Consider the following 54,447-nt stretch of genomic DNA (forward strand, 5'->3'; position numbering starts at 1 on the left):
GAATCCTGGTTAACATATACCAGGCATATAATCTCAAATCAGTACAATAAAATTAACAGTAATATTATAAGAAACGAAGGAATGCTAAAATCCTTAAAAGACGATAATTTAAATGGGTAGCGGACAAGAATTATACAAAAAAGCAAAAGCTTTGATTCCGGGAGGAACAATGCTTCTATCAAAAAGGCCCGAGATGTTTTTGCCAGAGCAATGGCCTTCATATTTTTCTAAAACTAAGGGATGTAGTGTGTGGGATCTTGATGGTAATGAGTTGATCGATATGTGTATAATGGGAATAGGAACTAATACCTTGGGATACGGAAATGATGAGGTAGATGCAGCTGTTCTTGAAACTGTGAAAAAAGGGAACATGAGCACACTTAATTGTCCTGAAGAAGTTTATTTGGCGGAAAAATTGGTTGAAATAAATCCATGGGCAGATATGGTACGCTTTGCGAGAAGTGGTGGTGAAGCTAACTCGATAGCGATCCGGATTGCACGGGCAGCCTCAGGGAGGGATAAAGTGGCGATTTGTGGTTATCATGGATGGCACGACTGGTATCTATCAGCAAACCATAACGACAGGGATGAACTTTCTGGACATTTGTTACCCGGACTAAGCCCTAAAGGGGTTCCAAGAAACTTGAAAGACACAGTCTTTCCATTTCATTATAATAATTTTGGTGAGCTGCTTTCTATTGTTGAGAAAAACGAAATCGGCGTGATTAAAATGGAAGTTGTGAGAAATTTTGGCCCTGAAGATAACTTTTTACAGAAAGTAAGAGACCTTGCCACAAAGAAAGGTATTGTATTGGTTTTTGACGAATGTACCTCGGGTTTTAGAGAAACTTTTGGAGGCATCCATAAAAAGTATAATGTTGAACCTGATATTGCCATGTATGGTAAAACTATTGGTAATGGTTATGCCTTAACGGCAATTGTAGGTAGAAAATCTGTTATGGAGGCTGCACAAACAACTTTCATCAGCAGCACTTTTTGGACTGAAAGAATAGGTCCTACCGCTGCTCTTGCCACTTTGAAAGTGATGGAGCGGATTAAATCGTGGGAAATTATTACAGACAAAGGCAAACAAATGCAGCGCCAATGGCAAAATCTTGCTTCTCAGCATAATCTTTCTATTACTGTGTCGGGTATACCGGCATTAAGTACCTACAGTTTCAACAGTAAAAACGCCATGGAATATAAAACTCTGATTACTCAGGAGATGCTAAAAAGAGGTTTTTTGGCGAGCACAAGCTTTTATTCATGTACAGCTCATACGGATGATAAATTTGAATCTTATTTTACCGCTTTGGATGAAGTTTACAAGGTTATTGCAAAATGTGAAAATGGTCTAATCGATGTTCAGGGTCTTTTGGAAGGTCCTGTTTGTCATTCGGGATTTAAGAGATTAAATTAAAGGTTAGTACGTAAAACCACAATTCAGGAAAACTCTTATTTCAGAGATATTACCCGGATTTGGTTATTTTTGTTCGAAATAGATTGAATTTAACATATAGTTTTAAATAGCATGAGCAGACTGAAAAGATGCACTAAGTGTTTATTGCCTGAAACACATGAGAGTATTACTTTTGATGAAACAGGTGTTTGCAGTATCTGCAGGCAAGTCGAATTTAAAGAGGGTAAGATAGATTGGGAAAGTAGAAAAAGAGATTTATCGGAGCTTATAGAAAGTCATAGAGGACTTTATGATTATGATTGTATTGTTCCTTTCAGTGGAGGCAAAGACAGTGTCTGGACACTTTACTACCTGATGAAGGAATTTAAAGTCAAACCGTTGGTAGTACGTTTTGATCATGGATTCCTTAGGCCAAACTTAAATGACAACACCACTAAGGTACTTCGAAATTTGGGTGCTGATTTTATATCTTTTACCCCTAATTGGAAAGTTGTACAGAAGCTAATGCTGCAAAGCTTCCTTGAGAAGGGCGACTTTTGCTGGCATTGTCATACAGGAATTTTTTCCTATCCAATGCACATTGCATTAAAGTTTAAAGTTCCTCTGATATTTTGGGGAGAGCCTTCAGCAGAATACACATCTTATTATAGTTATGATCAGCCTGAAGAGGTGGATGAAAAGAGATTTAACCGTTTTGTAAACCTTGGTATTACAGCTTTAGATATGGCTGTAAGGTTGGGTGGAGATATGGATGAAAGAGATTTTAAACCATATACCTATCCACCTTTAAAGGAACTGAGGCAATTGAATTACCGAAGTGTTTGCCTGGGGTCATACATACCCTGGGATGTTAAAACACAATCACGTATTATTATGGATGAGTTGGGCTGGCAGGGAGATCTTGTGGAAAATGTTCCTGAGCAGTATAATTATGAGAAGATAGAATGCCATATGCAAGGTGTCAGAGATTATATTAAATATATCAAAAGAGGATACACACGTCCTACACATCTTGCTTCAATTGATATTCGGCATGACAGGTTGACAAGGGAGGAAGGTATGGATATGCTGACCAAGTATGAAGGAAAAAAGCCGGCCAGCCTTGAAATTTTTCTTGAGATGGTAGGTTTAACCGAAGATGAGTTTTTTGAAATATCAAAAAGTCATACGGTATCTCCTTGGAAATTAAATGTTTTTGAACAAGAGGCTGGAACTAAACTGCCCGATTTTAATGAATGGACCAGGGAAGGTAAAATGAAGAGGGAAGATGCAGAAAAGCAGCTTGAGAACTGGAAAAGATCGCAATAAATGATAGGAATTGTTGACTATGGGATGGGTAATCTCTTATCTGTTTACAATGCCTTTGATTACCTTGGTGCGGCCGTCACAATATGCAAGCATCCCGAGGATCTTGCTGGTGTAGATCGTATAGTAATCCCCGGAGTTGGTGCTTTTAAGGATTGTATTGATAAAATTAACCAAACAGGTTTCTTTGAAGCATTAAATGATGAAGTTATAAAAAATGCAAAACCCACTTTGGGTATTTGCTTAGGAATGCAGGTCATGGGAAAGCGAAGTTTTGAGGGCGGAGAGTTTATCGGGCTTGGCTGGTTTGATGCAGATATAGTAAGGCTGGCACCTTCTGATCCTATCCTTCGTGTACCCAACATTGGCTGGAACACGATAAAATATAATAAGGATGTCCCTTTATTCAAGGGCTTACCAGATGAGCCGGATTTTTACCTTGTACATTCTTATTATATGAAAGCAAATGATCCTAAAGACGTGGTAGCAGTTTATGATTATACTTACGATGTAACTGCTTCGGTTTTAAAGAACAATATTTTTGCAACACAGTTCCATCCTGAAAAGAGCCAGGAATTTGGATTGAAGATTCTTGAAAATTTTATAGACTGGAAGCCTTAATGTCAAAGAAAAGATTAATTCCCAAGCTCCAGTTAAGAACCGCCAGTTATAACCCCAATAAAATGGTGCTGGTTGTAACGAAACAATTTAATGAAGTTATTGAAATAGGAGATCCTGTTTCGCAGGCTAAGATTTTTCAGGCACAAGCTGCTGATGAACTAATATTTATTAATATTGATAGACATAACAAGGACATCAAAAAACTCTCAGGCATAATTAACAAAGTATCGGAAGAAATTTTTATGCCGATAACTGTTGGCGGAGGCATTAAAACTTCGGATGATTTCAGGGAGCTTCTCAGCAATGGTGCTGATAAAATATCGATCAACACTTCGGCAGTTATACGGCCTGAGTTAATTACTGAGACTTCTGAGAAGTATGGTGCACAATGTGTTGTGGTGAGTATTGACTTCAAAAAAGATGAACAAGGGGAATATTGGGTTTATATTAACGGAGGTCAGGAAAAGACATCTTATCATCCTTTGGATTGGGCATTAAAGGCAGAGAAGCTGGGTGCAGGAGAATTGCTTTTATGTAATATAAGTTTTGACGGAATGCGGGAGGGCCTTGACCTTGAGATTATAAAATCTATCTCAGAGAATTCTTCTATCCCGGTAATTGCAAGCGGAGGATGCGGACTTGCACAACATTTTGCTGATGGATTTTTAAAGGGCAGGGCAGATGCAGTTGCCGCAGGTAGTTTTTTTGCTCACAGGGATCAAAACTTTATGCAAACAAGGTCACAAATCAAAAATGCAGGAATCAATATTAGAATGCATCATTGATCGAACTATAATCTTTAGGGCAGATGGCAACTCAAAAATTGGTTTCGGCCATGTATATCGAATGCTTGCCTTAATGGAAATGTTCGACTCAGTAACCCGCAGCATTGTTTTCATATCACAGTCACTACCAGAATCTATAACCAGGCATCTAAAAGACCGAAAGATTCATCATGAAATTGTTTCTGATTATGATTTGGAAATTCCTGATAAGCAAAATGGTTTTGAAATTGCACTTGATATGAAGTTATCAGGAAATGAAATAGTGGTGCTGGACGGATACCATTTCGGAATAGAATATCAGAAAAGTATTAAGCAATTGGGCAACAAATTGGTATATATCGATGATTTGGGTGGTGACCGGTTTATAGCAGATGCAGTTATCAATCATGCACCAGGTGCAGTTTACAGAGACAATTCTATAACAAAGTTTTACACGGGCCTTGATTATGCGATGTTAAGAATGCCTTTTCTAAGTCCGTTCAAAGACGGAGAGAAGGTTGGCAGAGTAGCCTATGTCTGCATGGGCGGATCAGATTATTTTGAACATTCATTGATGTTATTGGATCTGATAAATCTAAATGGAGGTTTTGATTCAATTAATCTGGTATACAGCTCTAATTATCCGCAAGGGCTTATTGAAAAGCTTAGAACTTACAGATCAGCAAGTCCTTTGAATTTATATTCTGATTTAAATGCTATGGAGCTCGTAGCATTATTAGAAGAGTCTACGCACGCTTTCGTTTCAGCCAGCACGGTACTTTTGGAATGCTACGCAAGAGGTTTGTATAGCTATGCTGGTTACTACACAAGAAACCAGAATTTGATTTATAATGGATTCATAGAAAGAAATTTGGCTTGTGGCCTGGGTGATTTTTCAACTTTGGATCTTAAAAGATTCAAAACGGCACTTTCAGGGATGCCTCATAAGCTGTCGGAACCTTTGAACTCGGCTAATAATATTATCAAAATATTTAGCCATCTATGAAATTACAGATTTTATGCGACAACAATAATTCATGGATCATTCCCTATATAATATCCTATGTAGACATTAAGAGAAATCAGGGTTTGGAATGCATGTTTTGTCAGACGCATGAGGAAGTTTCTGAAGGAGACGTCCTGGTGCTTTTGTCTTGTGAAAAGTTATTTAAAGGGCTACATTTGAACAAATATAATCTGGTTGTTCATGAGAGCTTGCTGCCTGAAGGAAAAGGTTGGTCTCCTTTAACATGGCAAATTCTTGAAGGCAAATCTGAAATACCGGTTACATTATTTGAAGCTGAAGAAAGAGTTGACTCCGGTTTAATTTATGGAGTAGAATATATTAGGTTGGAAGGACATGAATTAATTAATGAAATTCGGGCGCTACAATCCGAATCGACATTTAAATTACTTGACAAATTCATTGCTGATTATCCACATATTTCGGGTGTAAAACAGCTGGGAAATTCGACATTTTATCCCAGACGTACAGCAAAAGACAGTGAGTTTAGCATTCATTTACCTTTAAGTGAGCAGTTTAATCTGCTAAGGGTTTGTGATAATGAGCGATATCCTGCGTTTTTTATAGTTAAAGGAATTAAATATTATCTAAAAATAGAAAAAGCTTAATGAATAATATAAAAATTGATCATGTTACCATCGGTGATTCAGAGAAGCCCTTTGTGATCGCAGAGATGTCAGGAAACCACAATCAATCTCTTGATAGGGCCTTGGCTATTGTTGATGCAGCAGCAAATTGCGGGGCACATGCAATAAAGTTGCAGACTTACACACCTGATACCATGACTATAAATACGTCTGGTGGATTATTTGATATTAATGATAAAGATTCTTTATGGAAAGGTCGGAATCTATACGATCTATATAAAGAAGCTCACACGCCATGGGAATGGCATAAACCTATTTTTGAGCGTGCAAAAAGTAAAGGGCTGGTTGTTTTCAGTACTCCCTTTGATGAGACCGCAGTTGATTTTTTAGAGAGCATGAATGTGTCGGCTTATAAAGTGGCCTCATTCGAGAACACAGATTGGCCATTATTAAAGAAAATTGCTTCTACCGGGAAACCTGTGATTATGTCTACCGGACTAGCAACTTTAGCTGACCTGGATGATGCGGTTAAAATACTCAGGAAAAATGGTTGCAAGGATCTTATATTATTAAAATGTACCAGCACTTATCCGGCAACTCCTGAAAATACTAACCTATTGACCATTCCGCATATGAGGGAAATGTTCAATTGTCATATTGGTTTATCTGATCATACAATGGGAATAGGTGCAGCCATAGCTTCAGTGAGTTTAGGGGCACGTGTAATAGAAAAGCATTTTACGCTCAGCCGTGCAGATGGAGGAGTCGATAGTACATTTTCTATAGAGCCATCCGAATTAGAAGCTTTGGTTATCGAATCAGAGCGTGCCTTTTTATCATTGGGAAGCGTTTACTATGGCGTTCAGGATGCGGAACTTAAAAGTCTCAGATTTAAGAGATCTCTTTATGTCGTAGAAGATATCAAAGCTGGTGATGTATTTACTAAGGATAATTTGAGAGTTATAAGACCTGGAGACGGAATGCAGGCTAAGTATTATGAACAGGTATTAGGTAAAAAAGCCAGACTGGATATAAATGCAGGTACACCTTTATCATGGGAGCTCCTGTAAAACCAACCTATATTTTTCTGACAGCCAAGCCTTGGAATGATACGGCTTTCTCAGAATTAGAGAGAGAGCCGCATGCCAACTGGGTAAGAATTAAAAGTAAGGAAGAGTTTCAGTTATCCAAAATAACTGATTTAAATCCGGCTAAGATTTTTATTCCGCATTGGTCCTATATAATCCCAGCTGAAATATTCAATAAATATGAGTGTATTGTATTTCATATGACAGATCTGCCTTATGGAAGAGGTGGGAGCCCTTTGCAGAATCTGATTGTAAGAGGACATAAGGATACCAAAATTTCAGCATTAAAAGTCGTGGAGAATTTGGATGCTGGTCCGATTTATTTAAAAAAAAATCTGAATTTAGATGGTACGGCAGATGCAATTTTTAAAAGGGCATCAGGAGTCATAAAAGAAATGATCATAGAAATAATTGAAAATGATTTAAAGCCAGTGCCACAGGTTGGTAGTCCTGTAATTTTTAAAAGAAGAACACCAGCTGAAAGTAATTTAGAGAATGTCAGGTCTATTACAGAGGCCTACGATCACATTAGAATGTTGGATGCAGAAGGTTACCCACCTGCGTTCGCAGAGACAGAATATTTGCAATTTGAGTTCACCAACGCTGTTATTTCTGAAAACGGGGAGTTAAAAGCCAATGTTAGAATATTTAAAAAATAAGAAGATACTTATTGTTGTTGCACATCCTGATGACGAATTACTCGGTCTGGGTGCCAGTATGAACCGTTTAATATCTGATTATAATACGTCTGTGCATGTTGTGATTTTAGGAGAGGGCATTACATCCAGATCCGACAATAGAGATGTTGAAAAATGGGAAGAGGAGCTACTTATTCACAGGAATAATATCAAACAGGCTCAAGCTGCAATTGGCTATAATTCTGTTAGTATATATGATTTTCCTGATAATCGATTCGATACCGTTGCTCTACTCGATATCATTAAGGTAATCGAAAAAGAGAAAGCAGAATTCAAACCTGATGTCATATTTACCCATCATGGCGGGGATGTGAATATTGACCATCAGCGTACTTTTGAAGCGGTCATAACATCAACCAGGCCAATGGAGCATGAGCATGTCAAAGCAATTATAACTTTTGAAACTCCTTCTGGTACCGAATGGAGGGCTTCTTCAGACCCTAAACACTTTGTCCCTAATTTTTTCATTTCCTTTTCATATTCAAATCTTGAGAAAAAGATCATTGGAATGGAATCCTATGAATTTGAAAAAAGAGCATATCCTCACCCTCGTTCGCCTGAAGCATTGAAAATTCAAGCACAAAGATGGGGGGTTGCAGTGGGATGTGATTTCGCAGAAGCTTTTTGTATCATTCGTCTGTTATCCTGAAATTGAATAAAATTAATATGATTAACGCTACTATAGAAGTCCGGATGACAAGCAGCAGATTGCCAGGAAAGCCCTTAATGCTTGCTGGCGGTATTACTATGCTTGAGATACTGATCAGACGTCTGTCACAGAGCAGATTTATAGAAAAAATTATTGTTGCTACAACAACAAATACGCAGGATGATCCTATCATAAAGTTTTGTATAGCGAATAATCTGCCTTATTTCAGGGGAAGCGAACATAATGTATTGGAGAGAGTTTATGCTGCCGCTAAACAATTTCATACAGATACGCTGGTACAAATCACAGGAGATTGTCCATTGATTGATTATAGGATGGTTGATGATTTAATTGAAATATTCAATAATAATTATCCCACCTCCAGAGTTGTATCCAACACCGGGCCGGAGATATCAATGCCATGGGGTTTTGATGTTCAGGTTTACAAAGCAGATGAATTAAAAAAGGTTCTTGACAATTCGCCCAGTGAAGAAGACAAGGAACATGTCTCTCAAAGGTTTTATAGTGCAGAGTTTAAGGGAATTTATAATCTGCTTCACATAAAATATGGCCCTCCACTTAACAGACCGGAATTAAGGGTTACACTTGACTACTTAGAGGATTATCTTTTAATTAAAGAAATTGTGGAAGATTTCGGCATTGAGAGATTAAAGGAATTTACAGCAGAAGATATTATTGAGTGGTTGGACAGACATCCGGCACAACGAGATCTTGTTATTGCGAAACACCATGAAGGCTAGTGTATTAGTAATAGGAGCTGGAAACATAGCGCAGGCATATGACTCAATACAAGGGCCGGAGGTAAGAACCCATATAAAAGGTTATCAGTATTATGGGGATTGTTTTTCGATAAAAACATTATTCGATATAGATGCTGAAAAGGCCAGGGATGTTGCAAATAGGTGGAGTATTCCTCAATACTGCTCAGATTTTTCAACTATTAAACATCTTAATTACGATGTGATTTCCATATGCTCCCCGGACAAAACTCATGAGTTTTATCTGGATGAAGCAATGAAGATGAAGCCAAAAGTCATTTTCATAGAAAAGCCCTTAAATATTACTACTGAAAAGGCTAAGGAGGTATATAAATATTGTTTGTCTTTCAATATATTGTTACTGGTTAATTATTCCAGAGTATACATACCAGAGTTTATTCAACTTAAGGAACGTGAAGGGAATAATGATTTTGGGAAAATTCTTTCCGTCGGTCTGAAATATCATGGAGGTTTTTTACACAACTGTTCCCATTTAATTAACCTTTTTGCATTTTTATTTGATCCCGAGATAAGTCATAGCTTTATAACAAATTCAATTACAGACTACAATCAGGACGACCCCTCGCTTTCAGCAATTGTTTATTGTAAGAAACCTGATAATAAATTTACACTTACCATTGAGGCCTATGATTCGTCCATTGTTAATATGACGGAAGTTGATATAATTGCTGAAAAAATCAGAATCAGGTATGTAGAATCTAAGGGCAGCCTGATTAGTGAAGCTGGGAAATTTTCTTACAAGGATGGTATCGACCTTCAGGAATTTGTATCAGTTAATGAGTATAGGATTGACTATAATTATGCAATGAAAAACGCGATTCTGTTAATAAAGACATTCCTTGAGAAGCCTGCAGAGAAACTAATAAATGAACAATTTAATTTACAAATCAAAACTTTGGAACTATTACAAAGTATAAAATCGGGGATTAATATATGAAAGATTTACCTGCAATATTAGGAGGGGATAAAGTCCGGGAAAAGCCATTTCCCAGACGTATTACCATGGGTGATGAAGAAAAGAAAGCTGTTCAGGCGGTAATGGATAGTGACGTTCTATCTGCATTTTTTGGAAGCCCGGGAGAATTGTTTTTAGGTGGTCCTAAAATCAAGGAATTTGAGAATAATTGGGCGAGAGATTTTGGATTTAAGTATGCAATTAGCGTCAATTCCTGGACATCTGGTCTGATGATAGCGCTTGGAAGCGTCGGAATTGAACCCGGGGATGAAGTGATCTGCTCAAGTTATACAATGTCGGCTTCGGCATCCTGTTGTTTCTTTTATGGTGCCATACCTGTTTTTGCGGATATCGATCCCAAAAATTATTGTATAGACCCTAAATCCTTTGAAAAGCTAATTACACCCAGGACTAAAGCAATTATAGTTGTTCATCTTTTTGGTGGACCAGCTGATATGGATGCTATTCTTGCAATTGCTAAGAAACATGGTATTAAAGTGATTGAAGATGCTGCACAAGCGCCGGGCGTTAAATATAAAGGTAAGCCTATTGGTTGCCTTGGAGATATTGGCGGTTACAGTCTCAATTATCACAAACATATTCATACCGGTGAAGGAGGAATGTTGGCAACCAATGATCCTGAGATTGCAAAAATTGCGAGAGCAATACGGAATCATGGTGAAAATACGATCGAAACCGAGTCACCCGAGAACTTTGTAAATTATGTTGGGGGCAATTTCAGACTAACTGAACTTCAGGCAGCTATTGGTACAGAACAACTTAAAAAATTAAATAAATACGTAGCTACCAGACAATCTCTTGCATCCCGTTTCACTGCAGGACTTAATAAAATTGATGGATTAAATGCTGATCAAAATGACCTGGAAAATAATGCTTATTATTTATACCCATTTAAATATGATAGTAAGGTTATTGGATTATCCAGGAATTTGTTTGTAAAGTCTGTTTTGGCAGAGTTGCCTGATCCTGTAGATTTTGAAGACACTGCCCTGGCCGGTGGATATTTAAAGCCCCTCTATTTGAATCCGATTTACCAGAAGCAAATTGCTATTGGGAAGAAAGGGTTTCCATTCAATTTTAACGAAGGAGTGAAGTATAATTACAGCAAAGGTATCTGTCCGGTAGCTGAAAGCCTTTATGAGCGTGAATTGGTACTTTCACCATTAATAAGAGAGCCGCTTGAGCTGGGTGATGTGGATGATATTTTATTGGCTATTAATAAGGTTATTAGTTCTGCTGATCAGATAAAAAAAGCTTTTCCGGAAGTGAATGATGACATTGTTGATTATGTTTAATCTAGGCTGATCAGTGAAAAAGAAAATCGTTTTTGCATCACATGATCCGGGAGGGTGCAATTTACTTGTTCCTATAATTGATGCTTTAAGTAGTAATCCAAACTATACGATTTTCCTGCTCATGGCTGGTCCGGCAAAGATGAAAACAATGAGGTTTTCTGATTTCGGTGACAGGCAAATTGAACTTACTACATTCCCATTGGAGAATTTTCCAAATGAGTATGATGTTCTGCCATCTGAAATAGAAGTTGTACTAGATGAAATAAAGCCTGACATCCTATTTACATCCACCAGCATTAACTCAAACATTGAACGTTATGTCATTCAATATGGGGAAATGTCAGGTATTCCTACTATGAGTTATGTTGATTCCTGGATTGGAGAAGATATTCGGTTCAATTCTGATAAAATTAATGTCTGCCCGAATTATATACTAGTTTGTGATGAGCAGATGAAAGGACCTTATCTTAAATTTGAATCAGAGAATTGCCATATAGTAACTGTGGGTAACCCTCACCTTGAAAAACTTGCAGCTGAATTTCAAAGGGTAACGAGTATGGTTCAAATTGAAGAAGATCGTATCCTGTTTTTTTGTGAAAACCTAAAACATTATTACCCATCTGAGAAATTTAATGAGATTGCTGTACTACAGAATATTTTGTCAAATTATAATTATCCAAGGAAACTTCAAATTGTTGTTCGTCCGCACCCGCTCGAGTCTAAGTCTCATTGGGTAAATTTTATAAAGGGGTCTGAATCTCAGCTTAACGAGTTTATTACGATTTGCCTGGATGATACTTCGGATTTGAGAATTAGCATTGAAAAATCTTTATTGACATTTGGAGTTTCGTCAATGGCACTTATCGAGGCTTCGATCATGGGAAAATATACATTTAGTTTTCAAGTCGGTATCCAGGGAAATAGAAAATTCCTTTATATTCCGTTTGAAACATATGGAATTATTAGTTGTGGAACAATTGAAGAGGTTTGCGAGCAATTGAGTCTAGCCGGAAGCCAAATTTCAGGTTATAAACCCAATAACGAAACAAGCGTTGTTGATAACATAATGGATTTATTGAATAGCCTATAATTTTGACTGACAGATTTTATTATGGATTTATTTAGTTCATTTGAAAAATTAGGACTTCGCAATAGGAGCGTAATGGCACCACTTACGAGGTATCATAGTTCTAGGCTAGGGAATCCAACATCGGAATTAGCCGATTATTACATACGACGCGCAAAAGCCAATGTTGGATTAATCATTTTAGAAAGCTGTGCAATCAATTCGGAAGATGCTATGGGATATTTACATGGTATGCAATTTCACTCGAAATCACATGTAAACGCCTGGAAGCCAATTGTTGATAAAATTCATGATGCAGGAGCTAAAGTCTGGATTCAACTTTTTCATGCCGGTCGGTTAACAGTTCCTGAAATAACTGGGGGGTGTGTGTTTTCCGCTTCTGCAAAAAAAGCAGGGGATCATCAATCATTTTGGAGACCGAAGATTGCCGATCAGGTGGTTAACTTTCAAACGAATACACCCTACACCTTGCCACAAGAGATATCTAAAGAATCCATTAAAACTGTTATTGAACAGTTTGTAACTGCAGTAGCACTTGCCGAAGAGGCGGGTTTTGATGGTGTAGAGATTCATGGTGCACACGGATATCTGATTCATACATTTATGACAAAACGTGTAAACTGTCGATCCGATGAATATGTTGAGAGTGATAAATTTGTAGCGGAATTAATTGGAGGTTGTCGTAGAGTAATGAACAGTTCTACAGTACTGTCCTTTCGCTGTTCAATTCATATGGTTGACAATCCTATGATTCGATATTCTAAAGATGATATGGATTTCGAGTTTCTTGTACGTACATTAGAACAAAAAGGGGTAGATGTATTTCATTGCTCGCAGATTGATTCAAAAAGGCCGCTCTTTGGCTCTGATAAGACATTACACCAAATAGTAAGGGAATTAACTGACCTTCCTATAGTTGTTTGTGGTGGCATAAAGTCACTTGCTGAAGCAAACTCCCTAATTTCTGAGGATATAAATTCCTTAATTGCATTTGGAAGAAATTTTATTCCGAATCCTGGCCTAATCGATCTGTTTAAAAATAACAGGGAATCAGAAATCGTAAGCTTTGATTATGAAAAACATATTAATACGATTTATTAGATGATAGGTAAATTCCTTATAAGCGATCTGGTTGAAGGTCAGCAATATTCATTTAAGAAGAAATTTACAAGAGATATCATTGAAACCTTCAGTGCCATTACCGGTGATTATCATCCCCTTCATACTGATCAACATTATGCCAACCTACATGAGTTTGATAACATTATTATTCAAGGCTTTTTATTGACATCATTGATGTCATACGTAGTTGGAATGGAATTGCCGGGTGAAAATGCATTAATTCTATCCCAGGAGTCAAAATTTATCAGACCGGTTTATATCGATGAAGAAGTTACCTATAATTGTGAAATAACAAAAATTGATCTGAGATTCTCGACCTTTATATTACTTTATACCATTTTTAATAAATATAGTCTTAAAGCTGTCTCGGGTTCTGTTACAGTGAAAGTAAGAATACCTAAAAGCTAATCAAATTTATTTAAACATTAAAAGATGAACGTTGACGTATTTATTAGCGGTAAAGAAATTGATCTAATTTGCTTAGATGAATCTACCATTGAGCACACAAATTGGTATAAGTGGTTTAATGATGAAGAGACAACTAAGTTTATGCAACGGCATTACTACCCCAATAATAAGCAGAATCAAATTGATTTTTATAGAGAGTCAATTGAAAAAAACTCCTCGAAAGTCCAGCTCGGAATCTATCATAAGAGAGCGCAAATAATGATTGGTACAATTTCCCTGAACAATATTGATTTTATAAATAGTAATTGTGAAGTTTCGTTAGTTATTGGAGAGAAGGAATTTCAGAATCTTCGAAATCTTGTTGAAGCCCATAAATTAATCATCCGCCATGCTTTTGAAACAATGAATCTACATCGTGTTTATGGAGGTTCACTAATCAAAGAGATTGACTTACTTTTTTGCAGAGCGCTGGGATATTCAAGCGAAGGTTGTCTTAAGCAACAGGTCTATAAAAATGGAGAATATTTAGATGTTTATTTGTTTGGTATTTTGAGAGAAAAATACCTTCAGTTACGCGATAACTGGTTCAAGATATGAGTATCCTTGCAGAGATTTTAGTAAAAGACAGGTGGATTCGTATAGCTAACTCGAAAGTTCAGAAATCCCCTGAGTACAGTGTTGAAATTGCCGACATAATAAGTAACCATTTAACTGATTACGCATCTTTTTATGGATTGTCTGCTGAAGAAATTATTAGGATTTATAATAATTTTACAAGACAGTACTCGGAGCATATAAGAGTTTTCTTATCAACCGGTAATTATCCTTTTCAGAATAATATTGTACCTGACTTAAAGAGAATTGATTACGATATTGTACTGATACTTTCTGTCGTATTGTCAATTCATAGGCATAGGATATTTGTAGAACTTCATAAGTCAGCACAACAAATAAAGGGTAACGTACTTTTAATTGGGATTGGTTCAGGAGTGGAGTTAGATCTTTTAAATAGTCTTAATCATGACGTTCACGCATATGATATAAGCATTTCTGATTTTATAAAGAAAAAATACACTGGAATAGAATTACATGAAACATTCTTTGAGGGAGATAGTGAAAAATATTGCAATATTTTTGCAATTGAGTTACTTGAACATTTGTCTCAGCCGATAGATTTTGTAAAAATGTCTTATGATTCCTTAACGCATAAAGGGAAATTTTACTTCACAACTGCAACCAATATACCTCAAATTGACCATCTATATAACTTCAATGATAAGAAGGGATGGGAACAATCTTTAAAAGACCTGGGGTTTGACATTCTAGTTAGTGAGCAAATCGATCATGAGTCAATAGATTCGAAGCTTATGGCAAGTAATACCTGGTATATCACAAAAAAGTAAATGGAGATTAAATATTCAGAACTTCTAAAGTTAAATAAAGAGTTGAAGGATGGTAATTCTTCTGAGGAGTACAATATAAAAATTCTTTCAAACATTATCGTTAACCAACTTACTCAAATAGTAGAATACCCACTTCAAAAGAGAGGGGTTAACGCCATTGCCTCGTGTGGAAATTTTGATAATATAGTTCAAGATAGCATTCAGTTTAACAAAAGCAACTGTGTTTTAATTTTCTGGGAGTTGTGTAATATCGTTGATGGCTTCCAATATAAATCTAACGTTCTTACCGAATCGGAAAAATCGGCAATTATTGAAAAAACAAAATCTGAAATCGATTATACATTAACTAACCTCAATAGTACATCCATTGTTATAATTAATTATTTCAGCACAACAGTTTTTAATCATCAATTCATAGGTCGAAATAATTATGATGAAATATGCAGGGAATTAAACAATTACCTTGAATCAAAAAAAACACGAAATGTAGTATTGTTCGATATTGACAAAATTTTCGCTAAAATTTCAGTGAGCTCTAGCGTTGATTTTAGAAACTATTATTCGTCTAAAACCCTATATACTCTGGATTTCTTTGAGGTTTATTCATCTATGATTACCCCGATCATCACTTCTGTTTTTGGGAAGTCGAAGAAGGCATTGATATTTGATTGTGATAATACACTTTGGAAAGGAATTTTGGGGGAAGACGGTGAAAGTGGAATAGAGATGTCTGGGAAATCTGCCAAAGGTGTATTCTTCGAAGAAGTACAGTTTATGGCAAAAGAGCTTGCGTCAAGAGGTATTATTATTGGTCTGAACTCAAAAAATAATCCCGAAGATGTAAAGAAAGTTATTAAGGATCATGAATCAATGAGCCTGAAAGAATCAGATATTGTAATTGAAAAGGTCAATTGGAACGACAAGGTTTCTAATCTTCAGAACATAGCAAAGGAATTAAATATCGGGCTGGATAGTATTGTTTTCATTGATGATTCTGATTTCGAAATCAATCTGGTTAAAGAATACCTTCAGGAAGTTTATACCATTCAGGTACCCCAAAATTTGTATGAATACCCCTCGCTATTCAGGAAGAACATCGACCTGTTCTACTCTATTCTGAACACTAAGGATGATGCTGCAAGAGTTAAGTCATACAAAGATCAGGTTGTGCGTGAGCAGGCGAAAAATAGCTATGGGAGTATAAATGAATACTTGGAATCACTTGATCTGGAGATGATCATATACATTGATCACAAGGATCTTATTGAAAGGATGGCTCAGCTTACCCAAAAGACCAATCAATTTAATCTTACTACCAAAAGGTATACCTTTACACAGGTAGAAGAGTTTGTTAAAACAAATCAGTATATCACTTTTGCTTTTGAGGTAAATGACAAATTTGGAAAGTTTGGAATAACCGGCGAATCATTTGTCTCTATCAATGGCCATGAAGCTACGATTGATACTTTTTTAATGAGTTGCAGAGTACTTGGTAGAAACATTGAGCTTAAATTTTTGGAGGAGTTGGTTCTATATCTGGAATCAAAGGGGATTACACAGATTAAATCATCCTATATTAAAACGCAAAAGAACCAACAAGTTGAAGATTTTTATGAACGTGCAGGTTTTACTTTAACTGGAGATTTTGGGGAATTAAAGAACTATGAATTGAATATAAAGGATCAAAAAAAAGTAGCTATCAACTATATATCGGTAAAATATGAAAGAAAAAATTAAAGAAATTATGGCGGCAGTGTTTGAAATAAATGCGGCGGATATTAAAGATTCAGATGACTCAACAACTATTCCTAACTGGGATTCGCTCAATCAGATGAATCTTATCGTGGCTTTGGAGGAAGAATTTGATGTGCGTTTTGAAGATGATGAGATAGTCGAACTGACTTCCTTGGAAAGCATTGAAAATTCCTTAAAGAGTAAGTGAATGCCTTCGTTTTACTTTTCTATCTAGGTCTCCGATAGTTAAAAAATCGTTGAGAATGTAGGTTTTCTATTATCATGTTTGATATTTGTCATTGTCTCAATGTTAAGTTGACATTGACAGTATAGTTAATTAAGTTTATTTTTCGAAGTGTTTGATTCTTTCTAAAATCTTGCCCTAAAAAATTCGTGTTGAAAAATTTTATAAAAAAAATAATAAGTCAGGGTACAAAGGAGTTGATTACTAATTCTTGGTTATATAGATATCTGATTCTTAACATCAAATATTATCGGCTTCTTAAACCGAGACTTAAAGTAAATCTAAGTTTACAAAATGGACTCCTCGTAAACACAAGTAAGGAAAAAAAGCAGAGAATATTAGTTCCTTTGATCGAAACATCGCATTATAATTTCTATCAAATATTGATCATGGCAAAGTCGCTTCAACTAAGGGGCCATGATGTCAAGTTATTATTATGTGGATCTTCTCTAGATGGATGTGAGATTAAATCTGTAAGAAATAATCTATTTGATCCCTGCCTGAACTGCCGGTTCAATAAAAATAATGTAGTGCCATTTTTTGGCCTGGATACAGTTACTCTAAAAGATTATATTGGGAAGGAAGACAATAATATTATAAGCCTCAAGGCGGAAGAGGTGGTGGAATCCTATCCCAGTAAATATTATTTCAAAGATATTGAAATAATTAGAATGACCAATGATTCAGTAACACGGTTTTATTATGGTGATGTTCCCGATGAGCATTCTTATGAATTAAGCAGGATTAGAAAGCGTTTTTTGATTTCAGCGATGAGGGGGATTTTAGTAGCTTCCAAAATTGAGGCCGAATGGAAGCCAACAATAGTTTTTAGCCACCTAAATGTGTATTCAGATTGGGAGCCTTATTACCAGTATTTTGGATCCAAAAATGTCCAGCTGAATACAATGTCAATTTCGCCATTTAATTATCATGCTCAATTGCTCAATTATGCAGACTTGTTTTCATCCTCAGAAAGATTTAACAAGTGGCTTCAAAGTCGGCAGAGCAAACCTCTAACTGATCCTGAAAAAAATGAACTGTCTAAGTTACTTAGTTCAAGATTTGCAGGAAAAGCCACTGTTTTCGAACAATACGGATTTTTCGACAGTAGGACGTCTGTATCGAGCCATATAAACATAGACTCTCAAAAGAATAATATTTTTCTTTTTTCAAATGTTTTTTGGGATGTGGGAATCACTCATGACGACGCCTTATTTAAAGATGTAATTTCATGGGTTTTGGACTCTATTGAGTTCATATCAAAATCTAGAACAAGCCATCTTTATATTAAACCACATCCAGCTGAAAGGTATGATTCAGGCGCGACTTCAGCAAAAGGAGTAATAGATTATATTTTCGAGCGTTTTCCAGTTTTACCATCTAACGTTACCATAATTTATCCGGAGTTTAAGATAAATACTTACGAATTATTTCCATACATAAATAAAGGAGTAGTTTATAATGGAACGCTGGGAATCGAAATGCTGGTCAATAATATTCCTGTAGTAGCATGCGGGCGAGGTCCTTATAGCGGATCAAATTTGGTTATTGAACCAATGACAATAGATGAATATAAAGAAATGCTGACCAGTGATTATAAAATATTGAAACCATCAAAGGAACGTGTGGAACTGTTCGCGTATTTTTATTTTATAAAAACACTTATTCCGTGGAAGCTTACTAAAAGGGCTTATGCAGATAATTTTGATGGATTTACCATCGAATCATTAGATAAATTACTTCCTGGGAATGATAAATATCTGGATCACTTGTGCAACAGTATTTTGGATGCAAAAAACACAGTCATAGAAAACTGGAACTAATTTTTATGATGGTGTATGAATTTTTTGTTTTTTCCATTAAAGTCTATCTAATGTTATAAATTGAAACTCTCAATTAAAAAGCTTATATGTACACTTCAATTACAACTCTTTAAAAAACCTTATGGGAGCACAACATTCAAACCTACGTAACCTTTGGGATAAGTCATTTATGGCAAAAGGACACACAGGTTATACAGATCCATTGAAGCATAGTTATGATCAACCTATACGTCTGGCAGCTGTTAGCCGGATACTAGCTAGGTTATTTCCTAATGCCGGATTATCAGGGAAAAATGCATTAGATATTGGTTGTGGTACTGGCGATTTTATTAAACTTCAAAGGCAAAATGGGATGTTTGTTACGGGGCTGGATATTTCTCCTAAGGTAATTGAAGCTACGCGTCAAAGATTTCAAAATGATGAAAAGGTTGAATTAATTAGCGGACCTGTTGTAAATGTAAATCTTAAGGATGATTTTTATGATCTTGTTACCAGTATTACAGTATTACAACATATTTTGGAAGAAGATGAATTAATTCAATCCTTAAAATTGATAGGTAAATCTATGAAGACTGAGGGAATACTGATTGTTCTTGAATTGGCGCCACCTCATAAAGATTCTATAATTCATTACAATGATGGAATACCCTATCTTATCGAACGACCGGCAAATACCTGGAAGTTACTGTTTAATAAGGCAGGGTTTGATTTAATTGAAGAACCGGTAATGCCTCAACTCGGTATTGCTATGCTTAGAGGATTCGGTTCAATATTTGAAAAAATCGGTCAGAGGAAAAATAATTTGGGTGTTTCACCTCCTAACCCTAACAATGACAGCACCAAGAATGCAGGCTCTGCAATTAATAAACCGTCATTCTTTCAAAAGATTAAATATAAAGGGTTTGTCTCCATACGAAAACTCTTACTTTTGATTTCACACCCTTTTGACCATACATTCCATCTTCCATTTCCAAGTGCGCCCAACAGGCATTATCACATTTTTGTCTACAAATTCAAAAGACATTAAATATTATATTGCGAGAATGTCCAAAATATAGGTTCAGTTCTACAAATAATTAAAATTGAATTTTAATTATTTGTAGAATGATTATGTGAATTTAACTCAGCTTTAACGAGAAAGCTATAACGTGAATGCTTCTATATTTAAGTAAAATAAGTTTAAAACATTTAACTAATTGCTCTAATTGGATTTCGAAAGTATGTTTTAAAAGTCAATTTTACCTTTAAGTGTTTTTCAAATTTAATATTTTTATAACTATCAGTGATGAAAAAAATCCCTGTTTACCAGCCATTATTAGCTGGAAATGAAATTGAATACGTAAATAATTGTCTTAAAACTACCTGGATTTCCTCAAAGGGGGAGTATATTTTGAAATTCGAAGAAGAGTTTGCTAAATATATTGACATCGATTATGCGACTACAGTAAGCAACGGTACAGTTGCTTTGCATCTGGCCTTATTAGTCTTGGGGATTGAAAAAGATGATGAAATTATAGTACCAACCCTTACTTATATAGCAAGTATTAATGCTATTTCAATGGTGGGGGCTAAACCTATATTTGTAGATTCAAATAAAGATTCCTGGAATATGGAATGTGAACTAATTGAATCAAAGATTACCAATAAAACAAAGGCAATTATGGCAGTTCATTTATATGGTATGCCCTGTGATATGAGTACTTTAAGGTCTATTTGTGATAAGCATAATTTGTATTTGATTGAAGATGCAGCAGAAGCCTTTGGTAGCAAATTTGATAATAAATTTACAGGTACTTTTGGAGATATATCTACATTTAGTTTTTTTGGTAATAAAACAATAACCACTGGAGAAGGTGGAATGTTAGTATCTAATAATCAATCTTTTATAAGGAGAGCCGAATATTTAAAAAGTCAATCAGTATCAAATATTAAAGAATACTGGCATGATGAAGTAGGATACAATTATCGAATGACCAATATTTGCGGGGCAATTGGACTTGCTCAACTGGAACAGGCTAGTGAAATTATAGAGAAGAAGGTTCAAATTGCCCAATGGTACAAGAGTGGTCTAAAGAAACTGCCGGTCACATTTCAATCTGATAATCCTAAATGTTTTAATTCGTTCTGGATGGTATCCATACTCGCAGAGAATAAAGAGATCCGCGATTCAATCCGTGAATATCTTAAGTTAAACGGTATAGAAACTCGTCCATTATTCTATCCTGCCCATACAATGCCTGTTTTTAAGAATGATGAAGCTTATCCAATCTCGGAATTTCTGAGTGATAGAGGGATGAACTTGCCTAGTTATCCAGGCTTAACTAAGGATGATGTTGATTATATTTGCTCAATGATGATTAGGACATTTAATAACTAACTCAAAATAAAACTTTAATTACGAATAATGGTTGAATGCAAAAAACTTAGAGTCCTACTAGTGGGAACGTATCCTCCGCCATATGGTGGGATTGCAACTCACTTAGTTTCACTTATCCCGGCCTTAACGGAAAGAGGTGCTGATGATATCGCAGTGATAACTTTAGGGTCTGAAGATAAAATTGAGGCTATTGATGGAGCTACAATTTACAGATACAACATAAAGAAATATTATAGGCATCTATTTTTGCCGTCGAATTGGTTGCTTTTGTTTCGTGTTTTTATAACACTAATGACAAAGGGATTAGAATTTCGTGCAGTAATTCGGGAGTCTATTAAAGCTATTTTGATAAATAAAATTGCAAAACTTCATCATAGTGAGGTAGTTGCTTTTTACCATAGTGATGCCCATTTTGAGATGATTCCGTTAATTGAACACTGGAAGGGTAAATGTGGTATTGTATTAACAGTATTTGGTGAAGTATATGGTTCTCCAGTCTTTATTCAGCAATACAAGGCAATAATTGAAAAAATGCTTGAATTGCCTGATATCGTATGGGCTTCAAGTAATCATTGTGCTTGCAGCTTTAAAACTGTTGGTATTAATAGGCAAATAAATACCATTTATCTGGGCTCTGATCTTGGGAATAAGCAAGACGATTCGAAACGGTCTGAATTTCGGAGGGAGAACAATATTTCGTCAGAAGACGTTGTAATTCTCTTCATGGGTCGTTTCATTAAGGATATGGGACTGGATGTGGTTCTTCGGATTATTCCAGAAATGCTAAATGAATTTCAAAACATTGTTTTTATTTTGGCGGGTGCAAGAGGCCATTTATCTGATCAGGCAACTGAGCTGTCCCAGAAATTCCATGATAGAGTATTAATTTTTGAAAATTTTCCGTTTTCAATACAGGATAAAATGCTTGCAGGTTCTGACGTGATTTTGGCCCCATCATATGACCAAAGAGCATGTATGGGGCTTTCTATCAAAGAAGCAATGGCTGCTAGTCTTCCGGTTGTTGCCACAAAAAGTGGCGGTATCCCAGAGGCGGTAGTACATGGTGAAACAGGGTTTCTGGTAGGGTTAGATGCAAAAACTAAGTCTGCGGATCAATCAAGTTTAAAGGAATATATTGTAACACTTGTAAATGATTCTAAATTAAGATCACGCTTTGGTGTTGAAGGGCGAAAACGTGCAGAAAAATTGTTTTCACTTGTAACCACTCTTGATAAAGTTACCGCTACTTTTAATGATGCAAAATTAAAAAGAAGAGTAAATGGCCACTAAGCGTCACATTTCTTTATATTATGGTTCTATATCGATAAATCGATCTTTCAGATTCATACTTGATTGGGTCCAGAATTTTTTTAGAAGTAATGACTATTGCCGTAAAATGCTGCATGAATACATCAAGGTTACATATTATAGTGAGGCCACAGATATTTATTCATATGGGAGTGCAAGATCAGCTTTAGCTGCATTTCTCAAAGCATATGGGATTAAGGAAGGCGATGAGGTGATATTATCAGCATATACCTGTCTGGCAGTTCCAACTGCGATCCTTGCGGCAGGTGGTACACCGGTTTATGTAGATATAAATAGTGATACTTTAAATATAGAAATACAGGGCATACAAAAGTGTATGTCGCCTAAGGTAAAGGCAATAATCATTCAACATACATTAGGGAAAATAGCAAATGTTAAAGAAATTGTAGATTTTGCCCAATCAAAGGGAATAGTAACAATTGAAGATTGTGCGCTTTCACTTGGATCCAGGATTAATGGTAAATTAATTGGCAGTTTTGCAGATGCCGCCATTTTATCAATGGAACTCTCTAAAACTTTATCTATAGGCTGGGGTGGTATTTTGGTCGTCAACAAAACAGAGATTAATGGGCTTGTAAAGAAGAATTATAATTTATTGAGTGAAAAAGGTAGAGCCTCAGCCTCAAAAGATTTATGTCAAACAGTGATTTCTGCAATTAGTTATCATCCTTCATTATATCATATCCTCGGCAAGTACGTTTTATTTGCAGGCTTCACGAGCAAACTCTTCAGGAAGTCTACACCGACTAATGAATTTTTAGGATTAATTGCGGATGATTTTATCCTTAAGATGAGCGGTATACAAGCAAGCATCGCTTTGTTGCAGTGGAAAGATGCTCAGCGTACAATTTTTTTAACAAATAAAAATGCGACACACTTAAGAAAACTGTTGTATGGATTAAATATTGAGATGCCTGGCATACCTGAACTATCTGAGTACGGAGTTTCTCCCCGGCTATCATTTTATACAAATGACAGGTCGGTGGCTGTAGATTACTTTATGGAACGAGGAATTGAGTTAGGGCAATGGTTTGATGGGCCGCTATCTCCTGTTCCAACAAATCCTTCATTTAATTATTTGCCGGGTCAATATCCATTAGCAGAGGCAGTTGCTATGAAAATAGTAAATCTTCCTTGCCATAGTAGGATAACAGGAAGAGATTTAGACCATATGGAAAATGTACTTAAAAATTTTATTTCAGAAAATCCTGAAAATATTGTAACCAATGTTTAAAGAATTAAGCAACAAATATTTATGAAAAGCCAAAATATTGTAAAAACCCAACAAGAAATTGACAAACGTATAAATGCTCTTGCAGAGCAAATTAACCATGATTACAAAGACCTTTCTCTGGATTTAGTGTGTTTGTTAAATGGGGCTTCCATGTTTTGTTCAGACCTCATCAGAAAGTTGACGATACCGGTAAAAATTCACCAAATTGGTTTTTCATCATATCCCAATGGTAGTAAGTCGGGAGAAGTAAGAATTACACTTGATATCACACAACCTCTTGAAAATTGCCATGTTCTAATGTTAGAAGGTGTAATTGTTAGTGGCCGAACACCTCATTATATATATGAATACTTAAAACTTCGTAAACCTTCAAGTATTGAAATTTGTGCCTTTGGAAAGAAACCTGATGTATTGGCTGTTGATCTTCCGATTAAATACGCTGCATTTGAGTTTGGATCTGAGGTAATTGTAGGGTATGGAATGGGAGATCAGGAGAAGTCGTTACCTTATATAATTAATAGAAGCTAATATAGCAGGATTTCATGAAGCAGATTTTAATAAGAAGTGGAGCAGCTATAATTGCAGAGGTTCCACAGCCTATGATAGAACCGGATGAAATTTTGGTACAGGTAAGAGTATCTTGTTTATCAATTGGTACAGAAATGAGTGGAGTAAAATTAAGTGCAGTTCCGATGTGGAAAAGGGCACTTAATCAACCCGATAATGTTAAAAAGGTCATTAATATGGCTGCAACTCATGGAATTAGTCAGGCAATCAGTACGATAAGGGAAAAGAAAAATCTGTCTAGCCCTACTGGATACTCATCATCAGGTATAGTGGTGCAGATCGGGTCTTCAGTATCAGACATAAAAGTTGGAGATCGAGTGGCTTGTGCAGGATCACCTCATGCTGAATTGATTAAAGTTACCCGTAATCTTTGTGTGCCTATTCCCAAAGAAGTGGATTTCGATAGTGCATCTACTGTAACTTTAGGAGCCATTGCCCTACAAGGCATAAGAAGAGCACAGCCCACACTTGGAGAAACATTTGTTGTAATTGGTCTGGGGGTCCTGGGTCAATTAACCATACAGATGCTAAAAGTAAATGGGTGTAAAACGATTGGGTTGGATCTCGATAAAACAAGGATAGATCTTGCTAAGGAACTTGGTATGAACATAGGTCTGGATACCAATGAAAAAAATGATTTTGAACAAATCTCAAGGTTTACAAATGGGTATGGAGCTGATGGTGTGATTATCACAGCTGCATCATCTTCTAACGAAATAATATCTACAGCTTTTAAAATGTGTCGAAAAAAAGGGCGTGTGGTATTAGTCGGAGATGTTGGTTTAGATCTAAGGCGGCCTGATTTTTATGCTAAGGAGTTAGATTTTTTTATTTCTACTTCATATGGTCCTGGACGCTACGATCATAGATACGAGGAGAAAGGGTTAGATTACCCAATATCTTATGTTCGCTGGACAGAGAATAGAAACATGGAAGAATACTTACGGTTGGTGGCAAATAAACAGGTTTCTATTAGGCCTATGGTTTCTGCTACTTATACAGTTGAGAATTCATCCGAAGCTTATTCGGTATTAAATACTCAGAAAGATAAGTATCTAATGATCTTATTAACCTATCCCGCCAAGGAGGTTCCTGCATTTACCAGAATAGATATCACATCCGGTAAAACAGAATTTAAAAATGAAAAGGTAAGGATAGCTGTATTGGGTGCAGGAGGTTTCGCTAGGGGCACACATTTACCATTAATTAGAAGTCTTAATGATAAGTATGCTTTACAAGCAATCGTAACCCGTACAGGACATACTGCTAAGTCAGTGGCTGAACAGTTCGGAGCGGTTTATGCCAGCACAGATTATAGAGAGGTTTTAAATGACCCCAATGTGGATGCGGTAATAATCGCTACTAGACATCATCTACATGGACAAATGGCACTGGAAGCTTTAAAAGCCGGGAAACATGTGTTATTGGAAAAACCACTAGCCCTGACCTACCAAGATATCGAAAATCTGGATCTTTTTATAAATGAAACAAGCGAAAAGGATCTGCCTGTTTTAATGACAGGATATAACAGAAGGTTTTCTCCTTTTGCTAAGAAAATGCAATCTTTATTAAACGTGAGGAGTGCACCATTTATCATCAATTACAGGATGAATGCGGGATTTATTTCGGATGAACATTGGGTACACGGGCCTGAAGGAGGTGGAAGAAATGTAGGAGAGGCCTGTCACATTTATGATTTATTTCTTTACCTTGCAAATTCAAAAGTAACTGAACTCACAGCAACAAGTATTAAACCCCTATCCAATCACTACAGATATAATGATAATTTTGTAACCACGCTGAGTTTTGAGAATGGATCTATTGCAACATTAACATATACAGCATTGGGATCCAAAGATTATTCTAAGGAAATGGCTGATTTATATTATGATGGGAAAATAGTTATCTTAAATGATTACAAAAGTCTGGATGTCTATGGTAAGCGAGAAAAATCAATTATTACTTCTTTACAGGATAAAGGACATAAAAATCAACTCACAGAATTCTACGAAGCTATAAGAACTGGAAAATGGCCGATTCCTTGGTGGCAACAACAGCAGTCTGCACAGATTGCACTAGCGGTAGAAGGACAGCTAAAGCAATAGAAATGGTAAATAACTAGACCGAAAACTTGCTTTAATGATAAGACTTGATATTCTTAAGTATCTACTTCCACTGTTTTTGATAAGTCCTATGCTAACTTTAGGTGGCTTTGGATTAACAATTGCAGAGATTTTAACCTTTTTTACAGGGATAGTTTTTCTGATGGGATTTAAAGGCACTATCAAATTTCCTGCAATTCTTATACTATTCATATTTCTCATAGTAGTCGGAAGAATTGGAGCCTTTGTGAATTCATTAGATTATAATATCCCTTTCAATTACGCCAAAATAGTCTTTCTGTTTATTATTTTTGTTCAGGTAATAAGCTACAGTATTGGCAGATATTCTAAGATTACTTTTGATGAAATTATTGTTTCGGGATTCGCTAAGGTATTATTTTCGGTTTTGGCAGTTTTCTCTTTAATATATATTGTTTCTGACTTTGATACTAGAGTCAGACTATTGACTTTATTTTTCCCAAAGGGGATGGATTTTGTAAGATTTAATTCACCTAGATTTCCGGGATTGGGAATTAATGCAAATATCTATTCCTTTATTGTGTTTATGTTTCTAGTTATGTCTGTCCGTACCTACCTTGAAAATAAATCAAATTTTTTGATACCGTTTTTGTGCACAGTTATTATATTCTCAATTACAAGTAAAACCACAATTATTGTATCAATGATTGCATTATTGTTTTTTTCGATTTATTACTACAGCAAAAAAACTTCAGATAATTTGACCAAGAAGAAAGCAACACGAATCATAACAACTTTGATTTTAATTGGTTTTATCATAATTACTGCAAGTATAGTTTTCTCTGAGTATATAATCATATTTCAACGATTTGATGAATTATTGGGCAATAGTGAAAATGTAAATTCATTAAATGATCGTTTTGAACTTTGGAATCTGGGAATTGAGAGAATAAAAATGGCGCCATTTTTTGGTATAGATGTAGTTCAGGCAAATTTGGTCAGTGATACTAGACCTATCTATTTTGCCACTCCACATAATGAATTTCTTTTTTATTGGATGTCGTTGGGTATAGCAGGTCTTTTGGCTTATAGTATTTTGCTTATTTATTTGGTTTGGATAAATCTGTTTCCTAAGATTCGAATTGAATGGATAATCATATATTCCGCTTTAATAATCCAGATGTTTTTTGACGGTGCATTCCAAACATTAAGATTTCAGTTTATTTTCTTCATTTTCTTGGGATTAAATTTCAGAGAATTGGCAATAGAACGAACAAAAGATTATGATTTTAAACTACAGTAAAGTTTTCAGTTCTTTAAAGAATTTAGAGGGCTGGATTAATAACAATGGATTCAAAGGGTATGACCCACACGATATAAAAGGATTGAAATTATTCATTTACTTCCTACGTCCCAAGCATACTATATTAATGAAAATTATCAGGAAACCATTTTTCTATGCACTTGACTATTTCCCATTAACATTAAGAAAAATCTTCAACGTTAAAAAAACCACAAATGCCAAAGGTATGGCATTGTTTGCCAAAGGATATCTAAACCTTTTTGAACTTACAGGTGATAATAATTATAAACTTAAGGCGGAGGAATGTTTGACTTGGCTTCTCAATAATAAATCTGAAGGATTTAAAAACAATGCCTGGGGATATCCATTTGATTGGCAAAGCGGTGTGTTTACCCCTACGGGAACTCCTGCTTCTGTTGTTTGTAATGCGGTTGGTGATGCGTTTTGGAGGGCCTGGGAGGTAATCAAAGATCCCGAATACCTTAAAGTGTGTGAGGGTCTTTGTGATTTTTTTCTGGAAGATTTGAATATCGATGAGGTTGCTCAGGAAAGTATTTGTTTTAGTTATACACCTTTAGATAATTTACATGTCCATAATGCAAATTTACTATGTGCTGAATTTTTGATTAGAATAGGAAAAGCAGTTAATAATGAAAAATATATTGAATTTGGGCTGAAAGCCGCTAACTATGCATTGGAAGAACAAAATGAAGACGGATCAATATATTATTGGGGCAATGACCAACAATATCATGGACCTAAAGCAATAGATCATTACCATTCGGGATTTGAGATTCGGTGCCTATATATGATATCAAAATTAACTGATCGTATAGAATACAAAGAAGCTTATGCTCGTTACTACGATTTTTATCTAAAAAATTTGCTTGCCCAAGATGGGGACTTTGTAATGCCGAAAATGACACCTAAAAGTTATTATCCAATTAATATTCATTCATGCGCTGAAGCGCTGATACTTAATTCATCATTGTTAAAACAGCGGAGTGAGCCAAATCTGTTTCTCGAAAATTTGGCAAGCAATATTATTGACACTATGCAGGGGCCGGACGGAGCTTTTTATTATGTGAAACGTAAAATTGGATCAATAATTTTCACAGATAAAATGCCATATATACGATGGGGACAAGCGTGGATGTTTTTGGCCATGTCAGAATATCTTTTGAAAACCTCTCAACATAACACCGTTAATTCACCTAATAGTACACTACATCAGGCCAATTAATCTCTGACCTATATAAATGAGAATTTCAGTCGTATTACCTGACAATATAAATACTGCTTCCAGAGCATCGAAGGAAATCCAAACGCTTAAAAAGGAAGGACACACCATTAATCTGATCTATATGCCTCCGGCTTATGCGTATGAAGATATGCGTAATCCAAACGTGTCAAGATATGTGCGAATAAGGCTTTTGTCGAGAGGTCTACCTAAAAGCACCTTTTTTTGGGCAGTTAAGTTTCTCGAATTTTTGATTCAAACCTTTTTTAGCTTGATTAGACAAAGACCAGATGTGGTTCTATGTCATGACCTTTTACCATTAATACCTTGCTTTTTGTATAGCAAGCTATTTTTTAAAAAACTTGTCTATGATTCCCATGAAATTCATCGAGAGATTTTAAGCCCGTTGAAGCCAAAAAAATTCTGGGATGCTGCTGAAACTTATATTATCAACCATTCTAATATTACATTCATAACAGACCATCATCGATTAAATTATATGGTCGAAAAAGCAGGTGTTCATGCGGATAAAATCACGACACTTTATAACTATCCATATCTGGGAGAACTAAGAAGTGCCGGTAAAAAATTATCAGATCTAAGCTACTCTAAGCAAAAGGTGGTTTATACCGGCATTATTATGCCTGGGAGATACATTGATGACGTAGTCAGATCAATCCCCTATTGGCAACCAGATTCCGATTTTTATCTTATTGGTGATGGTGGATCAGAATATATCAACGAACTTAAAGAAATTGCCTCTGGACTTGGTGTATCAGAAAGAATACATTTCGTAGGTGCAGTAAAGTGGGATGAACTTGTTGATTTTATTGACGAATCTGCTGTGGCATTTGCATTCTATAAAGACAATTGTTTAAATAATTATTATTGTTCTCCTAACAAGCTTTATGAGGCATTATCATCAGGTACACCTGTTATTGGCACAAAAAACCCAATGATTGTGGAAGTTCTTGATAAATTAGATTTTGGGGTATGCCTAGATTTCAAGACCATTAATCCAAAAGCAATAGGTGAGGCGGTAAATCTTACCATATTAAAAAATTACTCAAAAGATCATCGGTTAAAGGTGAAAAAACAGCTCATTGATAATTATTCATGGGAATCTCAAGAGCATCAGTTCCTGGATGTATTTAATCAAGCGGCGAAATAATATATTAAATGAAAAGGAAATTAAGATTTGCAATAGTGGGCTGTGGAAGGATTGCACAGCGTCATGCCGAGCACATAGAAAAAATTGGTGAACTTGCGGCGGTTTGTGACATAGTAGAATATAAAGCAGTTCAGTTATCTGAAAAATATAATTCAAAAGCTTTTTTTTCTCTGGATACCATGTTGTCCGAATTACAGGACGTAGATGTGATTTCTATTTGCAGTCCTAATGGCCTGCATGCTAGTCATAGCATAAGTGCCCTGAATGCGGGATTTCATGTATTGTGTGAAAAGCCAATGGCCATATCCGTAGCAGATTGTGGAGAAATGATAAAAACTGCAGAAAGAAATAATAAAAGACTATTTGCTATCAAGCAGAATCGTTTTAATCCGCCTGTGGCCGCGGTGAAAAAGGCAATTGACGAGAATAGACTTGGCAAGATATACAGCGTACAATTGAGCTGTTTCTGGAATAGAAATGAAGATTATTATAAAGACTCCTGGAAGGGCACCAAGGATATGGATGGAGGTACTTTGTATACTCAATTTAGTCATTTCATAGATTTGCTTTACTGGTTAATTGGGGATGTCAGAGATGCTCATGCTTTCACACGAAATTTCGGTCATTCAGATATAATAGAATTTGAAGATACTGGTGCAGTGATTGTTGAATTCTATTCTGGGGTAATTGGAACAATCAATTATACGGTTAATAGTTATAAGAAAAATATGGAAGGATCTTTAACTATTTTTGCTGAGAAGGGGACTGTTAAAATAGGTGGTCAATATCTGAATGAATTAGAATACCAATCTATTGAAGGATTTGAAATTAAGGATCTCCCGGTTGGAAATACGCCTAATAATTACGGTACTTACATGGGATCAATGTCTAATCATGATAAAGTGTATGCCAACTTAGTGGAGGTTTTGAACGATAACGCCGCCATATCGGCAAACTCATTTGAAGGTTTAAAGACGGTTGAGATAATTGACAAAATTTATGCCTCCGCAAAATTTTTAAATGGAAAATAGTCCTAAAGTTTATAAATCAACAGTAAGAGATGTCTCTTTTGGTACAAATGTAACCATAGTTGAACCAGTGAACCTCTATGAATGTCAAATTTCTACAGGATGTTTTATCGGACCATTTGTGGAAATTCAGAAGGGGGTAGTGATTGGCGTTAATACCAAGATTCAATCACATACATTTGTTTGTGAATTAGTAAAAATTGGATCTGACTGTTTTATTGGACATGGTGTGATGTTTATTAATGATTTGTTTAAAGAGGGTGGGCCTGCAAACGGTGATGTAACTAAATGGGCAAAAACAACAATAGGTGATAACGTCTCATTGGGAAGCAATTCAACTATTCTGCCAGTAAATATTTGTAGCAATGTAGTAATCGGCGCTGGGTCGGTGGTGACTAGAGACATCATTGAGCCTGGAGTCTATGCTGGAAACCCAGCCAGATTTAAACGTAAAATTAAGTAATATGAAGATTCCTTTTGTCGATTTAAAATCACAGTACAATTCCATTAAGAATGATATTGATCAGGCTATTTCGAATGTTATAGAAAATACAGCTTTTATCGGGGGCCAGGTGGTAAGTGATTTTGAGGAGCAATTTGCGAAGGCTTATGGTGTTAAAAATTGTGTTTCGGTGGCAAATGGGACTGATTCGTTATACATCATCATGAAAATGCTTGGCATAGGCAAGGGTGATGAGGTGATTACAGTTGCAAATAGCTGGATATCTTCATCTGAGACCATTACTCAAACTGGAGCGAAACCTGTATTTGTAGATATTGACCCAATATTCTATTCAATTGATGAGACCCTGATTGAACAGACTATTACTCCCCGAACAAAAGCAATTATGCCTGTTCATTTATATGGTCAGATGTGTAATATGGATGTGATAATGAAGATTGCGGATAAGCATGGTATTCATGTAATTGAAGATTGTGCCCAATCTCATTTTTCTGAATTTAAAGGGATAAGGGCAGGCTTAAGGGGCGTTGCTGCATCATTTTCCTTCTACCCAGGGAAAAATTTGGGTGCTTATGGAGATGCTGGATGTATTATAACGAATGATGATGCCTTAGCTGAAAAATACAAAATGTTCGCCAGACATGGTGCACTCAAAAAGCATCAGCACCGTATTGAAGGAGTTAACAGCAGATTGGACGGACTTCAAGCAGCAATTTTATCGGTTAAACTAAAATCAATTGGTTCATGGACAGAAAAGCGGATAGCTAATGCAGCGTATTATAATGATAATCTAAAAGGAGTACATGGAATTACAATACCTGTGGTAAGACCCGAAACGGTTCATACATTTCATTTGTATGTAATAAGAACTCTAAATCGGGACGGGCTAGCTAAGTATTTGAAAGATAAGGGGATTGAAACTGCTGTTCACTACCCAACCGCTTTACCAAATTTGGAAGCATACAAATACTTGGGACACCAGCCATCAGATTTCCCGATTGCTTCAGAATATCAAAATCAAATTCTTTCTCTGCCAATGTACCCTGAATTGTCGGAACAAATGATTGATTTCGTCACAGATAGTATTAAAGACTTCTTAGGAGAAAAAAAATGATCGCGATAGTAGATTATGATATGGGCAATTTGGGATCTATTAAAAACATGATCAAAAAAATTGGTGGACAAAGTATCATTTCAAACGATAAATCAGATTTGATGAAAGCAGCGGGGATAATACTTCCCGGTGTTGGATCATTTGACACTGGAGTAAGAAATCTTAAGAAATATGACCTATATAATTACCTTCAAGATCTCGCCGAAGAAAAACAAATTCCAATTCTGGGTATTTGTCTTGGTATGCAATTGATGTGTAAGTCAAGTGAGGAAGGCGAAGAAATAGGATTGGGTCTTATAAATGCAACTGCAGTTAAGTTTGCGGATAGTGAAACACTGAAAATACCACACATGGGCTGGAGTTTTGTTCAAAAAACAAAGCCCAGTATTTTATTGGATGACTTTACAGAATCTCCTCGATTTTATTTTGTACATTCTTATTATGTTAAGTGCAATGAGGAGAAGGATATTTTGGGTATCACTAATTACGGCATTGACTTCCATTCTGCATTCGAAAAAAATAATATTTTTGGTGTTCAATATCATCCAGAAAAGAGTCATAAATTTGGAATAACCTTATTGAAGGGATTTTTAAAATACGTATATCACAGAAATGAGTAGTTGGCGTAAGCGTGTAATCCCGGTTTTATTACTGCATGGTGAGGGCCTGGTCAAAACTATCAATTTCAAAAATCCTAAATACGTTGGAGATGCAGTCAACAGTGTTAAGATTTTTAACGATAAAGAAGTTGATGAACTTGCCCTTATTGATATTACTCCCTTAGATTCCCGATCTGAGCCAAATTTTGAATTGCTGAAAGATATTACTTCGGAGTGTTTTAGCCCTCTCTCCTATGGTGGTAAAGTTAGATCTATTGAACAAATAAGGAAGATTTTAGGAATTGGAGTCGAGAAAGTCATAATTAACACTGCTGCTATAGAAGATCCTGAGTTTTTAAGAAGTGCTTGTATGGAATTTGGGAGCTCCACGATTGTAGGAAGCATCGATGTTAAAAGAGACATTTTTGGTCGACAAAGGGTATATACATCAAATGGTCGAAAAAATACAGGTAAGACTCCCCTGGAAGTCATAATTCAGTTTGAGAAATGTGGTGTTGGCGAAATACTTTTGAATTCAATTGATCGAGACGGGACAAAAAAAGGTTTCGACTTAGAGACTATAAATACATTAAGTAATGGTGTCGCCGTCCCTGTTATTGCTTGTGGGGGGGCAAATACTGTAGATGATTTTATTCTCGCATTGAAAAATGGCGCTTCCGCCGTTGCAGCAGGTTCAAAATTTGTGTTTACCGGAAAGCATAACGCAGTACTTATTACTTATTTGTCAGAAGACGAGAATAAAAAGTTGTTAAAATATGAAGATAAATAGGCATTATCAGCAATGTAAAAGATGTGTCATGGATACAAGTGATCCAGAGATAATTTTTGATGATACAGGCAATTGCAATCATTGTATTGATTACTTAGCAAAACTTCCTATGGTTTTGAAACGTGGCGATCAAGGTAGAATACTCTTAGATCAGCAAATAGAAAAAGCCCGTATTGCCGGAAAAGGAAAGAAATACGATGTAATTATGGGTTTAAGTGGGGGTATGGACAGCTCATATGTAGCTTATAATGCTAAAAAATTTAACCTTCGGATACTTGTAGTTCACCTGGACAATGGATGGAATTCCGAATTGTCTGTTAACAACATTGAAAATTGCATTAAATATTTGGACGCCGATTTATATACTCATGTTATTGATTGGGAAGAGTTTAAAAATCTGCAAATTGCATATTTAAAAGCCGGAGTAATTGATATCGAAGCTTTGACTGATCATGCTATAAGGTCTATTATATACAAACTGACTGCTAAATACGGTATTGAATATAATCTTAGTGGGTCTAATTTTGCCACCGAAGGTATTTTGCCTAACGCATGGGTGTATAACAAACTTGATTTTAAGAATATAAAAGCAATAAATAGTCGTTTCGGTTCTCGTAAAATTAAGACTTTTCCAGGGATGTCTCTTGGGAAATACATTTATTATCGTGCATTTGCAAAAATTAAACCTATTGATGTCCTCAATTTTGTTGACTACGAGGTTGGTAAAGCACGAAAGGAGATGGAGGAAAATATGTCCTGGCAGTATTATGGCGGAAAGCATCATGAGTCAATTTTTACTAAATTCTATCAAGGTTTTATTTTACCTGAGAAATTTGGAGTAGATAAAAGAAAGGCTCATTACTCCACATTAATTTGTTCGGGAAATATGAGTCGTGAAGAGGCTGTCAAACTACTAAGCAGAGGCATTTATGTGGAAGATGAATTAGCCGCTGACATGGAGTATGTGTTAAAAAAGCTGGGTATTTCTGAGAGAGAGTTCAAAACAATCATGAGCCAGGAACCTATACCTCATTTGGCTTATCCAAATAATAGCACTTTATTTAATTTTTTCAAGCAGTTTGCCTGATGAGCAAAGGCAATGTATTAGTTGTTTCGAGAACTGCCTGGTGTGAGGCTCCAAGGTTAAGGCATCAGTTGAGCAGACTATTACGTGACATCGGTTATGAGATTTATTATGTTCAGTTGCTCTTTGCGAACAAATCAATCAAAGATTGCTCGGAGGATGGAATCAATGTGTTTACAGTATATGAAAGATTGCACCACCAGTTAAAACCTTTTACAGTTTTACAAAACTTTGATTCTGCCCGCATTTGCAAAACATTAAAAAGGATTTTGCCGGTTAATGATTTTCGCTTTATTGTAAATTTTAATTATGATAACGATTATACATTCTCGTTGTTCCCAGGGGTTCCAGCAATTACTGTTATAAATGATGATTTTTACGTCATGGCTAAACCTTGGATGCGACCGCAGGTTTTAAAAAACTTAGCTAAGACCGTATCAAGATCCAGAATGAATCTCAGCGTTTCTTATTCGTTGGATAGACAACTTAGTCAATTCTCATCTTTCACTGAGCTTTTTTTGCCTTGGTCCGATATAAATTATAAAAAACCTAATTCCAATCTTAAAAGAGACGTAGTACTGTATTATGGTTTTGTGAGCCGTCTTGATATGAAACTTGTCGGTGGCTTGTGTAATAGTGGAATTAAGCTAAGGTTTGTTGGACCAGTACAAGGCAATGGATTGGATATAAAAAAGAAATATGGAGCACTTCCCAATGTCGAATTTTTAAATGAAACCAAATTAACTGATTTGGATATCAGTGACGTGTGCTGTTCTATAGCTTTGTATGATGGTAGATTGGAATCAATCCAAGCGATCACTGCAAGCAATCGAATGTTTCAATTACTAGCAATGGGTATACCGTTAATATATCCCAATTTACCAAATTTGATCTTGGCACCGCATCAGGTAATTACGAGATGTACATCGACATCCGATTTTCTGAATGCAATATCATACTTTAAGGTAAATTTCGACTCTGTTCAGCCAATAATTGAACGTTTTCTGATTGATCACACCAAGGATAAAAGAAAACATTTTATCGAGCGAATGATTGAGAGTTTTGATGATGTCAAATCTTAGTAGCTACTTTTAGCTTGTTCAAATAAAATGAATTTTAGCCAGCCTCATCTTTTAAAAACCAACAACTTTAATCTGATAAGGATATTGGCGTCTATACAGGTTTTTATAACACATGGAATTGACCATTTAAACATTAAAACCGAATGGCTGTTATTTATTTATTATAAGTTTCTGATTTATTTTCCTGGAGTACCTATTTTTTTTACGATAAGTGGATTTCTGATTTATGCCTCTTATGACAGGCATCACACTGATCTTCGCAACTTTTTTAGAAATAGAATTCTTAGAATCTATCCTGGTTTATTTTTTTGCGTTCTATTTACGATTTTACTTTTATACAGTGATTATCCACTAGCTAAAGCCACGCTTTTCTCCAAGCATTTTTTTATCTGGCTTTTTACCCAATTATCGTTATTTCAATTCTATACTCCCGACATTCTGAGGTTTTGGGGTGTTGGTACTCCAAATGGAAGTTTATGGACTATTTCCATTGAAATGCAGTTTTATCTAATAATCCCTATTATATTCCTATTATTTAAATATTTTAGAAATTGGCAATATGCTTTTTGGGGCTTATTCATCGTGTCGATTTTGGTTAACATTTCATTTACTGATCGGGCTAATATTTTCGAGAAACTTTATCACGAGTTTATATTCAAATATCTATATTACTTTTTGTTTGGCATATTCGCATATAAAATGTGGGACAAAGTAAGTTCTATTTTTGTGAATAAATTTTTGCTTATTTCAACTATTTACATAGTTTATTCTTTAGTTTTTGGCAATTTATTAGGATACAGAATTGAGGCCTACATATTAGAGTCTCCCTTTGGTTTCATCGCCAATGCTTTATTATCAATTTGGACGCTGGCTTTTGCTTTCTCAAATACTTCGTTAAGTCAAATGGTCATAAAGAATCAGGATCTATCTTATGGGATGTATATTTATCACATGCCTGTTATCAATTTTCTAAATCACCATAATTATGTTGGATCATTGGTCTATTTTGGCATTGCATTCATTGTCACGTTGATATTATCGTCTATATCCTGGAATTTTGTTGAGAAGAATGCCTTGAGGTTTAAAAGGGCAAATTTGACAACAATCAAATAAAAACTATCGCTAACAAGTGTTGGCAAAATTAATTATACATGGCAACTCAATTATGTGCGGAATAATAGGTGCAATTGGATATAGGGATCTCGACAGTAAAAGGATACTTTCAACGATTGGTCATCGTGGACCTGATTCTCAAGGATTTTTCGAAGAACAAAATATCTTTCTTGGACATGTAAGGCTTTCCATACTAGACTTATCTGATCTGGGAAGACAACCTATGGTTGATAGTTCGGGTAGGTATGTGATGATATTCAATGGTGAGATTTATAATCATCTTGAGATAAGACAAAAATTAGGCAACAAATATAATTTTTTATCAAGTTCGGATACCGAAACTCTTCTATACGGATACATTGAATATGGTGAAGCGATCCTGCAGTTGCTTAATGGGATATTCGCATTTGCTGTTTTTGACAAAGTAAAAGATGAAGTATTTATAGCCCGAGATCAATTTGGTATCAAGCCTTTATACTATTATCATAAAGAAGGTAAATTTTTATTCGGATCAGAAATCAAGTCATTTCTCGGGTTTGAAGAATTTGACAAATCTGTAGATTTATCAGCTTTGGTTAATTACATAACATTTTTGTGGAGCCCAGGAGAACGTACAGCATTTTCTAATGTAAAAAAATTGTCTCCAGGTCACTATATTAAGATTAGTACAGCGAAGCCCGAATCCCCAGTATTTCGACAATATTATGATATTCCTTTTTTGGGAAAGTATTCGTCAAAATCCGAGGCCGATCTGATTGAAGAATTGGATTCCAGATTGCTTATGGCTGTCCAAAGACAACTCCTTTCTGATGTACCTGTGGCATTTTTTCTCTCAGGGGGACTTGATTCAAGCGCAATCGTAGTGATGGCGAAAAGAGTTCTACCCAATCAACGGCTAAGATGTTACACCATAAATGCATCAGATGGGGATGATGAAGGATTTAGTGAGGATCTTCTTTACGCCAGGAAAGTGGCCAAACATCTTGATTTGGATCTTATAGAGGTTGATGCCAATGTCGACATAGTCTCTAATTTTGACAAGATGCTTTACCATTTGGATGAGCCTCAGGCAGATGCAGCACCTTTAAATGTTCTGAATATTTGTGAAAGGGCAAAGAGAGATGGCTATAAAGTGTTACTTGGAGGAACTGCCGGTGACGATATTTTTTCAGGGTATCGTAGGCATCAGGCATTGGAATATGAAGCATATATTAGGTTTCTTCCAAAATTTCTCTTGAGGATAATAAAAAGCTCGTTCAGTAAATTAAAATCAAATAATGCAATGGCACGCCGGTTGAAAAAACTGACTTCAAACCTCGATGTGTCAAAGCTGGACAGGATGTACGGATACTTCGAGTGGCTACCACTACATGTTACAAAAAATCTTTTTAGTTCAGAAAGTAGAATTATAATAGATGAATACAAACCAAAAAAACTTTTTTTTAACCTGCTTAAAAATATTCCAGAGGAAAAAAGCGACTTGAACAAAGCTTTATATTGGGAGATGAAAACGTTTTTACCAGACCATAATTTAAATTACACCGATAAGCTTAGTATGGCAACGGGAGTTGAGGTTAGGGTTCCTTTTCTGGACGTTGAGCTCGTAGAGTTTAGTACAACTATACCTCCTCATATTAAAATGAAAGGTAATACCACAAAATATATTCTCAAGAAATTGATGGAAAGCTATTTGCCTAAAGAGGTTATTTATCGTGCAAAAGCTGGGTTCGGTGCCCCTGTAAGACAGTGGATAACCCATGATTTGGATAAAAAAATAAATTCATATCTAAGTACAGATGCTATAAATAGAAGAGGTATTTTTGATGCTGAAAAGGTACAACAGTTATTAAAAGACAATAAAGACGGTACGATTGATGCCTCATATTCAATTTGGGGATTATTAGCCATAGAATCTTGGCATAGGAAATTTGTAGATGAAAATGATTGATAAAGTCAGAGTAAAAGATTTTTGGAATGAAGCCTCATGTGGTGAAGATTTATATTTGAAGGGTTTTGATAAACAGGACTATATAAATCATTCAAGTGTACGTTACCAATTGGAGCCAGAAATCTTATCTTTTGGGCAATTCAAATCTTTTGAGGGAAAAAAAACTCTGGAAATAGGAGTAGGGTTAGGCTCAGATCATCAGAAACTTGCTGAAAATGGAGCAGTATTGACTGGGATAGATCTGACCCCTCGTGCAATAAATCATACAAAAAGAAGATTTGAATTGATGGGTTTAAACTCTGATCTTCAAATTGCGGATGCTGAAAATCTTCCATTTGAGGATAATTCTTTTGATGCAGTTTATTCATGGGGCGTTTTACATCACTCACCAGATACCCAAAAAGCAATAAATGAGGTATATCGCGTTCTTAGATCAGGAGGCCTGGCAAAAATAATGATTTACAATAAGTATAGTTTAATTGGTTATATGCTTTGGGTCAGGTATGCATTATTGAAATTTAAGCCATTCAAATCACTTAATGCAATATACTCAGACCATCTTGAAAGTCCGGGTACAAAGGCTTACACATATGATGAAGCAAAAATCCTTTTTTCGAAGTTTCAAATCGATTCAATAGATTCACCCTTGACCCACGCTGATCTTCTTAATTCAGAGGTCGGTCAAAAACATCGGGGTGGATATCTTTCCATTGCAAAGAAAATATGGCCACGCTGGTTTTTTAAGGCATTTATGAAAAAAAATGGTCTTTTTTTATTCGTAACATTAACAAAAAAAAGTTAGATGCTTCAAATTATACAAGACCTAAAAAAGGGTAATACTATTCTTGAAGACGTACCCGCCCCTCTTGTACGAAAAGGGTATGTGTTGATTAAAACTCACCGAACTCTTGTGAGCCTGGGTACTGAAAAAATGCTGGTCGAATTTGGTAAAAGTAACCTTATTTCTAAAGCAAGGCAGCAGCCCGAAAAGGTTAAGCAAGTACTAGATAAAATCAAAACTGAAGGCCTTTTACCTACCCTGGAAGCGGTATTTAATAAACTTGACGAACCTTTACCTCTTGGTTATTGCAATGCCGGTGAAGTTATTGCGGTAGGCGAAGGGGTATCAGAATTTAGAGTTGGTGATCGTGTTGCAAGTAATGGACACCATGCTGAAATAGTCTGTATAGCAAAAAATCTGGTCGCAAAGATTCCTGAAAATGTATCTTATGAGGAAGCTGCTTTTACGGTAATTGGTTCAATCGGACTGCAGGGAATTCGCCTGGTTAATCCAACCATGGGAGAAACTGTAGTAGTGATAGGTTTAGGATTAATAGGGCTCATCACTACTCAATTACTTTTAGCTAATGGCTGCAATGTAATAGGCTTCGATTTCGATGAACGAAAGGTTGAGATGGCTAGGAATAGTGGTGCAAATGCTTTTGTTGCATCAAGTGTAGATGTGGTCAAAATTGTTGAGGAATACACTGGTGGTATTGGCGCTGACGCTGTATTGATTACTGCTTCAACAAAGAGCAATGATGTAATCAGTCAGGCGGCCCAGATGAGTAGAAAGAAAGGTCGCATTGTATTGGTTGGAGTTATAGGGTTAAATATACAAAGATCTGATTTTTTCAAAAAAGAACTAAGTTTTCAGGTTTCAAGCTCATATGGGCCCGGACGGTACGATGAGGATTATGAATCCAAAGGGATCGACTATCCATTGGCTTATGTTAGATGGACGGAAAAGCGAAATTTTGAAACTGTTCTAATGGCAATTTCCAGGAAACAATTAAATGTCAATTCTTTAATTACTGAACGGGTTGCACTCAAAGATTATCAGGAAGTTTATAATAATATGGGAGGGGCTTCCATAGCCTCTATTCTGGAATATAATTATACCTCAGATATTGTACAAAACACTGTTTCAGGTAAAACTTTCTCAACTCGTCCCGGTAAGGGAGTTTTGGGAATAATAGGTGCGGGTAATTTTACCAAAATGACAGTATTACCTGCATTAAAAAATTCTGGGGCACATTATAAGTACATATCGAGTGCCGGAGGATTATCAGCAAAATCACTTTCCAATAAGTATGGCTTTGAATATAGTACAACTGATTATAAAGAAATATTAAATGACAAGGAAGTAGATATTGTAATGATAACAACAAGGCATGATCTGCATGCCGGAATGGTCATCGAGTCTATTAAAGCAGGAAAGAATATTTTTGTAGAAAAGCCATTAGCACTCAACCCAAATGAGCTGGAAACAATAATATCGGAATATGAAAAATTACAGAATCCAATCTCTATAACAGTAGGTTTCAACCGAAGATTTTCTCCGCATATCCAAAGGGCGAAACAATTGATTGGAAATGCTCCAATGAATATTGTTGCGACAATGAATGCAGGGTTTATTCCACCAGAGGTTTGGGTGCATGATATGAAAGTTGGTGGTGGTAGAATTATTGGTGAAGCTTGCCACTTCATTGATCTTATGGTATTTTTAACTGGAAGTAAAGTGAGTTCTGTGGTTATGAATGCAATGGGTACAAATCCTGAAGAGAATACTGATAATGCCATAATTACACTAAGATTTGCAGATGGTTCTCAGGGTGTTATCAATTATTTTTCGAATGGTAGTAAAGAGTATTCCAAGGAACGGGTAGAAATTTTCTCTCAGGGCCGGATTTTGATTCTGGATAATTTTCGTAAACTCAAGGGCTATGGATTTAAAGATTTCTCCTCAATGAGTACATCTTTGGATAAAGGGCATAAAAACCAATTTTTGCAATTGATTAAGCAAGTAAAGGGGGGGGGGACTTCACTGATACCTTTTGAAGAGCTAATAAATACTACTAAGGCGAGCTTTGCTGCAGTAGAAAGTCTTCGTACCGGTACTTGGGTAAATATTTGAAAATGAAACCATCATGAGCATGCTTCACACAAACCATCATGAATATGCTAATGATAGCTTCATTACCGATAAAAAACGGACTATACACTGATGAAAATAACTTTAATTGCAGGCGCAAGGCCCAATTTCATGAAAATTGCACCAATAATTCATGCCATTCAGGAAGCACAGAAAGCTGGTAAAACTATTACTTATCGCCTGGTACATACTGGCCAGCATTATGATAAGAAAATGTCTGGAGATTTCTTTGAGCAACTTTCCATTCCTGAGCCTGATGCAAATCTGGAAGCGGGCGGTGGCACACAAGCTGAGCAGACTGGAGCCATAATGATTCGGTTTGAAAAAGAGTTGACCGAGAATCCTGCAGATTTAGTTTTGGTTGTTGGAGATGTTACTTCAACAATGGCATGTGCCATTACAGCACAAAAATTGCACACTAAGGTTGCACATGTTGAGGCGGGTATCCGATCGGGCGACTGGTCTATGCCCGAGGAGATAAACAGGCTGATTACGGATAGCATTACCAATTATTTCTTCACAACCACGGAGTCTGCAGGTAATAATTTGCGGAAATCTGGTATTAACGATAGTCAGATCTTTTTTGTAGGAAATACAATGATTGATACCCTTAAGGCGCAGGAAAAAAGTTTTACGAAACCTTCATTCTGGGAAGAATATAAATTAAGTGTGGGTAATTACCTTGTTCTTACACTTCATCGGCCATCTAATGTTGATCATGAGGTACAATTAAGAGCACTCGTAAAAGTAATGGAGGAGAATACTGGTGGGGTTCCTGTAATTTTCCCGGTTCACCCAAGGACAAGAGCGAGAATGGAATCATTCGGTATCCAGATTAATAATATAAAATTGGTTGATCCGATGTCTTATCTGGAGTTTAATTACCTGGTTAAATATGCAAAAGGTGTAATAACTGATTCAGGCGGAATTACTGAAGAGACTACAGTAATGGGCGTGCCCTGCATGACTTTGAGAACAAGTACGGAGCGTCCTGAAACCTGTACAATCGGTACTAATGAGTTATTGGGATCTGATCCATCGGCTTTAAAGGCTGCACTAGATAAATTGTTCAGAGGAGAATGGAAAAAAGGAGCAATACCAGATTTATGGGATGGAAATACTGCAAAACGTATTGTAGAAATCTTATCTAAACTTTAAATGATAAGTCGAATTGGGACATTATTGCGCACGATTCGTTTTATTAAGCCGGTTCAGATAATTTATCAGCTTAAAAGCCGAATAATCAAGGTAAAGTCTCTAAATCAATACAAAATTCATGCTGAGTTAAAACCCATTCCACTCTCAATAATTCCTGATTTGAGGAATAGCAATGCTGCAAGGGCAGATGGATTGTTCAATTTTTTGAATTTGCCGCATGTATTTCCTGGGAACATTGATTGGAATTATTCTGCTCATGGTAAACTATGGAATTACAATCTACAATATCTGGATTATATTCTTCAGGAAGATATTCCATTAGATACTCGCATAAGCTGGATTAGGAGTATTTATTCCTGCCTAAATTCAGGTGAACTAAAGCCTGAACCTTATCCCGCATCCTTAAGGGCTATGAATCTCATTCGCCTTTTCTCAACAAACCCCTCCCTTATTATTGATTACCCCGACTTACAGTCTGATTTATATGCTGAATTGAACTACCTGCATGAACATTATGAATATCATTTATTGGGGAATCATTTGTTAGAAAATGCTTTCTGTATGTTGATGGGAGGATGTTATTTTCAGAAGACTACTTGGAAAATGCAAGCTGAAGACGTTTTATTAAAACAACTGGATGAGCAGATACTTTCTGATGGAGCACATTTTGAATTAAGCCCAATGTATCACCAAATCATCCTCCTCCGTGTGATGGAGGCGATCAGTATCTTAAATATCAATGATGCCTTATATGGTTTCCTTCGAATCAAGGCAGAAAAAATGCTGGGATGGCTTAATCAAATGACCTTTGCAAATGGTGACATACCACATTTTAATGATTCTACCGATGGTATTGCTTTGAGAGTGGATCAACTTCAAAAATTAGCCCATTTGCTAAATCTTGATACTTGTAAAAGTAAATTATTTGATTCTGGTTACCGTAAAATTACTGAGGGTAATATCGAAATGATTGCAGATGTTCATGGAATCAGCCCAACCTATCAACCCGGACATGCTCATGCAGATCATCTTTCTTTTGTCCTATATTCTAAAGGAAAGCCTTTTATTGTCGATTCGGGAACCTCAACCTATACAATATCCGAACGTAGGACTTGGGAACGATCATCTATTGCACACAATACAGTTACAGTGAACGCTATGAATCAATCAGAGGTTTGGAGTGGTTTCAGGGTTGGCCGAAGAGCTAAGGTTAAAATCCTGGAAGACCAGAAAAATATGATCAAAGCATCCATATTATATCCAGGAGTTGCTCATATCAGATCTTTTATTGTCGATTCATCCTCTCTGATCATACAAGACGAGGTTAAGGCTGAGCACTCTGCTGCATTACGATTCTTTTTACACCCTTCGGTCAAAATAAAACAACAATTGGATTCAGAGGTTCAGATTGAATCTGGGGAGATTATTCGGTTTGAGAATTGCAAAAAGTTAATGATTAAAGAATATGATTTTGCTACTGGATTTAATAAACTAGTAAAGTCTAAGTTTATTGAGGTATTTTTCGAAGGTACCTGTAAATCCGTTATTTTTACCGGCTGATATGCCTAAAAGAATTTTATTCCTCAGTTTTTATTTCGAGCCTGATCTTTGTGCCGGTTCATTTCGCAATAGCCCGCTCGCTTATGAGCTGGCAAGGCAGGCTAAATCTATTGATGTGGAGATTGACGTCATTACTACTCTGCCAAATAGATACAGCACTTACAGTGCTCAGGCACCGGAATTTGAAAAAAGGGATAATCTCACAATTAACAGAATTCGTATACCCAGCCATAAAAGTGGTATCAAAGATCAGATAAATTCTTATCGTACCTACTTTTCAGCCACACATAAACTGGTTAAAGGTAAGCAGTATGATATGGTTTATGCTTCATCCTCCAGATTATTTACAGCTTATCTCGGCTATCGAATTGCTTCTCAAAGGAAAATTCCACTATATCTTGACATCAGGGATATTTTTGTAGATACCATAAAGGATGTCTTCTCTAATCCTTTAGTTAAGAAGCTTGTTCTACCTATTATGTCCTTTATTGAGCAGAAGACATTTAGTTATGCATCTCATATTAATTTGATCAGTGGTGGATTCAAGGAATATTTCCAAAAGTTTAATGTCCCTTTAATTACTGAATATAGCAATGGTATTGACCCGGTTTTTCTGAACGCACCTAAACAGCTTATTTCTGAAATAAAAAAAGTTCGAACAATAATTTATGCCGGTAATATTGGAGAGGGACAGGGGCTTCATAGGATTGTGCCTCAGGCTGCAAAAGCATTTGGAGACAGTTTCCAGTTCAGAATTATTGGCGATGGTGGAGCAAAATTGAAACTAATGAATGCAATAGACGGAATGTCAAATGTGAAGTTATTGCCCCCTGTGAGCCGTGAAAAGCTTATTGATGAATATAATTCAGCTGATTTTTTGTTTATGCATCTTAATGATTATGATGCCTTTAAAAAGGTGCTGCCATCCAAGGTTTTCGAATTAGGGGTATTCCCCAAACCTTTGATCGCAGGTGTAAATGGCTATTCAAGATTTTTTGTTGAACAAAACTTACCTGGATCAATCTTGGTCGATCCGTGCAATGCTGTCGAATTAGTTGAAAAAGTTCGCCAATATAATATTGAAGTTTCACTGGATAGATCTGCATTTATTGACAGATATAGAAGGGATTCTATCAATGAAAAAATGGCTGACTCTATCTTAAAATATTTATGAAAAGGGTTCTGATAACTGGAGCCACAGGTTTTGTTGGGAAAAATCTATTGTCTGATCTAAAGTTTCATGGCTTTGATGTGCAAACATTAAATTTAAGAACTGTTAATCATCATTTTGATTTTCGTGATACTGATACATTAATTCATCTTGCAGGGAAAGCGCATGATTTGAAGAATATATCTTCATCTTCAGAATACTATGAAATAAATTATGACCTGACAAAGAATGTCTATCATGCATTTCTTGATTCTGAGGTAAAGCAGTTTATCTTCATGAGTTCTGTCAAAGCAAGTGCAGATGAAGTGCCAGGGATTCTCAAAGAAAGCGATACGGCCGATCCGAAGACACATTATGGTAAATCAAAGCGAATGGCAGAAGAGTTTATTCTAAGTCAGCCACTTCCTGAAGGCAAATCGTTTTTCATTCTCCGCCCCTGTATGATCCACGGTCCTGGCAACAAAGGAAATCTTAACCTACTTTATAAACTGATATCTAAGGGAATACCCTATCCACTTGCCGCATTTGAGAATAAACGTTCATTTTTAAATATCGAGAATCTTTGTTTTGTAATCCATGAATTATTAGAGCGTAATGACATTCCATCCGGAATCTATAATGTCGCGGATGATGAGGTCCTTTCAACCAATGATCTCATTAAGCTTATAGCTATTGCATCTGAAAGGAGCCCCAAATTATGGAAAATATATCCTGCATTGATTAGATTCTTTGCAAAACTGGGTGATTTATTAAACCTTCCATTAACTACAGAGCGTCTAAACAAACTAACTGAAAACTATTTAGTTGATAATTCTAAAATCAAGCATGCCTTGGGTAAGGAATTTCCTACTCATGCTCAGGATGGCATTATCAAAACAATAAGGTCGTTCCAAAACCTCAAATAAAATAATATCACATTCTGCATCTTGTTTAATTCCCCGAATTAATTAACCTTTGCAGCTATGCTGCAACTGTTATATCTGCCGGTATTAACTTCCCTCCTCCTGTTTTATTTCAGGCTTGCTGTTCAGTTTAAAATAATTGATAAACCGAATCAGCGAAGTTCACATTCCCGGATAACGATTCGGGGAGGTGGTATTATTTTTCCAATAGCTATCTTACTTCAAGCCCTGTTCAGTGGCTTTCAATATCCACTTTTTACTTCTGGTCTGTTACTTATTAGCGTTGTCAGCTTTTATGACGATCTGCGGCCTTTATCCAATAAGATCAGGTTATTTGTACATCTACTATCAGGATGCTTACTCTTTATGCAGGCAGGTTTGATGGCTTATCCGGTCTGGGTTATTATTCCAGTCTATATTCTGGTTATTGGTACTATTAATGCCTATAATTTTATGGACGGTATCAATGGAATTACCGGTGCTTATAGCCTTATTACCATACTAAGCTTATATTTTATCAATGAAACTCAATTTGTATTCGTTTTTAGCGAGTGGCTCATAATAGTTGCAATCTCTTTGCTGGTATTCAATTTCTTTAATTTCAGGAAGAAGGCAAAATGCTTTGCAGGAGATGTCGGGAGTGTAAGTATGGCTTTTATAGTTATCTTTTTCCTTCTACTTCTCATCCTTAAGAGCCAGGATCTGAAATATATTGGTTTGCTCTTATTTTATGGTCTGGATACCGTCAGTACCATTATTTTCAGATTGATTCGCAAGGAGAATATTTTTGAAGCTCATAGAAGCCACTTCTATCAGTACCTGGCTAATATTAAAGGCTGGCCACATTTAATGGTAGCAACTTTGTACATGGTGGTTCAGCTAATGGTCAATATTTTGATATTGTATTCGGACTGGAACGCTGTGACTTTTTTGGTTTTTATTATGGTTTCAGGCTTTATCTTTATTGGACTAAGGTTTGCTGTTGAAGGAAGAAGTAATCTGATGGGAAGAGAATTAGTTGATGGGCAAATTAGCAAATGAGAGATAATTGGTAGTTGAGAGGACTTGTTTATTTGTCAATGAAACACAGGCTTAATTGAGTAAACTGATCGTTTAGGGAGGAAAGAGCTCGTTGATTATTATTATATCCCTAATGATTAGATTATTCGGGATCATTCCTAAATCAATTCCGACCCCGGGAATGTGTTTCACTCTCAATTTTTCACCCGATAGCTATCGGGTCTCAATTTTCTAAAGAAATACTTTGAATAAGTAATTATACTATATTTGTTAATAAACTAAGAAAATAGCTTTGTTTAATCATATCAATATTGTACCCCGCTGGATCATTTTTTGTCTGGATCTATTTGTTTGCGCATTCTCTCTTTGTTTTGCCTATTTCCTCAAGTATAATTTTATTGCTGAGGAAATAAATGCGAATGAACTGAGTCGTAATATACTTGTGTTTACGATATTAAACAGTTTTGTTTTTCTGATTATTAAAACGTATGCTGGGATTATTCGTTATACCAGTGCGCAAGATTCGTTCCGCATTTTGTTTTCGGTTTTAATAAGTAACGGCCTGTTTTTCATTGTTAATTTAGTTCTTGTAAGCATTGACAAGGCACCCTATATCTCTAATGTTATTCTGGTAATCAATGGATTGACGGGTTTTTTATTGTTAATCACTTACCGGGTGATGGTGAAGTACTTCTTTATGTATGTAAAGAATTTTAAAATGGATAAGCGCAGGGTTATTATTTATGGTGCAGGTGAAGCTGGAATAGCGGCTAAGCGGACCTTGGATCATGATAATAAGGTTAATATGCTTTTAACTGCCTTTATTGATGATGATGAGCGCAAAACAGGTAAAGCGATAGATGGGATCAAGATATATCATACCCGGGAGTTCCTGAGCCTGATCAAAAACGATAAAATTGATGATCTGATTATAGCGTCCCAAAATATCCTTCCCGACAGAAAGAATAAGATTGTCGATCTTTGTCTTGAGAATGAAATTAAGGTATTGACTTTGCCTCCGGTCCGATCATGGATTAACGGACAGTTGTCGAGCAAGCAATTGCAGAATATCAAAATTGAGGATCTCCTTGAACGTGAGCCAATTGAAATCCATAATGAAATCATTTCCGAACAATTAAGGGGGAAGAGGGTGCTTGTTACAGGAGCTGCCGGTTCTATCGGTTCAGAGATTGTCCGTCAAATTTCTCAGTTTGGACCTCAGATGATCATACTTAATGATCAGAGTGAAACCCCTCTACATGAACTTCATCTTGAATTACAGGAAAATAATCTTCAGAATAATTTTCATTCTTTCATCGGAGACGTAAGGGATCGTTGCCGTATGGAACTGCTGTTTCAGACTTTCAAGCCCCATTATGTTTACCATGCCGCTGCTTATAAGCATGTGCCTCTGATGGAACATAACCCGGGAGAAGCAGTAAGGACCAATGTTATGGGAACCAAAGTAATTGCAGATCTTTCTGTAAAATACGGGGTTCATAAATTTGTAATGATTTCTACAGATAAGGCTGTAAACCCGACCAATGTAATGGGGGCTTCCAAGCGAATTGCAGAGATCTATGTTCAATCCTTATTTAATTCCTTCAAGTATAAGGAGCCAACTATTTATACTAATGGACTTAGTCACCTGAATGAGGATCGTTCCAATGTTAACACACTTTTTATTACAACCCGTTTCGGTAATGTTCTGGGTTCAAATGGTTCTGTAATCCCGCGGTTTAAAGCGCAGATTCAAAAGGGCGGGCCGATTACTGTGACTCATCCAGATATTACGCGCTACTTTATGACCATACCTGAGGCTTGCCGTCTGGTTTTGGAAGCTGGTTCTATGGGCGAAGGAGGTGAGATCTTTATTTTCGATATGGGTAAATCGGTTAAGATCATCGAACTGGCTAAGAAAATGATTCGGCTCTCGGGTCTTGTGCCTCATCAGGATATTGCGATAGAATTTTCGGGTCTTCGTCCCGGTGAAAAGCTTTATGAAGAGTTATTAAATGATCTGGAGAATACCATGCCTACCCATCATGAAAAGATCATGGTTGCACAGGTGAGGGAGTATCATTTTCAAACAATCAGTAAACATATCTCAGAGCTGATCAAATTAAGTTGCGAGTATAAGGACAGGCAAGTCGTAGTGAAGATGAAAGAAATTGTACCTGAATTTAAGAGTAATAATTCTATTTACGAAGAGCTTGATAGTCCGGTTGAGGTACCCGACAAATCTATATCTGATCTATAATCTGTAGAGAAGGAGATAAGTATAAAATTGTGGTCAGAGCGAATTCAGAATTTTTACGATTAAAAGGGAAAATTACAGGAAAGGGTTTTATCATTCTTTTTTTCTTAATGTTTGTTTCTGAATTTGTATTCACACAAAGTCTCCCTTTGGGTACAATTGCTTTAGAAGACTATTACCTTAGGAAGCAGTTAAATGGAGATCTTGACTCTGCAATTTCTTTTACAGTTCGCCCCAGTTTCCCTTTTTTAATTGAATCGGAGAACATCAGAGAAATAGATTCCTTACTGGATCCAGGTAAACAAATTTATGGATCAGCATCCGGCAAAATCAAAGTTCTTATTCTTCCATTTTCCTGGCAACAACGATACAATGGGCATCCTTCTTATAACCGAAATGATGGAGCAATGATTCCGGCTAAGGGATATCAGAGTCTTGTTAGTGCGGGATTCTATGCTAAAGCAGGTCCGCTGAGTGTTCAAGTTAAACCTGAATACGTTTTTGCAGGAAATGGAGCATTCAGGGAATACCGGTCCCACTATGGTTCTGCGGATCTTCCGGTACGTTTTGGTAAGGATCCATACTCGAAGCTATCCTGGGGACAGAGCAGTGTGCGCTTGAATTTTGACCCGGTTTCGGTCGGTCTTTCTAATGAAAATCTTTGGTGGGGTCCAGGGAAACAAAACTCAATCCTTATGAGTAATACTGCTCCGGGATTTAAACATCTTACACTAAATACCAGCCGACCAGTAAGGACTCCAATTGGGTCTATAGAAGCTCAGATCGTTTCCGGACGTTTGGAGGGATCAGGCTATACAGAAGGATTACCTGATGACTGGAGGTATTTATCAGGAATGGTGTTTAGCTATCAGCCACGCTGGGTTCCGGGCCTGTTCCTTGGCCTGACCAGAAGTTTTCAAATCTATAACGAGGATATGGATGATAGTTTTGGGGATTACCTGCCTTTTTTACAGGCTTTTCAGAAGAAAAATACGAATGAGGATGATAAGAGAAGGGATCAGCTTACTTCAATATTCGCCCGCTGGCTTTTGACTAAATCCAAAGCAGAAGTTTATTTTGAGTATGGTCTGAACGATCATTCCTATAATACCCGTGATTTTCTGATGAGTCCGGAGCACTCGAGGGCCTATACTTTGGGGGTGACTAAGCTTATTCCTTATAGGGGCAGGAAGGATGAATACATTCAGTTGGGCATGGAACTTACTCACATGGAACAATCAATTGACCGGATAATTAGAAATTCCGGCGAATGGTATATGCATCATCAGGTCATTCATGGCTACACCAATCGTGGGGAGGTTTTGGGGGCGGGTATTGGTCCGGGTGGAAATTTCCAGTCTGTGAATGCTTTTTGGGTAAAAGGTTTGAAGCAAATCGGTTTACAATTGGAACGCTATGAGCATAACGGAGATCTTGCAAGTGCCTATGGCTATGGCCCATGGATAGATTTCAGTGCCGCTGCAGTAGGTAACTGGGATTATAAGAAGTTTATCTTCAATGCAAAATTGCAGGCGATAGAGTCGGTAAATTATCAGTGGTTGTCGGGGCCTTATGGGGCTGCGAATAAAAATGTGTTTCATGTGAATGGGGAGGTGGGGGTGATGTATAGGTTTTAGTGAATTTGAAAATTTGAAAATGAGCAAATTTGAAAATGGGAAGAGTGCTTCATTATAAAATTGTAGTCCATGGTGGAATTAGGTTAGTTGACACCCGATAGCTGTCGGGTGGTACCGTCATTTCGATGAGCGAAATGAGACCCGATAGCTATCGGGTGGTGAATGAATAGAAGGTATTAATGCGAAGAGAAATCTGTTGATGAATGGTTGTAGCAGTGGACATGAGATTTCTCAGTCATACCTGCCCGTCCGGTCAGGCGGGCTTCCTTCGAAATGACGGGCCCCGAGGGAACTTAGGGACTAAATGAATAATAAATAATTGAAGGTCCCTCCTGTGTCGGGATGACAGATATTTTAAATGAAGCACAATTTAATCTCAATACTAATTACTCAATACTCTTCTATGCACAATAGATTTCAACATATACTTGTAGGTTTCCTAATCATAGTAACTATTGCTTCCTGCAAAGGCTTGCAAAAGGAGACCATAATTTACAGGAATGATTTTGAAGGTGGTAATTTATCGAGAATTATTGATGGTAAAATAGAAGAATACAATGGATCAAAGGTAATCGGGAGGTATTCTCAAAGTGGGTTTCTTTTAAAATTAGATAGTTTACCTAAGCATAATATGGTTCAAATCAGCTTTGACCTATATATACATGATACCTGGGACGGAAATGCAATAAAGCCTGAGGGTCCGGATATCTGGATTATGAATATTGATGGCTGGAGTGCAGTCTATTCAACCTTTGCGAATGGTTTGTGTACGAACTGTTCTCAGGCTTTTCCGGTAGTGCAACCATCCCATGTTAATGGTGGATTTGTTTTCTTTGATAATAAGCCGAATAGTAATGCGATAAAAACTGATCTTCCAGGAGCCTGTAAATTGAAGGATTCTAAAGAGGGCACTTCGATGTACAAGATTCTACGCACTTTTGAGCATACTGAAAGTACTCTGGATATAGGCTGCTATGCCCAGCTTGAAGATCCGGATACGGCCAATAAGAATTGTAATGAAAGCTGGTCAGTTGATAATATGATGGTTAAGGTAATTGAATTCAAGTGATATGATGCGGAAAAAGGCCTTATTAATTATCCTCTTACAAATCCTTGTTAATGCAGGAATAGGCTTTGCACAGACATTGCCTGTTGGCCTGCCTGTAATCGAAGATTCCTATCGCAGGGAGCAATTGTTGGGGAATAAGGATTCACTCATTTCTTTTACAATCAGACCAATCTATGCAGGGGACCAATTGAGATCCGGAATAGATACAATTTCTGCTGATAAGCGACTTTTTAAGTTTAATAGCCGATTAAGCGTGCCTGGTAATAAGGGTATTATTCAGTTGCTGCCAATAAGTTTGCAGCATCAGTACAATTCTATTCTCCCATACGACTGGAATGACGGAACTATGATTCCGGCGAAAGGGAATCAGACCTCTTTGAGTTTTGGAGCTTTCTTTAAATACGGGCCATTGAGCATTCAATTAAGACCGGAATACGTTTATGCTGAGAATGCAGAGTTTGAGGGCTTTCCATCGGAACAATACGATGTGGTTTGGGCCAAATATTATAATAATTATTTTAATGTCACTGATATCACAGAACGTTATGGAGAAGATCCCTATTCAAAATTGTTCTGGGGACAAAGTAGCGTTCGTTTAACTTTCGATCCTATTTCTATTGGTATTTCGAATGAGAATCTCTGGTGGGGCCCAGGGAGAAGGAGTTCCCTGCTGATGAGTAATAATGCACCCGGTTTTAAACATATCACATTAAATACCAGCCGGCCGGTTCAAACAGCAATTGGTTCTTTTGAAGCCCAGTTAATTGCCGGGCGACTTGAGAATTCCGGTATTCTGCCGCCTCAGGAGAATCGGGTCTATGAAGGCACATCTCTTTATGTGCCCAAAAGGGATGATTGGCGTTTTCTTTCGGGATTTGTTTTAACGTATAATCCGAAGGGTGTTCCTGGCTTATTTATCGGTGCAAGTCAGGTGTCCCAGATGTATAAGCAGGATGCAGGAAAGAGACCTTCAGATTTTCTTCCTTTGCTGTTGCCCTTTGAAAGTAAGGAGGCGGCATCAATCAGAGACAGGTACTCCAGCTTGTTCTTTCGTTGGGTATTGCGGGAAGCAAATGCAGAGATCTATGGGGAATACGGACATCAGGGTAAACATAGTATAACTGCATTTTTAAGAGAACCCGACAGGTCAGCGGCCTATTTGCTTGG

49 protein-coding genes are annotated in these 54,447 nt (G+C 36.5%); all 49 read left to right on the forward strand.

The features are described 5' to 3' along the window. Nucleotides 1-112 precede the first annotated feature (112 nt). Nucleotides 113-1,420 (forward strand): aminotransferase class III-fold pyridoxal phosphate-dependent enzyme, encoded by a 1,308-nt coding sequence (locus VGE44_RS13810; protein ID WP_331080091.1) that lies wholly within the window; start codon nt 113-115, stop codon nt 1,418-1,420. Nucleotides 1,421-1,531: 111 nt separating this feature from the next. Next, nucleotides 1,532-2,728 (forward strand): N-acetyl sugar amidotransferase, encoded by a 1,197-nt coding sequence (locus tag VGE44_RS13815; protein WP_331080093.1) that lies wholly within the window; start codon nt 1,532-1,534, stop codon nt 2,726-2,728. After that, nucleotides 2,729-3,346, forward strand: a complete 618-nt coding sequence (gene hisH, locus VGE44_RS13820; RefSeq protein ID WP_331080095.1) for an imidazole glycerol phosphate synthase subunit HisH — start codon at nt 2,729-2,731, stop codon at nt 3,344-3,346. It begins immediately after the preceding gene. Continuing rightward, a complete protein-coding gene (locus VGE44_RS13825) occupies nt 3,346-4,131 on the forward strand; it encodes an imidazole glycerol phosphate synthase cyclase subunit (RefSeq protein ID WP_331080098.1) in 786 nt (261 codons plus the stop codon). Before hisH (VGE44_RS13820) ends, VGE44_RS13825 begins: the two co-directional genes overlap by 1 nt. Then, complete coding sequence (locus VGE44_RS13830) at nt 4,100-5,116, forward strand: hypothetical protein (RefSeq protein ID WP_331080100.1); 1,017 nt, start codon at nt 4,100-4,102, stop codon at nt 5,114-5,116. The genes VGE44_RS13825 and VGE44_RS13830 overlap by 32 nt, the downstream gene beginning before the upstream one ends. Continuing rightward, nucleotides 5,113-5,742 carry a formyltransferase family protein gene (locus VGE44_RS13835; RefSeq protein WP_331080102.1) on the forward strand — a complete coding sequence of 210 codons (630 nt, stop codon included), beginning with the start codon at nt 5,113-5,115 and terminating at the stop codon, nt 5,740-5,742. The genes VGE44_RS13830 and VGE44_RS13835 overlap by 4 nt, the downstream gene beginning before the upstream one ends. Next, entirely contained in the window at nt 5,742-6,791 is a 1,050-nt protein-coding gene (gene pseI, locus VGE44_RS13840) for a pseudaminic acid synthase (RefSeq protein ID WP_331080104.1), read from the forward strand. The genes VGE44_RS13835 and pseI overlap by 1 nt, the downstream gene beginning before the upstream one ends. Further along, complete coding sequence (locus tag VGE44_RS13845; RefSeq protein WP_331080106.1) at nt 6,776-7,468, forward strand: formyltransferase family protein; 693 nt, start codon at nt 6,776-6,778, stop codon at nt 7,466-7,468. The genes pseI and VGE44_RS13845 overlap by 16 nt, the downstream gene beginning before the upstream one ends. Next, nucleotides 7,446-8,156, forward strand: coding sequence for a PIG-L family deacetylase (locus VGE44_RS13850; protein ID WP_331080109.1), 711 nt, complete (start codon nt 7,446-7,448; stop codon nt 8,154-8,156). Before VGE44_RS13845 ends, VGE44_RS13850 begins: the two co-directional genes overlap by 23 nt. A 17-nt stretch (nt 8,157-8,173) precedes the next feature. Continuing rightward, nucleotides 8,174-8,917, forward strand: a complete 744-nt coding sequence (locus VGE44_RS13855) for a cytidylyltransferase domain-containing protein (protein ID WP_331080111.1) — start codon at nt 8,174-8,176, stop codon at nt 8,915-8,917. Then, complete coding sequence (locus VGE44_RS13860; protein WP_331080113.1) at nt 8,907-9,893, forward strand: Gfo/Idh/MocA family protein; 987 nt, start codon at nt 8,907-8,909, stop codon at nt 9,891-9,893. Before VGE44_RS13855 ends, VGE44_RS13860 begins: the two co-directional genes overlap by 11 nt. Further along, nucleotides 9,890-11,227, forward strand: a complete 1,338-nt coding sequence (locus VGE44_RS13865) for a DegT/DnrJ/EryC1/StrS family aminotransferase (protein WP_331080115.1) — start codon at nt 9,890-9,892, stop codon at nt 11,225-11,227. The genes VGE44_RS13860 and VGE44_RS13865 overlap by 4 nt, the downstream gene beginning before the upstream one ends. A gap of 13 nt (nt 11,228-11,240) precedes the next feature. Further along, nucleotides 11,241-12,317 (forward strand): hypothetical protein, encoded by a 1,077-nt coding sequence (locus tag VGE44_RS13870; protein WP_331080117.1) that lies wholly within the window; start codon nt 11,241-11,243, stop codon nt 12,315-12,317. A 21-nt stretch (nt 12,318-12,338) separates the two neighbouring features. Next, nucleotides 12,339-13,415, forward strand: a complete 1,077-nt coding sequence (locus tag VGE44_RS13875) for a hypothetical protein (protein ID WP_331080120.1) — start codon at nt 12,339-12,341, stop codon at nt 13,413-13,415. Beyond that, complete coding sequence (locus VGE44_RS13880; protein ID WP_331080122.1) at nt 13,416-13,844, forward strand: MaoC/PaaZ C-terminal domain-containing protein; 429 nt, start codon at nt 13,416-13,418, stop codon at nt 13,842-13,844. A gap of 24 nt (nt 13,845-13,868) precedes the next feature. Beyond that, nucleotides 13,869-14,441, forward strand: coding sequence for a GNAT family protein (locus VGE44_RS13885; protein ID WP_331080124.1), 573 nt, complete (start codon nt 13,869-13,871; stop codon nt 14,439-14,441). Beyond that, a complete protein-coding gene (locus VGE44_RS13890) occupies nt 14,438-15,247 on the forward strand; it encodes a hypothetical protein (protein ID WP_331080126.1) in 810 nt (269 codons plus the stop codon). The genes VGE44_RS13885 and VGE44_RS13890 overlap by 4 nt, the downstream gene beginning before the upstream one ends. Continuing rightward, nucleotides 15,248-16,984: an HAD-IIIC family phosphatase gene (locus tag VGE44_RS13895; protein ID WP_331080128.1), complete on the forward strand. Its 1,737-nt coding sequence runs from the start codon at nt 15,248-15,250 to the stop codon at nt 16,982-16,984. Continuing rightward, nucleotides 16,968-17,189 (forward strand): acyl carrier protein, encoded by a 222-nt coding sequence (locus VGE44_RS13900; protein ID WP_331080130.1) that lies wholly within the window; start codon nt 16,968-16,970, stop codon nt 17,187-17,189. The genes VGE44_RS13895 and VGE44_RS13900 overlap by 17 nt, the downstream gene beginning before the upstream one ends. Nucleotides 17,190-17,377: 188 nt before the next feature. Then, a complete protein-coding gene (locus VGE44_RS13905; protein ID WP_331080132.1) occupies nt 17,378-19,048 on the forward strand; it encodes a hypothetical protein in 1,671 nt (556 codons plus the stop codon). Nucleotides 19,049-19,169: 121 nt separating this feature from the next. Beyond that, nucleotides 19,170-20,075, forward strand: a complete 906-nt coding sequence (locus tag VGE44_RS13910; RefSeq protein ID WP_331080134.1) for a class I SAM-dependent methyltransferase — start codon at nt 19,170-19,172, stop codon at nt 20,073-20,075. Between the two features lie 258 nt (nt 20,076-20,333). Continuing rightward, entirely contained in the window at nt 20,334-21,425 is a 1,092-nt protein-coding gene (locus VGE44_RS13915; protein WP_331080136.1) for a DegT/DnrJ/EryC1/StrS family aminotransferase, read from the forward strand. A 27-nt stretch (nt 21,426-21,452) separates the two neighbouring features. Then, on the forward strand, nt 21,453-22,715 hold the full coding sequence (locus VGE44_RS13920; RefSeq protein ID WP_331080138.1) for a glycosyltransferase family 4 protein: 1,263 nt from the start codon (nt 21,453-21,455) through the stop codon (nt 22,713-22,715). Next, the gene (locus VGE44_RS13925; RefSeq protein WP_331080140.1) at nt 22,705-23,988 is read left to right on the forward strand and encodes a DegT/DnrJ/EryC1/StrS family aminotransferase; all 1,284 of its coding nucleotides are present in this window, start codon (nt 22,705-22,707) and stop codon (nt 23,986-23,988) included. The genes VGE44_RS13920 and VGE44_RS13925 overlap by 11 nt, the downstream gene beginning before the upstream one ends. A 21-nt stretch (nt 23,989-24,009) precedes the next feature. Continuing rightward, nucleotides 24,010-24,516 (forward strand): phosphoribosyltransferase, encoded by a 507-nt coding sequence (locus tag VGE44_RS13930; protein ID WP_331080142.1) that lies wholly within the window; start codon nt 24,010-24,012, stop codon nt 24,514-24,516. A gap of 14 nt (nt 24,517-24,530) precedes the next feature. After that, nucleotides 24,531-26,660, forward strand: a complete 2,130-nt coding sequence (locus tag VGE44_RS13935; protein WP_331080144.1) for a bi-domain-containing oxidoreductase — start codon at nt 24,531-24,533, stop codon at nt 26,658-26,660. 34 nt (nt 26,661-26,694) lie between these two features. Beyond that, nucleotides 26,695-27,939 (forward strand): O-antigen ligase family protein, encoded by a 1,245-nt coding sequence (locus tag VGE44_RS13940; RefSeq protein ID WP_331080146.1) that lies wholly within the window; start codon nt 26,695-26,697, stop codon nt 27,937-27,939. Further along, nucleotides 27,920-29,182 carry a hypothetical protein gene (locus VGE44_RS13945; RefSeq protein ID WP_331080148.1) on the forward strand — a complete coding sequence of 421 codons (1,263 nt, stop codon included), beginning with the start codon at nt 27,920-27,922 and terminating at the stop codon, nt 29,180-29,182. Before VGE44_RS13940 ends, VGE44_RS13945 begins: the two co-directional genes overlap by 20 nt. A 16-nt stretch (nt 29,183-29,198) precedes the next feature. Continuing rightward, nucleotides 29,199-30,350 (forward strand): glycosyltransferase family 4 protein, encoded by a 1,152-nt coding sequence (locus VGE44_RS13950; RefSeq protein ID WP_331080150.1) that lies wholly within the window; start codon nt 29,199-29,201, stop codon nt 30,348-30,350. Between the two features lie 8 nt (nt 30,351-30,358). Continuing rightward, nucleotides 30,359-31,381 (forward strand): Gfo/Idh/MocA family oxidoreductase, encoded by a 1,023-nt coding sequence (locus tag VGE44_RS13955; RefSeq protein WP_331080151.1) that lies wholly within the window; start codon nt 30,359-30,361, stop codon nt 31,379-31,381. Continuing rightward, a complete protein-coding gene (locus VGE44_RS13960) occupies nt 31,371-31,841 on the forward strand; it encodes an acyltransferase (protein WP_331080153.1) in 471 nt (156 codons plus the stop codon). The genes VGE44_RS13955 and VGE44_RS13960 overlap by 11 nt, the downstream gene beginning before the upstream one ends. A 1-nt stretch (nt 31,842) precedes the next feature. Then, nucleotides 31,843-32,955: a DegT/DnrJ/EryC1/StrS family aminotransferase gene (locus VGE44_RS13965; RefSeq protein WP_331080155.1), complete on the forward strand. Its 1,113-nt coding sequence runs from the start codon at nt 31,843-31,845 to the stop codon at nt 32,953-32,955. Further along, nucleotides 32,952-33,575: an imidazole glycerol phosphate synthase subunit HisH gene (gene hisH, locus VGE44_RS13970; RefSeq protein WP_331080157.1), complete on the forward strand. Its 624-nt coding sequence runs from the start codon at nt 32,952-32,954 to the stop codon at nt 33,573-33,575. The genes VGE44_RS13965 and hisH (VGE44_RS13970) overlap by 4 nt, the downstream gene beginning before the upstream one ends. Next, a complete protein-coding gene (locus VGE44_RS13975) occupies nt 33,568-34,344 on the forward strand; it encodes an AglZ/HisF2 family acetamidino modification protein (RefSeq protein ID WP_331080159.1) in 777 nt (258 codons plus the stop codon). Before hisH (VGE44_RS13970) ends, VGE44_RS13975 begins: the two co-directional genes overlap by 8 nt. Further along, a complete protein-coding gene (locus tag VGE44_RS13980; RefSeq protein WP_331080162.1) occupies nt 34,331-35,431 on the forward strand; it encodes an N-acetyl sugar amidotransferase in 1,101 nt (366 codons plus the stop codon). The genes VGE44_RS13975 and VGE44_RS13980 overlap by 14 nt, the downstream gene beginning before the upstream one ends. Beyond that, nucleotides 35,431-36,510 (forward strand): hypothetical protein, encoded by a 1,080-nt coding sequence (locus tag VGE44_RS13985; protein WP_331080165.1) that lies wholly within the window; start codon nt 35,431-35,433, stop codon nt 36,508-36,510. The genes VGE44_RS13980 and VGE44_RS13985 overlap by 1 nt, the downstream gene beginning before the upstream one ends. 27 nt (nt 36,511-36,537) lie before the next feature. Continuing rightward, a complete protein-coding gene (locus VGE44_RS18460; RefSeq protein WP_414649337.1) occupies nt 36,538-37,623 on the forward strand; it encodes an acyltransferase family protein in 1,086 nt (361 codons plus the stop codon). 52 nt (nt 37,624-37,675) lie between these two features. After that, nucleotides 37,676-39,571: an asparagine synthase (glutamine-hydrolyzing) gene (asnB, locus tag VGE44_RS13990; protein ID WP_331080167.1), complete on the forward strand. Its 1,896-nt coding sequence runs from the start codon at nt 37,676-37,678 to the stop codon at nt 39,569-39,571. After that, on the forward strand, nt 39,564-40,373 hold the full coding sequence (locus VGE44_RS13995; protein ID WP_331080169.1) for a class I SAM-dependent methyltransferase: 810 nt from the start codon (nt 39,564-39,566) through the stop codon (nt 40,371-40,373). The genes asnB and VGE44_RS13995 overlap by 8 nt, the downstream gene beginning before the upstream one ends. Beyond that, nucleotides 40,374-42,488: a bi-domain-containing oxidoreductase gene (locus tag VGE44_RS14000; RefSeq protein WP_331080171.1), complete on the forward strand. Its 2,115-nt coding sequence runs from the start codon at nt 40,374-40,376 to the stop codon at nt 42,486-42,488. It abuts the gene before it with no gap. 90 nt (nt 42,489-42,578) lie between these two features. Further along, nucleotides 42,579-43,664 (forward strand): non-hydrolyzing UDP-N-acetylglucosamine 2-epimerase, encoded by a 1,086-nt coding sequence (gene wecB / locus VGE44_RS14005; protein WP_331080173.1) that lies wholly within the window; start codon nt 42,579-42,581, stop codon nt 43,662-43,664. After that, nucleotides 43,665-45,224: an alginate lyase family protein gene (locus VGE44_RS14010; protein WP_331080175.1), complete on the forward strand. Its 1,560-nt coding sequence runs from the start codon at nt 43,665-43,667 to the stop codon at nt 45,222-45,224. It begins immediately after the preceding gene. A gap of 1 nt (nt 45,225) precedes the next feature. Further along, entirely contained in the window at nt 45,226-46,398 is a 1,173-nt protein-coding gene (locus tag VGE44_RS14015) for a glycosyltransferase family 4 protein (protein ID WP_331080177.1), read from the forward strand. Continuing rightward, on the forward strand, nt 46,395-47,300 hold the full coding sequence (locus tag VGE44_RS14020) for an NAD-dependent epimerase/dehydratase family protein (protein ID WP_331080179.1): 906 nt from the start codon (nt 46,395-46,397) through the stop codon (nt 47,298-47,300). The genes VGE44_RS14015 and VGE44_RS14020 overlap by 4 nt, the downstream gene beginning before the upstream one ends. Nucleotides 47,301-47,357: 57 nt before the next feature. Further along, a complete protein-coding gene (locus VGE44_RS14025; protein ID WP_331080181.1) occupies nt 47,358-48,338 on the forward strand; it encodes a glycosyltransferase family 4 protein in 981 nt (326 codons plus the stop codon). Nucleotides 48,339-48,609: 271 nt separating this feature from the next. Next, a complete protein-coding gene (locus VGE44_RS14030) occupies nt 48,610-50,577 on the forward strand; it encodes a nucleoside-diphosphate sugar epimerase/dehydratase (protein WP_331080184.1) in 1,968 nt (655 codons plus the stop codon). 107 nt (nt 50,578-50,684) lie between these two features. Continuing rightward, entirely contained in the window at nt 50,685-52,211 is a 1,527-nt protein-coding gene (locus VGE44_RS14035) for a capsule assembly Wzi family protein (RefSeq protein ID WP_331080186.1), read from the forward strand. Between the two features lie 403 nt (nt 52,212-52,614). After that, on the forward strand, nt 52,615-53,280 hold the full coding sequence (locus tag VGE44_RS14040) for a hypothetical protein (protein ID WP_331080190.1): 666 nt from the start codon (nt 52,615-52,617) through the stop codon (nt 53,278-53,280). A gap of 1 nt (nt 53,281) precedes the next feature. Then, nucleotides 53,282-54,447 (forward strand): capsule assembly Wzi family protein (locus VGE44_RS14045; RefSeq protein ID WP_331080192.1); only part of this gene is annotated, 1,166 nt, incomplete at its 3' end.

Origin of the sequence: Daejeonella sp. (assembly GCF_036405355.1) — a bacterium.
In the GTDB taxonomy this organism is placed as follows: Bacteria; Bacteroidota; Bacteroidia; order Sphingobacteriales; family Sphingobacteriaceae; genus Daejeonella.

Bases quoted from the DNA above. Each gene is read 5' to 3' on its own strand.
- VGE44_RS13910 (WP_331080134.1), top strand. From the start codon at position 19,170: ATGGGAGCACAACATTCAAACCTACGTAACCTTTGGGATAAGTCATTT.
- hisH (WP_331080157.1), top strand. From the start codon at position 32,952: ATGATCGCGATAGTAGATTATGATATGGGCAATTTGGGATCTATTAAA.
- VGE44_RS13945 (WP_331080148.1), top strand. From the start codon at position 27,920: ATGATTTTAAACTACAGTAAAGTTTTCAGTTCTTTAAAGAATTTAGAG.
- VGE44_RS13885 (WP_331080124.1), top strand. From the start codon at position 13,869: ATGAACGTTGACGTATTTATTAGCGGTAAAGAAATTGATCTAATTTGC.
- VGE44_RS13875 (WP_331080120.1), top strand. From the start codon at position 12,339: ATGGATTTATTTAGTTCATTTGAAAAATTAGGACTTCGCAATAGGAGC.
- VGE44_RS13825 (WP_331080098.1), top strand. From the start codon at position 3,346: ATGTCAAAGAAAAGATTAATTCCCAAGCTCCAGTTAAGAACCGCCAGT.
- asnB (WP_331080167.1), top strand. From the start codon at position 37,676: ATGTGCGGAATAATAGGTGCAATTGGATATAGGGATCTCGACAGTAAA.
- VGE44_RS13835 (WP_331080102.1), top strand. From the start codon at position 5,113: ATGAAATTACAGATTTTATGCGACAACAATAATTCATGGATCATTCCC.
- VGE44_RS13975 (WP_331080159.1), top strand. From the start codon at position 33,568: ATGAGTAGTTGGCGTAAGCGTGTAATCCCGGTTTTATTACTGCATGGT.
- VGE44_RS13850 (WP_331080109.1), top strand. From the start codon at position 7,446: ATGTTAGAATATTTAAAAAATAAGAAGATACTTATTGTTGTTGCACAT.
- VGE44_RS14010 (WP_331080175.1), top strand. From the start codon at position 43,665: ATGATAAGTCGAATTGGGACATTATTGCGCACGATTCGTTTTATTAAG.
- VGE44_RS13830 (WP_331080100.1), top strand. From the start codon at position 4,100: ATGCAGGAATCAATATTAGAATGCATCATTGATCGAACTATAATCTTT.
- VGE44_RS13860 (WP_331080113.1), top strand. From the start codon at position 8,907: ATGAAGGCTAGTGTATTAGTAATAGGAGCTGGAAACATAGCGCAGGCA.
- VGE44_RS13960 (WP_331080153.1), top strand. From the start codon at position 31,371: ATGGAAAATAGTCCTAAAGTTTATAAATCAACAGTAAGAGATGTCTCT.
- pseI (WP_331080104.1), top strand. From the start codon at position 5,742: ATGAATAATATAAAAATTGATCATGTTACCATCGGTGATTCAGAGAAG.
- VGE44_RS13845 (WP_331080106.1), top strand. From the start codon at position 6,776: ATGGGAGCTCCTGTAAAACCAACCTATATTTTTCTGACAGCCAAGCCT.
- VGE44_RS13810 (WP_331080091.1), top strand. From the start codon at position 113: ATGGGTAGCGGACAAGAATTATACAAAAAAGCAAAAGCTTTGATTCCG.
- VGE44_RS13920 (WP_331080138.1), top strand. From the start codon at position 21,453: ATGGTTGAATGCAAAAAACTTAGAGTCCTACTAGTGGGAACGTATCCT.
- VGE44_RS13900 (WP_331080130.1), top strand. From the start codon at position 16,968: ATGAAAGAAAAAATTAAAGAAATTATGGCGGCAGTGTTTGAAATAAAT.
- VGE44_RS13895 (WP_331080128.1), top strand. From the start codon at position 15,248: ATGGAGATTAAATATTCAGAACTTCTAAAGTTAAATAAAGAGTTGAAG.
- VGE44_RS13865 (WP_331080115.1), top strand. From the start codon at position 9,890: ATGAAAGATTTACCTGCAATATTAGGAGGGGATAAAGTCCGGGAAAAG.
- VGE44_RS14000 (WP_331080171.1), top strand. From the start codon at position 40,374: ATGCTTCAAATTATACAAGACCTAAAAAAGGGTAATACTATTCTTGAA.
- VGE44_RS13880 (WP_331080122.1), top strand. From the start codon at position 13,416: ATGATAGGTAAATTCCTTATAAGCGATCTGGTTGAAGGTCAGCAATAT.
- VGE44_RS13925 (WP_331080140.1), top strand. From the start codon at position 22,705: ATGGCCACTAAGCGTCACATTTCTTTATATTATGGTTCTATATCGATA.
- VGE44_RS14025 (WP_331080181.1), top strand. From the start codon at position 47,358: ATGCTGCAACTGTTATATCTGCCGGTATTAACTTCCCTCCTCCTGTTT.
- VGE44_RS13935 (WP_331080144.1), top strand. From the start codon at position 24,531: ATGAAGCAGATTTTAATAAGAAGTGGAGCAGCTATAATTGCAGAGGTT.
- VGE44_RS14035 (WP_331080186.1), top strand. From the start codon at position 50,685: ATGTTTGTTTCTGAATTTGTATTCACACAAAGTCTCCCTTTGGGTACA.
- VGE44_RS13815 (WP_331080093.1), top strand. From the start codon at position 1,532: ATGAGCAGACTGAAAAGATGCACTAAGTGTTTATTGCCTGAAACACAT.
- hisH (WP_331080095.1), top strand. From the start codon at position 2,729: ATGATAGGAATTGTTGACTATGGGATGGGTAATCTCTTATCTGTTTAC.
- VGE44_RS13965 (WP_331080155.1), top strand. From the start codon at position 31,843: ATGAAGATTCCTTTTGTCGATTTAAAATCACAGTACAATTCCATTAAG.
- wecB (WP_331080173.1), top strand. From the start codon at position 42,579: ATGAAAATAACTTTAATTGCAGGCGCAAGGCCCAATTTCATGAAAATT.
- VGE44_RS13915 (WP_331080136.1), top strand. From the start codon at position 20,334: ATGAAAAAAATCCCTGTTTACCAGCCATTATTAGCTGGAAATGAAATT.
- VGE44_RS13980 (WP_331080162.1), top strand. From the start codon at position 34,331: ATGAAGATAAATAGGCATTATCAGCAATGTAAAAGATGTGTCATGGAT.
- VGE44_RS14040 (WP_331080190.1), top strand. From the start codon at position 52,615: ATGCACAATAGATTTCAACATATACTTGTAGGTTTCCTAATCATAGTA.
- VGE44_RS18460 (WP_414649337.1), top strand. From the start codon at position 36,538: ATGAATTTTAGCCAGCCTCATCTTTTAAAAACCAACAACTTTAATCTG.
- VGE44_RS14015 (WP_331080177.1), top strand. From the start codon at position 45,226: ATGCCTAAAAGAATTTTATTCCTCAGTTTTTATTTCGAGCCTGATCTT.
- VGE44_RS13950 (WP_331080150.1), top strand. From the start codon at position 29,199: ATGAGAATTTCAGTCGTATTACCTGACAATATAAATACTGCTTCCAGA.
- VGE44_RS13940 (WP_331080146.1), top strand. From the start codon at position 26,695: ATGATAAGACTTGATATTCTTAAGTATCTACTTCCACTGTTTTTGATA.
- VGE44_RS13985 (WP_331080165.1), top strand. From the start codon at position 35,431: ATGAGCAAAGGCAATGTATTAGTTGTTTCGAGAACTGCCTGGTGTGAG.
- VGE44_RS14020 (WP_331080179.1), top strand. From the start codon at position 46,395: ATGAAAAGGGTTCTGATAACTGGAGCCACAGGTTTTGTTGGGAAAAAT.
- VGE44_RS13955 (WP_331080151.1), top strand. From the start codon at position 30,359: ATGAAAAGGAAATTAAGATTTGCAATAGTGGGCTGTGGAAGGATTGCA.
- VGE44_RS13855 (WP_331080111.1), top strand. From the start codon at position 8,174: ATGATTAACGCTACTATAGAAGTCCGGATGACAAGCAGCAGATTGCCA.
- VGE44_RS13995 (WP_331080169.1), top strand. From the start codon at position 39,564: ATGATTGATAAAGTCAGAGTAAAAGATTTTTGGAATGAAGCCTCATGT.
- VGE44_RS13890 (WP_331080126.1), top strand. From the start codon at position 14,438: ATGAGTATCCTTGCAGAGATTTTAGTAAAAGACAGGTGGATTCGTATA.
- VGE44_RS13930 (WP_331080142.1), top strand. From the start codon at position 24,010: ATGAAAAGCCAAAATATTGTAAAAACCCAACAAGAAATTGACAAACGT.